This window comes from Cupriavidus sp. D384 (assembly GCF_001652915.1).
Taxonomy (GTDB): Bacteria; Pseudomonadota; Gammaproteobacteria; order Burkholderiales; family Burkholderiaceae; genus Cupriavidus.
Genome location: NZ_BBQI01000011.1, coordinates 1 through 56,328 on the forward strand (window position 1 = coordinate 1; position 56,328 = coordinate 56,328).

A 56,328-nucleotide genomic window follows, 5' to 3' on the forward strand; every position below is an offset into this window, starting at 1 on the left:
CCTGGAAGTCTGGGTGTTTGGCGACTTCCAGTTTTCCAGACTCAGATCGGATGAACCACGGATACAACGTATTGAAGCTTCACAACTAGCCGGTCTGGCTACGCTCAGAACGCGGCGCGGGCCTGGATGTAGACCATGCGCGGTGCGCCCACCAGGCGGCCGGCATTGCTGTCGGTGGTGCGCGTGTAGTAGCGCTTGTCGAACAGGTTGTTGATGCCCACGGTGATGTCGGTGTTCTTGCGCTGCGGCAGCTTGAACATCGCCTGGATGTTCCACGTACGGAAGCCCGGGATCAGGCCGTTGCTGCCGTCCGCGCTCTCGGCCACCGTGTTCGCCAGATCGGCGTACTGCTTGCTCTGGTGCGTGGTGGAAACGTTGAACGTCCAGCTGCGCCAGTCGTAGCGTGCGCCGATCGTGTCGGTGGTGCGCGAGTAGAACGGCACGTCCAGCCCGGCCGTGGTACCCGATTTCTGGATGGCGCGCGTGTATGTGTAGTTGGCGTACAGGTTCAGGCCGCCCAGCAGGCTGGCGCGATCGAACGTGTAGTCGATGGCCGCTTCCACGCCGTCGTGGTCGGTGGCGCCGATGTTCTGGAACGTGGCCGGGAACAAGCCCGGCACCTGCAGGATCTGGTTGTCGAACTTGATCTTGAACGCGGTCAGCTCACCCTTGATGTGGCTGTCGGTCCAGCGCGTGCCCACTTCGAACGTCTTCGCCACTTCCGGCTGCAGCGGATTGTTCGGCGTCTGCGAATTGAGCTGCGTGTTCTGCACCGGCCCGAACGACGTGCTGTAGTCGGCGAACACCGTCCACGCGCTGTTCACCAGGTACGACACGTTGATCGACGGCAGCGCCTTGTTGTTCATGCTGTCCCACTGCGTCGCGGTGTTGCGCTGCTGGCGCGTGGTGTCGATATGCTCGAAGCGCACGCCCGGCACGATGCGCCAGCTGCCGTAGGCGATGCGGTCGTCGATGTAGACGGCATGGGCATCGGTGGCGTTGTCGAACGTGGTGGTGGGGCCGTTCACGCCGGTCTGGCGGTTCGTGCTGAACTGGTTGTCGTCGCCACGCTCGCGGATATAGCGGTAGCCGACCGTCACGTCATGCGTGGTCGGGCCCACGCCAAAACGCTGCGTGTAGCGCGGCTCGATGCCGAACGTGGTGTAGTTGCGCGGCTGGTGCGCAATCACCGTGGCGCTCTGCTGCAGCGTGCTCTGGCGATAGCTCTCGTTGAAGAACGTGCGGATCTCGAATTCCTGGTTCGCGGAGATCGTGTTCACATAACCCAGGTCGAACCCGTAGCGGTTGCCGCTCCAGTAGTCGTCGGGGCGTGTGTTCTGGAACGGGTCGGCGTTGTACTGCGCCACGCTCAGGCCGCCCGGCGTCTTCGACTTGACGTCGTAGTACGACACCTTGCCGTACACCTGCGACGTCGGCGTAATGTCGTACGCGAACTTCACGGCCAGGTCGTTCACGTTGTCGTCGCTGCCCTGGCGCCATTCGCGGCCGGTCATTCCCGAGTACAGCAGCGCGATGCCCAGCCCGCTGTCCAGCGTGGTGCCCACGAACGCGTTGTACTGGGTGTTGCTGCCGCCGCCTTCGGTGTAGATGTTCTCGCGCACCGACGCTTCGCCGCTGAACACGCCCGGAATCGGCTTGGTGTTGAAGTTGATGATGCCGCCCACGTTCTGCGGGCCGTAGCGCACGGCGCCGCCGCTGCGCACCACGTCAATCGACTCGATGTTGCCCAGGCTGACCGGGGCAAACGACAGCTGCGGCTGGCCGTACGGCGCCACCGCCATGGGGATGCCGTCGAGCAGCACTGTGGAGCGCGGCGTGTAACGGCCGGTCAGGCCCCGTACGCCGATATTGAGCGACACCGCGCTGCCGGCCGTGCCGGAGTTGTCGGTGGCCTGCACGCCCGGGATGCGGCGCATGACGTCGCCAATGCTCTGCGCCCCGCTCTGCTCGATCTGCTGCTCGCTGACCACCGTGCGTGCGCCGGCGAACGTCTTCACGCTGTTCTGCAGCCCCGTGCCGAGCCAGTTTCCGGAAACCTGCACCGTTTCGAGCATCTTTTCCGTCTCGCCGCCCTGCACCGGTCCCGCGGCGTCCTGGGCTGCCGCCCATTGCGGCGTCAGGCACAGCATCGAGACGGCCAGCGCCGTGGCGCACGGGGCAAGGTGGGGCGCGGCAAATGGCAGTCCGCGACGGCTCGAAATCATGGTCTTTCCTTGTATCAAGAAACTGACAAAGGCCACGAATGTAAGTGATAACGGTTCTCGTTTGTAGCCCAACTCCCAAAAGAAACGCTTAATGTATGCCGATGGGGACAATGTGTTGCCCATACACGACATTTTGTCGCAGATCGACCGTCGTTGAGCGCTCAAGCGTTCAATTCGCACCATCAATTTTTCAGTGCCGCACCCCACATTTGGGTGACCCCTCCGCCCCACCGATAGAGGGTGTGCGCCTTACCGGCCCGCACCCATACTGACCAGCCACCGGCCAGAAGAGCCGGACCAACCTGGGTCAGAACATGATTGCAGTCTCTTTTGTCGGATACGCGCTGGCGTTTCTGGCGGTGATCATCATTGCCGCCCGCTGGATCTACCGAAATCACCCCGCCCTGCGGGACGCCGATCCGCTTCCTCCGGCGCACCGCGAAGACGGCGCCAATGCGCCGCGAGGCGGCCCGCCGCGCGACTGATTCGCACATCGGCCGGGAACTGCCGCGCCCCATCGTTGCCTGAACCTCTTGCGCCCGCGCCACGCGGCGTGCACGCTCGCGCCTGTGAGCCACAAGAACAAAGGGAAAAAGACATGGCAACTTCCAACAAATTGCCGGCCTGGACCATCTGGTCCCCGCTGGCCGCCTGGGCCGCCTTCGGCCTGGGCCTTGCAATGACGGGGCAGGCCTGGCTGATCGCACTGATGTCGGTCGCCCTGGCCGGCGCGGTGTTTTCCGCCGTCCACCATGCCGAGGTAGTGGCGCACAAGGTCGGAGAACCGTTCGGCACGCTGGTGCTGGCGATTGCGGTGACGGTGATCGAGGTGGCGCTGATCGTATCGGTCATGCTGTCGTCCGGGCCCGAGAAAGCCGGCCTGGCGCGCGACACGGTGTTCGCGGCGGTCATGATCATCTGCAACGGCATTGTCGGCATCTGCCTGTTCGTGGGTGCGCTGCACCACCGCGAGCAGGCGTTCCAGGCGCCCGGTGCCAATGCCGCCATGGCTATCCTGGTCACGCTACTGGGGCTGACGATGGTGCTGCCTAACTTCACCAGCACCACGCCGGGCCCGGTCCTGTCATCGTCCCAGCTGGCGTTTTCGGGCGTGATGTCGCTGCTGCTCTACGGCTGCTTCGTGTTCGTGCAGACCGTGCGGCATCGCGACTACTTCCTGGTGGATGGCAGCAACGACGAGAACGTGCATGCGCCGCCGCCGCCCACGCGCGTGGCCGTGATCAGCAGCGTGCTGCTGGTTGTCTGCCTGGTGGCGGTGGTGGCGCTGGCGAAGCTGCTCTCGCCGTCGGTGGAGAAGGCCGTTGCGGACGCCGGATTGCCGGCAGCGGTGGTCGGGGTGGTGATCGCGGCGCTGGTACTGCTGCCCGAAGGACTTGCCGCCCTGCGCGCCGCGCGCTCGGACCGCATCCAGACTAGCCTGAACCTGGCGCTGGGCTCGGCGCTGGCCAGTATCGGCCTGACCATTCCGACCGTCGCCATCGTCTTCATCACGATCGGGCAGCCGCTGGAACTGGGGCTCAGCGCCAAGGAAATGGTGCTGCTGTTCCTGACGATGATCGTGGCGTCGCTGACGCTCGGCATGGGCCGCACGACCATCCTCCAGGGCGTGGTCCATATGGTGATCTTCGCCGCGTACCTGTTCCTGACAATCGTGCCGTAGGCATCGGCCGGCATCGATCGCACCCGCTCCGGCATAGCGGAGCGGGTGCCAGCAGGTGCTTGTGAAAGTTGCGACGGTTGCTACGTTGCAGCGGTGCTGCAGCGGCTACGCGTGGCCGATAAAGCCGATCACCGCGTTGCCGAACGCCTCCGGCAGCTCCCAGTTGGACAGATGTGCGGCCGGCAGCGCGACGTACCGCGCGCCTGCAATGGCTTGCGCCACCTCGCGGCCCTGGGCCGCCGTCGTCGCCAGATCCTGCTCCCCGGCAATCACCAGCACGGGCGCGTCGATCGCGGCCAGCAGGCCCCGCAGATCGGCATCGCGCACCGCCGCGCAGTTGGCGGTGTAGCCGGCAGCGCTGGCGGTTTCCAGCATGCGCCGCACCGGCGCCATCTCGTCGCGGCGCGTCAGCAGGTAGTGGTCGGTGAACCAGCGCGCCAGCACGCCGTCGACGATGGCGGCCATGCCATCGCGGTGTACCGTGGCGATGCGCGTGTTCCAGACCGATTCCGGCCCGATCAGCGCCGCCGTGTTGGCCAGCACAAAGCGCCCGAAGCGGGCCGCATGGTGGCGCGCCAGATACATCCCGGTCATCCCGCCCATCGACAACCCGCAGAAGTGCGCGCGTTCGATGCCGGCATGATCCAGGATGGCGATCACGTCGCCGGCCAGGTCAGTCATACCGAACGGAGCAGACGGCAGCGCCGAACGGCCGTGGCCGCGCGTGTCATAACGCAGCACGCGATAGTGCTGCGTCAGCGCCGCCATCTGCGGGTCCCACATTTCCAACGTGGTACCGAGCGAATTCGACAGCACCAGCACGGGCTTGTCCGCACCGCCCTCGATGACGTAGTGCAACTGGCGGGTCGGCTCCGTCGCCGCCGTCCGCTCAGTCGGCATGGATGCCCCGCTCGCGGATCAGCGCGCCCCACTTGACCGTTTCCCTGGCAAGGTGGTCCTTCAGCTGCGCCGGAGTGCTGCCAATCGGCTCTGCGCCGATGCCGGCCAGGCGCTGCTGCACGGACGGCTTCTTCAGCGATTCGAGCATGGCCTTGTTCAGCGTATCGACGACGGCCTGCGGCGTCTTTGCCGGCACGAACGCGGCAAACCACGGCGAGAGCTCGTAGCCCGGCACGCCCGCTTCGGCCACGGTCGGCACATTGGGCAGCGCCGACGACCGCTTGCTGGTGGTCACCGCAATCGCGGTCAGCTTGCCGCTGTCGATGTGGGGCTTGGCCGACGTGATGCTGTCGAACATGTAGTCCACCTGCCCGCCCAGCAGGTCGGTCATGGCCGGGCCCGATCCCTTGTACGGGATATGCAGCAGGTCCACGTGCGCCATCGACGTGAACAGCTCGCCGGCCAGGTGGATCGACGTGCCATTGCCGGCCGATGCATAGGTGTACTTGCCGGGCTTGGCCTTGGCGCTGGCGATGACTTCGGCCACCGTCTTCTGCGGATTCTTCGCCTTGTTGGTGACCAGCACGTTGGGCACCACGGCCAGCAGCGACACCGGCGCGAAATCCTTGATCGGGTCGTAGCTGAGCTTGCCGTACAGGGCCGGGTTCACGGCCATGCCATTGGCGACGATGATGATCGTGTAGCCGTCGGCCGGCGAGCGCGCCACCATCTCGGCGCCGATATTGCCGCCCGCGCCGGGGCGGTTCTCGACCACGATGGCCTGGCCCAGCGACTTCGACATGTCTTCGCCCAGCGTGCGCGCGATATTGTCCATCGCACCGCCCGCGGGGAACGGCACCACCCAGCGGATCGGATGGTCGGGATAGGCGGCATGCGCCGGCGCGGCTGCGGCAAACAGCAGCGATGCGGAAATGGCGAGTGCGGCCGGCATGCGGGCCGACCCTTGCAGCAAGGACTTCATTTGTCTCCGTTCCTTCTTTTCTGGTTGCCGATCAGCGGATCGACGACGGGTGCTTTGCCAGCGGCGTGACGTGGATCTTCATGTACGGGAACAGCGGCAGGCCGGCCAGCAGCGTGTGCAGTTCGTCGTTCGATTCCACATCGAACACGCTGTAGTTGGCGTACTCGCCCACCACGCGGTACAGCGCCTGCCACTTGCCCTGGCGCTGCAGGTCCTGCGCATAGGCCTTTTCGCGGGCCTTGATCTCGTCGGCCGTAGCGGCCGGCAGGTCGTGCGGGATCTGCACGTCCATCCTGACGAGGAACAACATGGGTGTGTCTCCGGTGTGTATTGGATGCGATGTCGGGCGGCGATATCGGCTCAGACGGCCTTGCGGCGATAGTGGCGCAGCTTGTCTTCGTCAATCGCCAGGCCCAGCCCCGGACCCTGCGGCAGATGCAGCGCAAAGTCCTTGAACACCGGCCGGTCCACCACGATGTCGTCCTTCACCAGCAGCGGGCCGAACAGTTCGGTGCCCCACGCCAGCTGCGGCAGCGTGCAGAAGCCATGTGCGGCGGCGATGGTGCCCACGGCGCCTTCGAGCATGGTTCCGCCGTAGAGCGCGATGCCAGCCGCGTCGCCCACGGCTGCCGTGCGCAGCATGCCGAAGATGCCGCCCGACTTGGCGATCTTGAGTGCAAACACGTCGGCCGCGCCCAGACGGGCCAGTTCCATGGCGTCTTCGGGCCCGGTCACGGCCTCGTCGGCCATGATCGGCACCACAAAGCGCGCCGCCAGCCGCGCCAGCGCCGCGCGATGCTCTCGCGGGGTGGGCTGCTCGATCAGGTCGATGCCGGCCGCTTCGAGCATGGCGATGCCGGTGGCGGCTTCGGCTTCGTTCCAGGCCTGGTTGACGTCCACGGTCACGCGGGCACGATCGCCCAGCGCGCGCTTGATGGCCGATACGTGCGCCACGTCGTCGCGCACGCTGCGGCGGCCGATCTTGAGCTTGAACGTGTTATGGCGGCGCTCTTCCAGGAAACGCTCGGCTTCCTCGATATCGCGGCCCGTGTCGCCGCTGGCAAGCGTCCAGAGCACCGGCAGCGTGTCGCGCACGGCGCCGCCCAGCAGCGTGACCAGCGGCACGCCCAGGCGCTTGCCCTGCGCGTCGAGCAGTGCCGATTCCAGTGCCGACTTGGCAAACCGGTTGCCGCGCGCCACCTTGTTCAGGCGCGCCATGGCGCCATGCACGTTGGTGGCGTCCTGCCCGGCCAGCGCGGGTGCCAGATAGGTGTCGATGGTCAGCTTGATGCCCTCGGGGCTCTCGTCGCCATAAGACAGGCCGCCGATGGTGGTGGCCTCGCCGATGCCCTCCACGCCGTCGCTGCAGCGCAGGCGCACGATCACCAGCGTTTGCTGCTGCATCGTCGCCATCGCCAGCTGATGAGCCCGGATGGTCGGCAGGTCGACCAGGATGGCCTCGATCGAAGAAATTGTCGCAGTCATACCTTTTCCATACAAAAACACACGTTGAACCGAGTATGGACCTTGACTTGACTGACGTCCAAGACCGAAGATGTCTCGATTCATACCTGCTGGGTATGCATCGACATGCCATATTCCCTGCCATGGAACTCCGCCACCTCCGCTATTTCCAGACTGTTGCCCAGGAACTGAATGTGACGCGCGCGGCAGAAAAGCTGCATATGGCCCAGCCGCCGCTGTCGCGTCAGATCCGTCAGTTCGAGGAAGAAGTGGGTGTGGCGCTGTTCGACCGCGTCGGCCGGGGGCTGAAGCTGACCGAGGCCGGCCGCTTCCTGCTGGAGCAATCGCTGCAGCTTACGCAGCGGCTGGAAGAAACGCTGGAAGGCACGCGCCGCATTGGCCGCAACGAAAAACGCTGGTTCGGCATCGGCTTCGTGCCGTCGGTGCTTTATGGCGTGCTGCCGGATCTGATCCGCGAATTGCGCGGTGACGACAGCGGGGTGGAGGTCGGCCTGACGGAGATGATTACGGTCCAGCAGCTCGAAGCGCTCAAGTCAGGCCGCATCGACCTGGCGTTCGGCCGGCTCACGTTCAATGACGCGGCCATCGTCCAGCAGGTGGTGATGGCCGAGACACTGGTCGCTGCCATGCCTGTCACCGCGCCGCCTCCGGCCAGGGCGTTCGACGCAGGCGATCTGGCCCGCCAGCCGCTGATCCTCTACCCCGCCCGGCCGCGTCCGAGCTATGCCGACCACGTCCTGTCGCTGTTCCGCGCACAAGGCCTGCAGCCGCGCGTGGTGCAGGAAGCCAATGAACTGCAGACGGCGCTGGGCCTGGTGGCGGCGGGCCTGGGTATCACGCTGGTGCCAGCGTCGGTACAACGGCTGCATCGCGACGACGTACGCTACGTGCCCATCGATGCGCCAGGCTTCATGTCGCCCGTGATCATGAGCTACCGCGCCGGCGACACGTCACCGCACCTGGCGCGAGCCATCGCCTGGGTGAAGAGCCAGGCCCGGGCATAGCGAATCCGGGGCCTGCGGCAGAGGCCGGCAGAGGCGGTGACACCCCGGCCGAAGTCCCCGCCCACCCTAGGCAGACACCAATTTCGACCGGGCCGCCACCTTGCGGGCTTCCTTGCGGCGGCCATACCAGCCGCCCACCACCAGCAGCACGGCCACGGCGATGATGTCGCCCGTCAAGGCCACGGGCCGCGTCGGACGGCCGCCCGCAAAGCCATAGGTCAGGCCTTCGATGCCCACCGACACCACGGCGCCCAGCACGAAGCAGAACAGGCTGTGGCGGCCGATCTGCACCACCGGGCCCATGAAGCGGGCCAGCCGCTCGACCCATCCGGCGCGCACGGCCAGGTACACCAGCCATGCCAGCCCCAGGAAGCTGACCACGCGCAGCGCGGCCAGGCTTTGCTTGGGCAGCGGGAAGGCCATCGCCGGAATCCATGCCGGCAGCCAGGCTTCATACAGGTGCGGACGCATCCACAGGTAGGCGGCGGCCATGCACATCAGCGCCACCACCACGGCCCCGCCCGTAAAGGCGCGGCGCACGATGGTCTGCTGCGGCAGCACGAAATCGGGTCGCAGCCGTGCCAGCAGACCCATGGCGAACATCAGTTGCCAGGCGAACGGGTTGAAGCTCCAGCCACGCGGTTCGCTGCTGGGCAGCAGCGGCAGCAGCGCGGGCGACATGATCCAGAGCGCCACGCTGCCGCAGATAAAGGCCAGCGGCTGTGCGCGGGCCCAGCGGATTGCCAGCGGCGCCAGCCCGATGAATACGGCGTACATCGGCAGCACATCGGAAACGAATGGCTGGCGGGCCAGCGCGAACACCTGCAGCAGCGTTGCCACCGGCTGCGCCATGAAATCAAGGGCCTCGGTGGCGCGTACCGCCGGCGCGGGAATCTTGCACATCGCCAGCAGGAAGCCGAACAGCAGCATCAGCACGCCGGTCAGCACGAACGCCTTGTAGATCTCCCAGCTGCGCCGGCGCAGACGCTTGCGCGCCGCGCTGGCGCCATCGCGCGCTTCCATCGCCAGATAGGCCGCGCCGGCCGAGCAGCCGGCCAGGAAGACGAACACCTCGGCGGCGTCGAAAAGCTGGAAATTGCGGATCGTGTAGTCGGCCAGCACACTGCCGTTGACATGATCGACCACGATGAAGAGCAGCGCGATGCCGCGAATAAGGTCGATCTCGGTGCGCCGCTGATTGTTGTTCACTGCGTTCACAGGCGTACATCCCAAAGCTTGCCTGCGGCTCGGGGGCGCCACGCGGCAATCACGGGGCGCATCTTACCGTGATCTCAGGGTTTACTCTGTATGGCTGTGTTTCAGCAGGTTACGGATGTGAACCTGCGCGATTCAAGTGGCGTATGCGGCGTGCAGGCGCGCCAGCGTGCGGCGCCCGGCATCCACCACGGCCGCATCATGCGTGGTCTGCGCGCGTACGATCATGCCCTCGATGCACACGATCGCCTCTTGCGCCACCTCGTCCGGATGCGACAGGCCCAGTTCACGGGCCGTCGCCCCCAAAAAAGCCTCCAGCGACGCCTTGTGGGACACCGCCTGCTCCAGCAACCGGGGGTCGTCGCCAGCGCCGCCACCGGATTCGGCCACCATGTTGATGAACGAGCAGCCGCGGTAGTCATCGGTGCCAAACCACTCGCCCAGCGTATCGGCCACGACGTCCAGGTTCGGGCGCTCCGCCAGGCGGCGTCGCACACCCGTTTCAAACCAGCTCATCCAGAAATCGTGGCGCCGCTGCAAATATTCGAAGATCAGATCGTTCTTCGATGAAAAGTGCCGATACAGCGACATCTTCGCCACCCCCGACTCGGCGATGATCCTGTCGATGCCGGTGGCGCGATAACCGTCGCGGTAGAACAGGCGTGCGGCGGTGTCGAGAATGCGGTCGCGGGCGGAGGGGGTGGCCATGGCGGGGATGTGAGAACTTCGGCGAGAAACAGCCGCATTATAGTAGACAGATCTGTCTCCGGACCCATCAAGGCTCACGGGATTCAGCGTCCCCCATGCTGATCCGGCATCCGTGGCGTGAAGCAACGCTGCTGGATATCGCCCCGCCGCGCCACGAGCATGGTGGACTCGGGGATTTGCTCCCAGACGCCCTGCACGTCGATCAGCGGCTCGGACAACACCAGGAACGCATCGTCGCCCGCGGCAATGATGCGCGGGTCGTCCGGATAGAGTGCCCGCAACTGGCGAAACGACGTGCTGTGGAATAGCGAGCGCGAATCGCGCTCGCTCGAATAGCGCGCCGCCACGATCTGCTGCCCGTCGGTCACGCAGACGGTCATGTTGATCGGATGCTCGATATCGTGGCGATGCCCGACCGATTCGATCAGCCCGACCATCTGTTCCAGCGCCCCTTGCGGATCACGCTCCAGCCCGAACGTCAGCGCCAGGAAGAACATCACCTCGGAATCGGTCGAGCCTTCGATCCATCGGAACAGATGCGGCGCCACGGACATCATCAGGTCGCGCCGCACCAGCGGATAGTCGCGGATCAGCCCGTTATGGGCAAACAGCCAGCGACCGAACCGGAACGGATGGCAATTGGTTTCCTGGGTCGGCGTGCCCGTGGCGGCGCGGATATGTGCCACGAAGAGCGGCGCCCGCACTGCCCGCGCCGCCTCGCGCAGGTTGGTGTCGCTCCAGGCCGGATGCAGGCATCGATAGCGGAACGGCAGCTCGGAATGCCGCCCGTACCAGCCGACGCCAAAGCCGTCACCGTTGGTCGTGGTATGCCCCAGGCGCGCGTTCAGACTCTGGTCGATCAGCGAATGCTCGGGCTGAAACAGCACAGCCTCCATCGGAACGGAACGGCCCGAATAGGCCAGCCAGCGGCACATGATGCCTCCTCCAGTCTGTGGGTGCGGGATCTTCACTTCAGCATAGCAAGTGGCCCGGCAGGATGCTGCCGCAGCGCAATCCGGGCCGGAATCCTGTGGCAATTCCTACATCGACTGCCCAGGATCGTCTTTCGATTTCACCAGGGAATGCGCCCGATCGATCACCGGAAGGGCTGCTGGTGCGCCATCCCGGCCAGCGTTCCACCGGGCACCAATCGTGCTACATGCCGGAAATGGAGCACGCATGGACCACTGGAAACCGCCTACGGCTGCTGGAAAACGGCGACGAGTACTTTCCGCGCCTGATCGCGGCTATCGCGGCCGCGCGGCGCACCGTGCTGCTGGAAACGTTCATCCTGTTCGAGGATGACGTCGGCAGGCAGCTTGGCGATGCGCTGGTGGCGGCGGCACGGCGCGGCGTCGCGGTGGACATGACCGTGGATGGGTTCGGCACCGCCGACCTGTCGCCCGCCTACATTGCTAGGCTGGCGGAGGCCGGCGTCGTCGTACGGGTGTTCGCGCCCGGGCGCCGGCTGCTGGGCAAGCGAACCAATCTCTTTCGGCGGCTGCATCGGAAGCTGGTTGCCATCGACGGCGATCTGGCGTTCGTGGGCGGCATCAACCTGTCGGTCGAGCATCTTGTCGAGGCCAGCCCGTCTGCCAAGCAGGACTATGCCGTCGAAGTCCAGGGCCCTGCCGCCCGCATCATCCACGCGTTCATGCTCGAAGCCAGCGGCGCCGCGCCAGCCCGGCCGTCGCGGCCACAAACCCGACCCGCCCGCCCTCCTCACCCCACGGACATTGCCCAGCCTGGCACGGTGCTGTTTGTCACGCGCGACAACCAGGCGCACCGCAATGACATCGAACAGCAATACCTGGCGGCGATTCGCACTGCACGGCGCGAGATCATCATCGCAAACGCGTATTTCCTGCCGGGCTACCGGCTGCTACAGGCCATCTGCAATGCGGCGCAACGGGGCGTGGATGTGCGCCTGGTGCTGCAGGGCCGGCCCGACATGCTGTGGGTGAAGCGCACCGTCGACATGCTCTACACCCACCTGCGCGAATCCGGTGTCCGCATCTTCGAATATTGCGAGCGGCCCAACCACAGCAAGGTGGCCGTGGTGGACGGCGACTGGGCCACGGTGGGATCGAGCAACCTCGACCCCCTGAGCCTGTCGCTGAACCTGGAAGCCAATCTCGTGATCCGCGACACCGCGTTTGTGGCCGCGCTGAAGGACAACCTGCGCAACCTGATGTCCCAGCGCTGCACCGAGGTCTGCGCCGCATCGCCAGCACACGGGGCGTGGTGGCATGGCATCGCCACCCCGCTGATCTTCCACTTTCTGCGCAAGTTTCCGGCGTGGGCAGGATGGCTGCCGGCCCATACGCCAAAAATCGCGTCACCTGTGGCGGCCCCCGGCACTTCGCCAGACCTGATGGTGCGCAACGCGCAACGGGACGGCCCATGATGACTGCCGCCAATCTGCGTCGGAGCCTGCGGCGCAATGTCCGATGGTCCATCGTCAAGCGCGTGGCGGGGCTGGTGTTCGTGGCGCTGGTGATCTACCTGATCTACCGCAGCCTGAGCGGGGTGGACTGGGCGCAGGTGCTGCAGGCGCTGAAGCGGTACGACGCGGCGACACTGCTTCCGGTGCTGGCGCTGGCCTGCGCCAGTTTCTCGCTGCATGCCTCGTTCGACCTGCTGGGGCGCCGCTATACCGGGCACCACCTGTCAACGCCGCGCGTGATGCTGATCGCCTTTATCGCCTATGTCTTCAACCTCAATGTCGGGGCGATGGTGGGCGGGCTGGGCATGCGGCTGCGGCTTTATTCGCGCGCCAACGTCAGCGGTTCGCAGGTGGCGGGCATCTACACCATCGCCATCATCACCAACTGGACGGGCTACATGCTGCTGGCCGGTGGCGTGCTGACACTGATGCCGCCACCACTGCCCGCCGACTGGGGCATCGCGCCGTGGATGCTGCGCGCCCTGGGCGGGGCGATGCTGGCATGCGGCCTGTTGTACTGGCTGGCCTGCGCCCGGGCCAAAACGCGCAGCGTGCGGTTCGGCCGGCACGTATTCAGGCTGCCCGGCTTCCGCTTTGCGCTGCTGCAGAACGTGCTGTCGATCACCAACTGGATTGTGCTTGCCAGCATCATCGATCTGCTGCTGCCCCGGGAGGTGAGCCTGCCCCAGGCACTGGCCGCCCTGCTGGTGGGCGCCGTGGCGGGTGCGCTGGCACATATTCCGGCCGGCATCGGCGTACTGGAAAGCGTATTTGTGGTGCTGCTGCGCCCCGTTGCCCCGGAGCACATGGTGGTGGCCGCCCTGATCGCCTATCGGGCGTTGTACTACCTGCTGCCGATGGTGTTTGCCACCTCGGCCTATGCGTGGATGGAGCTGCGTGGCGCGCGGAGCCACCGCGTCCAGCAGCAATGACCAATGAAAAAAGGGCAGGCAGCGCGCCCGCGCCACCTGCCCTTTCATCGTCAATCGGCCAATTCTGATCGTCAGGCTGCCACCTTCAGCTGTGTCAGCTTGGCTTGCGCATCGCGCAGGGCCGTGCGCAAGCCCTCTTCCACCACCGGGTGGTAGAACGGCATCGCCAGCATCTGCGAGATCGTCAGGTTCTGCTGGTACGCCCAGGCCAGCAGGTGCGCGATGTTCTCGGCGCGCGGGCCGATCCATTCGGCACCCAGGAAGCGGCCCGTGGCCCGGTCGGCGTAGACGTGCATCAGCCCCCGGTTCTTCAGCATCACGCGGCTGCGGCCCTGGTCCTCGAAACTGACCTCGCCGGTCACAAAGCGGCCCTGGACCAGGTCGGCATGGCGCTTGCCCACCATGGCGATCTGCGGATCGGAGAACACGACGGCTATCGGCGCGCGGCGCGTCAGCGGACGCAGGTTGGGCCAGTGGGCGGCATTCTCGCCGGCAATCCGCCCCTCGTCGGCCGCCTCGTGCAGCAGCGGCAGCACGTTGTTCGCGTCACCGGCGATAAACACCGCCGCATCGCCGCACTGCAGCGTGACCGGATCGAATACCGGCACGCCGCGGGCATCGAGTTCCAGCGCAGTGTTGTCAAGCGCCAGGTTGTCGACATTCGGGCGGCGCCCCGTCGCGGCCAGCACATAGGCAAAGCGCTCGGTCACCAGCTTGCCGGCCTCGTCCTTGAACGTGATCACCGCTTCTTCGCCCTCGCGGCGCATATCGGTCACGCTGGCATCGGGCAGCAGCGAAAACTCGGCATTGAAGGTTTTGGCCGCGTAGGCCCGGATTTCCGGATCGGACAGCGGGCCTACGCCCCCCCCGACGCCAAACACGCGCACACGCACGCCCAGCCGGGACAGCGCCTGGCCCAGTTCCAGCCCGATCACGCCGGGGCCGAACACCGCCACACTGGCCGGCAGGTCCTGCCACGAGAACACGTCGTCGTTGACGATCAGGCGGTCGCCGAACACCGCGAACGATGGCGGCACCGCCGGACGCGAGCCGGTGGCAATCACCACGCGGCTGGCCCGCACCACGGTATTGGCGCCCACCTGCAGCACCGTGTTGTCGATGAACTGTGCATGGCCGCGCAAGCGGTCTTCCTCGGGAATGCTGTCGACGCCGCTCACCACAAAGCCCACGAAGCGGTCACGCTCGCTGCGCACGCGGTCCATGACCTGGCGGCCGTCGATGCGAACCGGCCCGTCCACATGTACGCCGAATGCGGCGGTGTGGCGCGCTTCGTGGGCGGCCTCGGCGGCCGCGATCAGCAGCTTCGACGGCATGCAGCCCACACGGGCGCAGGTGGTACCGTACGCGCCGCCCTCGATGACCACGGCGCGCTTGCCGGCGGCGATGGCCGCGCGATACGCTGCCAGTCCGGCGGTTCCTGCGCCAATCACTGCCACGTCGGTCTGAATCGTTTTCATCTGCGTTTCCTGTTCGTGAGTCTGCTTTGCCATCAATCGGCGGATGGGATGGCACCGTCCTGCCATGGCGCGGCCAGGCGATGCCATCGGGTCCGGCGACTGCCGGCCCGCGCCGCCGGTGACCGGCGGCGTGTTGCGGGGGAGTGCGGGGGAAGAAAAGGTGCCCAGGACACCGGCCGGGGGAGCCGGGCCCGGGCGGGAGGATCAGGCAGCAGCCAGGTACTGTTCCAGCGCGGCAGCACCGCCCACCAGCTTGCCGTTGATGAACACCTGCGGCGCGGTCATTTCACCGGACATGGCGCCCAGCACCTTGCCGCGGATCTTGTTGTCGAGCGGCACGTCGATGTACTCGTAGCCCTTGTCCTGCAGCAGTTGCTTGGCCTTCGCGCAGTGCGAACAGCCGACCTTCGAGAACACCACCACCTGGTCCGGACGCTTGGCGTTCGGCGAGATGTAGTTCAGCATGGTGTCGGCGTCGGACACCTTGAACGGGTCGCCCGGTTCTTCCGGCTCGATGAACATCTTGTCCACCACGCCGTTCTTCACGACCATCGAATAGCGCCAGCTGCGCTTGCCGAAGCCCAGGTCGGCCTTGTCCACCAGCATGCCCATGCCGTCGGTGAATTCGCCGTTGCCGTCCGGAATCATCACGATGTTCTCGGACTCCTGGTCCTTGGCCCACTCGTTCATCACGAAGGTGTCGTTGACCGACACGCACAGGATCGCGTCCACACCAGCCGCCCGGAATGCCGGTGCCAGTTCGTTGTAGCGCGGCAGGTGGGTCGACGAGCACGTCGGGGTGAAGGCGCCCGGCAGCGAGAACACGGCCACGGTCTTGCCGTTGAACAGTTCGGCCGTGGTGACGTCCTTCCATTCATTGTTTTCACGGACACGGAACGTCACATTCGGAACGCGTTGGCCTTCACGGGATTGCAGCATCGGAATCACTCCTAGGGTTGGTTTGGCGCCACGTGTTGTGGCGATGGAGTGGATTCTCCAGGACTGAATGTGATCCGTAAAATTCATTGTCTCAACCGAATCGATTGAAACTTTCTATGATCAATAGGAGAAATCCGATTGTTTTTGACTATCGGGCAGGGTTTCGAATGCTTCCGCTCGCACATCGGCATCGCTATGATGCGGGCACACAAAAAACACGAAGGGACTTTCCGCTCCATGACTCGCCTGCCCATCCGGCTACCCGCCGCGACCCTGCTGGCCGCCACCCTGTTCGCCCTTGGCGCCACCAGCGCCACGGCAACCCCGCTGGCAAAGCCCGGACTCGACCAACTGGTGGCCAGCGCAACGGCCACGCCGCCCGCCAGCTTCAGCGCGTTCCTGGACGCCGCCGTCAAGGTTGATCCGAAACTCGCCGGTTCGGTGCGCGCCTATCGCGCCAAGCGGCCGCTCAAGGGCGACGACCTGGTCAATATCGGGCGCCTGCTGGGCGTCTACAACCGCGTGCACAACCAGCAGGCGGTGCTGGACAGCATCACCGAAATGGTGGCGCTGCGCACCGTGCGCGACGACAAGGTGCCGCAGCACGAGAACCCGGCCATCGTGGAGTTCGGCAAGCTCGTGGAGCGCATGGCAAAGGACTTCGGGCTGCAGTTCCGCAACGTCGACAACCGCGTGTTCGAAGTGACACTGCCGGGCCAGGGCAAGGAGACGTTCGGCATCCTCACGCATGCCGACGTGGTGCCCGTGGTGGCCGACGAATGGGTGCTCGACGACGGCACGAAGCTCGACCCGTTCAAGGTCACGCGCGTGGGCGACTACCTCTACGGCCGGGGCACCATCGACGACAAGGGATCGATTGCGGCAGCGCTCTTCGCCATGAAGACCGTGCGCGAGAGCGGCGTGCCGCTGGCGCGCACGATTCGCCTGATGATCGAGACCACCGAGGAAACCGGCGGCGACGGCATGAAGTACTACCGCGACAAGACCGCCCTGCCCGAGTACAACATCGTGCTCGACAGCAAGTACCCGGCGGTGGTCGCGGAAAAGGGCTCGGGCGCGCTGACCGTGCGCTTTCCGGACCAGCCCGCCGATGGCAGGCAGGCCGCCATCGTGTCCATGGCAGGCGCTGCATCGGCGAACGCCATTCCGCAGACTGCCACCGCACGCATTGCCGGCGGCGACCTCGGCGCCGTGGCCGCGACGCTGGACCAGGCGCGGGCGGCCTTCATCGCCCAGCACGCCGCACAGGGCAGGTTCGCCATCGATATCGCGCGCAATGGCGACGCCATCGACGTAAAGGTCACCGGTTCGTCTGCCCATGGCTCGCGCCCCGAGGAAGGCGTGAACCCCGTGCCGCGCCTGGCGATGTTCCTGCAGGCAGCGGGCGTCCCGTTCGCCGACAACCAGTACGCGCGGGCCACGCGCTACCTGACCGATCTGTACGGCATGGGCTACCTGGGCGAGAAGATGGACGTGGGTTATCGCGACGACTTCATGGGCCCCCTGACGATCTCGCCGACGCTGATCCGCGAGCGCAACGGCAAGCTTGAAGTGACGGCCAACGTGCGCATGCCGCGCGGCTCAACGCCAGACGCCCTGCGCGCGAAGATTGCCGAGCGCATTCAGGGCTGGGCCGCGCAGACCCATACCACGCTGGAGATCCAGCACGATCAGGGCGACTGGATGGCCCGCGATCCCAAGGGCGCGTGGCTGTCCACGCTGCTGAACATCTACGGCGACACCACCGGGCTCGAAGCCAAGCCCGTGCCGACGGCCGGCAGCACCACGGCCAAGCTGATGCCGAATGCCATCAATTTCGGCCCGGCCATGCCCGGCAAGAAGTACACCGCGCACAACGCCAAGGAGTACAAGGAAGTCTCCGACCTGAACCTGGACATGCAGATGTTCACGGAGATGCTGGTGCGCGTGGGCAACCTGCAGAAGATGCAGTGATCGACCGGTGATGCAGCGCCCCGCTCCCGACGCGCGGGAGTGGGGAGATAGCCGGCAGCAATACGTCAGAACCCCAGATCGCTCAGGCCCGGATGGTCATCGGGCCGGCGACCCAGCGGCCAGTGGTACTTGCGATCCGCCTCGCGGATCGGCGCGTCGTTGATGCATGCGAAACGGCGTTGCATCAGGCCGTTCTCGTCAAATTCCCAGTTCTCGTTACCGTACGACCGGAACCAGTTGCCCGAGTCGTCGTGCCATTCGTACGCAAAGCGCACCGCGATGCGGTTGCCATCGTGCGCCCACAGTTCCTTGATCAGCCGATAGTCGAGTTCCTTCTGCCATTTGCGGCTCAGGAAGGCCACGATCTCGTCGCGTCCGTTCACAAATTCGGCGCGGTTGCGCCAGGCGCTGTCGACCGTATAGGCCAGCGCCACGCGGTGCGGATCGCGCGTGTTCCAGCCGTCCTCGGCCGCGCGCACCTTGGCGGCGGCGGTCTCGGCGGTGAATGGGGGCAGCGGCGGGCGAACTTCAGGTTGGCTCGACATGGGCAGGCTCCTTGGGAATCGGAAAAAACGGAAAATCGATTGGGAAATCGGTAGCGAAAACGCGCAGATCCATATGTAGACAGATCTGTCTCATAGTGTTGGGTAGACAGATCTGTATGTCAAGCAGAAATTCGCGGAAATCCGAGGATCGCCGCTCGCTCTCCAGCCACTAGACGCGCTGCCGGTCAAACCCCGATTCGCGCGCCAGCACGATAGCCTGCGAGCGATTCTCGACCTCGAGTTTCGAGAAAATGCTGGTGATGTGGTTTCGCACGGTCTTCTCGCACAGCCCCAGATGGGCGGCGATCTGCGCGTTGTCGCGCCCCTGCGCGATCAGCACCACGATGTCGCGTTCGCGCCGCGTCAGTGCGCCAAAGGCCGGGTCGGTGGAAGGCGCCGGGGCAGGCAGGAAGGCGCGCACTTCTTCGATCCAGCGTTCCCACGCCGGCTCGGTTTCCAGCAGCAGGTGGTTGCCGCTGTCCAGCGGCACGAAGCGGGCATTGGGAATCATGCTGGCAAGCAGCCGCCCTTCGTCGAATGGCACGCGCGCGTCGCGCACCGCATGCAGCACCAGGGTCGGGCAGGTAACGAGCGGCAGCAGGTCCACCACGTCGATCTCGTTGAAGATGCGCATGAAGCGCGCCGCATTGACTGGCGACGTGGACACCCGCTCGAGCTCGTTGAACCAGCGGTGCTGCTCGGCGGTGCCGCCCGGGATGAACTGCGTGGTGAAGAACTGGCGGAATGCCGGATTTTCCTGACCCCAGCCAATCTCGGCCAGCCGGATCATCAGTTCAGCCTCCTCGCGCATGGCGTCGCCCTGGTTGCGCTTGAGCCGCCCGCGGGCGTAGCCGCCGTGCAGCACCAGATGACTGACGCGCCCGGGATGCGCCACGGCATAGGCCACGGCAATCGATGCCCCCTGCGAGATGCCCAGCAGCGCGAAGGGCTCCACGGCCATCGCGTCGACGATGGTTTCCAGGTCGCGCAGCCACGCGTCGAACGACAGGTCTTCGACATGGCGGTCGGACAGGCCGCAACCGCGTTCGTCGTAGCGGATCAGCGTGTGCTGTTCGGACAGCGCGAACAGCATGTGGCTCCAGACCGGACTGCCGACATCGAACTCGAGGTGGCTCATCCAGTTGGCGGCCTTCACCAGCGGCGGGCCGCTGCCCGTGATTGCATACGCCAGGCGTACGCGGTCAGGGCTGGTGCATAGGCGAATCTGCTGCTTGAGCATCGGCATGGGTGGGTCGCGCACGGGGCAGGATATGGGCGACGCGGTGCGCCGGCGCGCAACGGCCGGCAATGGTTCACCGCGTCCGGTCGTGCCGGGCGACTCACCTATCTTAGACAACGATCCCCAGCGCGCCGACATCGATACCGACTGCCGGCCCCGCAAAGTGCGGAAGGCCAGACGCGGTGCGTAGGTAGTGCGCCGGATGATGTACACCAAGGGCGGTGTCCCGCGACGGAAGCTGGAAGGTCCGGCCCGGCGGCAGGTGGTCTGCCGCCAGGCCGGACCCGGTGCGCTACAACACGTCAGGCCGCGCGCATCGCGCAGTCCCCCTGGGCGCCGACGCTGCGCGCGCCGTCGGTGTAGGCGTCGCGCGGCCCGATGCGGTTGCCGCCATCGCTGAATGCATCGCGGGGGCCCATGCGGGCGCCGTCGGCAAAAGGATCGAAGGTGCCACGCAGGCACACTGACTTGCTTGCGTGCAGCGTCGATCCATTCGACGGAACGAATACTTCGCTCCACGCGGCGTGGGCGGTCCGGGCAATGCCGACGGTCAATGCAGAAGCGGCTGAAACGGCAAGCAAGGTCTTTGCAACGTTGGTATACATCTCGACGACTCCAACTCTTGAACTCCAATCAGAAGGCAAACACGGACGGCCATTCGCCAGGATGGCATCGGCCGACCCGTGGAGTCATTGTCGGAAATCGCTTGCGACCGCGTACGTGACAGGTGTCCCGGTTTTTGCCGGGATCGCGGGGAAACCCGGTGCCAATGCGTGGGACTTCGGTCCTGTGCAGGCGAAAGGACCTGGCCGGTGGCGCGAGGAGGATGCCCGCAAGCCACGCCCAGCATGGCATTGCAGGTAGTCCTATCGTAATTCCCCGAGTAAACCCGCGCCAAGGACGCATGTCCCGCTTTCCGGTGCCGAATCCGATGAAAACGATTGCAGCCGGGACACCGGCCTCACGCGCGACACCCCCGAAACGTCCGAGTATCCGCCCCACGTCCTCCATGGGACGGATTTCACGTATCAAGGAGTTTCGCAATGCACGCTGTATCCCTTTCCGCCGACACACAACGCTACGCCCGCTGCATCGCCGCCTCACGCCGCATCCGCTGGGACATCGACCAGGACGTGATTCGCGACCGCACGTTCGACCTTTCGCACAAGTTCATGCCCGACGGCCTGTCGCTCGTCGACGAACTGCCCTTCCTGAGCGCGTCGGAGCAGCGCTTCCTGAGCCAGGTGCAAGGCCGTACCTACGCCAACATGTTCGGGCTGGTGGAACGCTTTGTCAGCGCCAAGGTGCTGGAGTTGACCGGGCAACATGCGCTGGGCGACCAGGTCGCGCTGGAGGCCCTGATCCGCTTTTCCGACGAGGAACTGAAGCACCAGGAACTGTTTCGCCGCATCGAGCGGCTGGCCGCCCGCGACATGCCCGACGGCTACCGCTTCGAGGCCCAGCCCAACGACGTGGCCGCATTCGTGCTGGGCAAGCGCACGTGGGCCGTGCTGGCCGTGATCTGCCAGCTGGAATTGTTCTCGCAGGCGCACTATCGCGCCAGCATCGGCACGGCGCCGGACCTTTCCGAACTGTTCAAGGACGTGTTCCTGTACCACTGGCGCGAGGAGTCGCAGCACGCGATCCTGGACGAACTGGAGTGGATCCGCGAGAACGCCCGCGTGAGCGACGCCGAGCGCGATGCGGCCATCGACGACATGCTGGCGATCGTGGGCGGCTTCGACGCCATCGTCCAGGCCCAGGCCCACGCCGATGCGGCCTACTTCATGCGCGTGATCCGTGGCGCGCAGGATGCCCCGCATGCACCAGAGGTGGAGGCGGTGGTGCTCAAGGCGTACCGCTGGACGTACATCGTGACGGGCATGTTCGAACCGCGCTTCTGCAAGCTGCTGGAGGAAATGACCACCGAGGCGCAGCGGGCGCGCATCCAGGCCGGTGCGGCGCCGCTGATGTACGCGGTGCCCGCCAGCGGCGCGCCGCAGCCGGCGATGGCGGCCTGAGCCAGCCGACGGCCCGCCAGTCTGGAGCTTTGGCTATCTGGCGGATCGTCGACATACCCCGGGGTGTTATTCGGGCGTGATCCCGGCCTGCTTGATCTGTGCCGCCCAGCGGACCATTTCCTTGCGCAGCATGGCATCGGCCTGGGCCGGGCTCATCGTCAGCGGCTCGAAGCCTTCCTTGAGCAGCCGCGCCTTCAGTTCGGGCTGGGCCAGTGCCGTGTTGAGCGTCTGGTTCAGCTTTGCCAGCACGTCCCTGGGCGTACCGGCCGGCGCGCTGACGATAAACCACGTCTCGAACGCGTAGTTCGGCAGGCCCGCTTCGGCCATGGTGGGCACGTCAGGCATCAGCGGCGAACGCTTCGGCCCGGTCACGGCCAGCGCGCGCAGCTTGCCGGCCTGCACGTGCGGCAGCGCCGCCGACAGCACCGGAAAACTCATCTGCACCTGGCCGGCAATCGTATCGACCAGGGCGGGGCCGCCGCCCTTGTACGGCACATGCAGGATGTCGGCGCCGGATTCGGTCTTGAACAGTTCGGCCGCCATATGGAACGTGCTGCCCGCCCCCGCCGAGCCAAAGCTCAGCTTGCCCGGCTGCGCCTTGGCGAGGGCAATCAGTTCCTTGACGTTTTTCGCAGGCAGCGCGTTGTTGACCACCAGCACATGCTGCGATGTCCCCATGGTGCCGACCGACGCAAAGTCTTTGGCCGTATCGAATGGCAGTTTGGCGAATAGCGACGGATTGACCGCCAGCGCCACATTGTTGATCGCCAGCGTGTAGCCGTCAGGTTTTGCCTTGGCCAGCTGGTCCATGCCGATATTGCCCGATGCACCGGCGCGATTGTCCGCCACCATGGACTGGCCCAGTTGCTTGCCCCAGGCGTCGGTAATCAGCCGGCCGGCAATATCGACACTGCCACCGGGCGCGAACGGCACGATCAGGCGGATCGGACGATTGGGAAAGCTGTCTGCGGCAAGCGAAGGCACGGCGGCAAGCGTGGCGGCCATCGCCGCAACGGCAATGCCCGCACGCTTCGCCAGGCTGGCGAAGGGAATACCCATGTTTTGTCTCCTGGTTGGTGCGCCGGGCTTGGGCCCGGTCGAATACCTGAATCGCCCCGTCCAGTGCGTCCTAGCGTTTTTACGATTTCCGGACAGGGCGCAGGCAGTGTAACCATGAAACAAAGCGCAGGGATATCCTCTTCAGAACGACATTGATGCCCTCAACTCACGAATCAATCACCGTCGGCGCTCAGACGCGGGCGTGTTCGAGCGTGGCCAGATAGTGATGAATCTGCGCCACAACGGCCGCGCCCTCGCCCACCGCGGCCGCCACGCGCTTGGTGGAGCCCGACCGGACATCGCCAATCGCAAACACGCCGGGCACGCTGGTTTCGAGCGTGTAGTCGGCCCGCTCGGTGCAGGAGTGATGCGCGTCGTAGCCGGTCATGATGAAGCCCTTGTTGTCGGTTTCCACATGGCACGAGCGCAGCCATTCGGTGTTGGGCGCGGCCCCGATGAACAGGAACACATGGCGCATCGGCACGGCCACGCACTCCGGCCCCTGCGCGCGCTCCTTGTACCTGACGGTGGACAGCCAGCCGTCGCCCTCCATGGCCGTGATCTGCGCATGGGTGTGCAGGTGGACATTCGACAGGCCCCTTAACCGGTCGATCAGGTAGCGCGACATGGTGGCCTCGAGCCCTTCGCCGCGCACCAGCATATGCACCTCGGCCGCATGCGACGCCAGGTACACCGCCGCCTGGCCCGCCGAATTGCCGCCGCCCACCAGCATTGCGTGTTCGTCCTTGCACAGCTTGGCTTCCACGGGCGACGCCCAGTAGTAGACGCCGCGCCCTTCGTACCGGTCGAGCGATGCGATCTCGGCGCGCCGGTATTGCGCGCCACTGGCAATCACCACCGTCCGCGTGGGAATGCGGCGGCCGTCCTGCAATTCGAGTTCGATCGGATTCTCGCCACAATGCAGCGCCTTGGCTTCTAGCGGAATGGCTACGTGGGCACCAAACTTGAGCGCCTGCACGAACGCGCGACCGGCCAGCGCCTGGCCGGAAATGCCGGTCGGAAAGCCCAGGTAGTTCTCGATGCGCGCACTGGCGCCGGCCTGGCCGCCCGGCGACCGGCAGTCGAGCACGGCCACCGACAGCCCTTCGGACGCGGCATAGACGGCCGTTGCCAGCCCGGCCGGGCCGGCACCGACCACAATGACGTCATAGACATGGCCCGGGTCGAATTCGGGCACCAGCCCCAGGCAACTGGCAAGCTGGCCTTCGTCAGGCGCGCGCAGCACGCTGCCGTCGGGGCAGATCACCATCGGAAAATCGCTCTGCGGGGCCTTGCTGATATCGAGCAGGCACGTGGAATCGGTGTCGGTCTCGATATCGATCACCCGGTGCGGATGGCCGTTGCGGCGCAGGAATGCCTGCAAGGCCAGCAGCAAGGGCTCCGTGCCCCTGCCAACCAGCACCGGCCCGCCCCCCTGCTCGATCAGCCCGACCCGGCGCAGGATCAGCGCCCGCATGATGCGCTCGCCCAGGTCGGCCTCGGCCACCAGCAGCGCCCGCAGGGCAGGCGGCGGAATCACCAGGATCGTCACGTCTTCCAGCGCCACGGCATCCACCAGCGCGGGCTTGCCGGTCAACTGTCCGACCTCGGCCAGGAATTGCCCCGGCCCTTCCTCGGTGATCGGAGTACGGTGACCAAAGCCGTCGCGGCGGTCGATCCGGACGCGGCCTGCCAGCACCACGTGCATGCCGCGCCCCGCATCGCCCACCTGGAAAATCAGTTCGCCGGCCTGCCACGTGCGTACCTGCCCGAAGCGCCGGATGCGGTCGATCTCCGCATGCGTCAAGGTGGGGAACATCTGATGGCGGCGCGTTTCCAGGTTCGAGAACGGCGCCTCGAGTTCGGTCAGCGTCGGCTCCGTGGCCGGTGCGTCAGCGGTGTCAGGATGGGCGTCGAGTTCCGACGTCGCCTGGGTCATCTCCATGCTTTCCCCCGTTGCTGTGAAGCGGCCGGCCGTGCCGGCGCGTAATGCATCGATCGAAGACTGCGACGACTGCGAAGACTGCCTGGCCGGTATCGCCGGCCGCGCTGGAAAAGATAGTAGCCCCGCCAGCGCCGAAACACATCCGGAGTTTGCTGCCGGCCGCAGCGGCACGGGCCCGCACCACCCTTGCGCAGGATCATGAAGCGCGGGAGAGCCTGCATGTATGGTTCTCGCCGCAACCTGTCGACACACGCTACGGCAGGGGCGTGCCACCTTCATGGCTATGAAAAATCCGACTGATTTCCAGAGCTTTAAATCATGGTGAGAATATTAAGCGGTCGCTACACTGTGCTACGCGCCTCCAAGACGCACTGTCCGTCACGGACCCACGAGGCCCCTGGCGGAAGACCAGACAGCCCCCAGCAAGGAGACTAGATGTACCGCGATCGCATTCGCCTGGCCGCCCTCCAGGACCGGATCATGTCGGCCGATGAAGCCGCAAGCCTGATCCAGGACGGCATGACCGTCGGCATGAGCGGATTCACGCGTGCCGGCGACTGCAAGGCCGTTCCCGTCGCGCTGGCGCGCCGCGCCGCCACCGATCCGCTGCAGATCACGCTGATCACCGGCGCCTCGCTGGGGCACGACACCGACAAGATCCTGGCCGAAAGCAATGTGCTGGCGCGCCGGCTGCCGTTCCAGTCCGATGCCACGCTGCGCCGCAAGATCAACGGCGGCGAGGTCATGTTCATCGACCAGCATCTGGGCGAGACCGTCGAGATGCTGCGCAGCGGCCAGATCGGCCCGGTCGACGTTGCGGTCATCGAGGCCACTGCCATCACCGAGACGGGCGGCATCGTGCCCACCACCTCGGTCGGCAACTCGGCCAGCTTCGCCAGGATGGCGAAGCAGGTCATCATCGAGCTGAACCTGAACATGCCCAGCGGGCTGGAAGGCCTGCACGACATCGCCTTCCCGGTGCAGCGGCCATATCGCCAGCCGATTCCGCTGATAGCCGTGGAACAACGCATCGGCCTGCCCTACATCCCCGTGGACCCGTCGCGCATCGCGGCCATCGTCATCACGCAACGCGACGACAGCCCGTCGAACGCGCTGCCGCCCGATGCGGAGACAAACCAGATTGCCGGCCACCTGAACGCGCTGCTGGAACGCGAAGTGCGCGCCGGCCGCCTGTCGCCCACGCTGCAGCCGCTGCAGGCCGGCATCGGCACCATCGCCAACGCCGTATTGCACGGTCTGGCCGATTCGCCATTCCATGATCTGACGATGTACTCCGAGGTGCTGCAGGACAGCACCATCGCGCTGATCGATGCCGGCAAGATGCGCTTTGCGTCGGCGGCGTCGATGACGCTGTCCGCGCCGCTGTATCGCCGCGTGCTCGACAACATCGAGCACTACAAGAGCAAGCTCGTACTGCGTCCGCAGGAGATCAGCAACCACCCCGAGGTGCTGCGCCGCCTGGGCCTGATCACCATCAACACGGCGCTGGAATGCGACATCTACGGCAACGTCAACTCCACGCACGTGGGCGGCACGCACATGATGAACGGGATTGGCGGCTCCGGCGACTTCGCGCGCAATGCGTACCTGTCGGTCTTCGTCACGAAATCGGTGGCGAAGGACGGCAAGATCTCCAGCATCGTGCCGATGGTGACGCACGTGGACAACAGCGAGCATGACGTGGATATCCTCGTCACCGAGCATGGCCTGGCCGACCTGCGCGGCCTGGCACCACGCGAGCGGGCGCTGCAGGTCATCAACAACTGCACCGACCCGGCTTACCGCGACGGCCTGCTCGACTACTACCGCCGGGCCTGCCTGCGCGGCGGCCAGACGCCGCACGTGCTGGAAGAAGCGTTCGCCTGGCACACGCACTACCGCGACCACGGCACCATGCTGACGCAAGCCGGCAAGCCGGCGAACGAGCCACTGGCGGCCTGACCGGCATCCACCGCCGCGCGATTCCTCCATCAGGACCCGCACCATGCGTTGCGGGTCCGCCAGGAAGGCGCGTGATCCGGTGGTGCCCGGTTTCCTCATCGGCGATACGCTCCACGCCACTCGCCGAGCACCGATAGCTCCACGCCTGCGGATACGCCATCCGGATTGGCGAATGGGCAGCGATCAGGAACTGCGACCCATCGCGCACCAGGTCGTGCAACCGCGATATCACCGCGATATCACCGCGAGTTGCCGGGCCGGCGACAACGCCGCCGCCTCGGGTTCGTCGAGAATATCGAACCCCTGCCCCTGAAACCGCTCGGTTTGACTTCACTCCCGATGCACGGACGACTGCCGACACATGTTCGCGCGACTTTGTGTCTTTTGTGTCCAAATCGCCATTTTCCCGACGCTGAGTGTTAGCGTTTCTCCGTCGTGCTATTTATCAACCGTTTCGTGAATTGTCAGTTGACAACTCACGGACAGCCGCATAACGTGGGAGGCCTGATGGGTCGGGAAAGACATCCGAGAAAGGAAATCGAAGCCGCAGTCCAGTACGCGGAAGGCGAATTCTGGCGCTGCAAGCTGGGCGGGGCACATGCCTGGGGCAAGCTGTATTGCCCCTATCACTGCGCCACCTGCCGCTGCGGGGAATTCTGCATCGTGTCGATCTGGAGTACGCCGCGCAACCCGGAACTGCATGCCCGGTTCCTGCGGCGGGTGGTAGACCACTGTGCCATCCATCAGAGCCGCAAAGCGCCCCCTGGTGTCTCGCACTGACAGGACAAGATGGAATACAACTTCACCCTCAAATACCAGCTGTCCGATTCGGACAACGACCACGACGACGTGGTGGAGCGCCTTGGCGCCAGCGGCTGTGACGATGCGCTGGTCGGCATCGGCATTCCGGGGCGTATTGCACTAATGTTCGCGCGGGAGGCCGACACGGCCCATGGCGCCATCGTCAGCGCGCTGGCCGATGTCCGCCGCGCCGCTCCGGATGCGCGGCTGATCGAAGCTACGCCCGACTTCGTCGGCCTGACCGATGTGGCAGAGGCCATCGGGGTATCCCGGCAGAATATGCGCAAGCTGATGACCACCTACCCCGCGTCGTTTCCGCTGCCGGTACATGAAGGGTCCGCTTCGGTCTGGCACCTGGCGGACGTGCTGCGCTGGCTGGCCCAGCGTGGCAGCTATGACCTGGACCCCGCGCTGATCGACGTTGCCGAAGTCACGATGCAGGTGAACCTGGCGCGCAGCGCGACCCGCCTGGTACCGGAAATCCGGCAGCAACTCGAACCACTGGTCGCCTGACCGGTCATTTCTACCCTGCCGGCCCTTTTTGCCGGACGGGAAGTGGCCTATTCTCTCCACACGACAACCAGTTCAAGTCCCGACGGGCGATACCGCCCAGACCACAACGACCATGGAAAAGACTGCATTCGTGTTCGCCGGGGGCGGCAGTTTGGGCGCCATCGAAGTCGGCATGCTCCGCGAGCTGGTGAACTGGGGCCTCACACCAGACCTCGTGATCGGTGCATCCGCCGGCGCCATCAATAGTGCCTACTTCGCCAGCAATCCGCACCCGGAGGGCATTGCGAAGCTGGAAGGCCTGTGGCGCAGCATCACTCGGGCCGAGGTACTGCCGTGGTCATGGCGCAGCATGTTGGGCATGATCATGGGCAATCGGGGCCATCTGGTGGAGTCGATGGCGCTGAAACGGCTGCTCAAGCGCCATCTGGGCGACGCGCGCGTGGAGGCCGCGGCCCTGCCGCTGCACATCGTCGCCACCGACATGCATAGCGGCGCCGAGGTGGTGCTGTCGTCGGGCAGCATCGTCCAGGCCGTACTCGCCAGCGCGGCCATCCCGGGCGTGTTCCCACCCGTGGAGATCAACGGCCAGAAACTGATCGACGGCGGCGTTGCCAACAATACGCCCGTGTCGACGGCCATCCGGCTTGGCGCCACCCGCATCATCGTGTTGCCGGCAGGCTTTGCCTGCGCGGAACGGCGCCCGCCCAAGGGCGCGATCGAGCACGCGTTCAACGCGTTGTCACTACTGGTGGCGCGGCAACTGGTGCATGACCTGGAGCGTTGGGGCGCGCAAGCCCACATTGCCGTGGTGCCGCCGCTGTGCCCGCTCGATGTTTCGCCCTATGACTACAGCCGTTGCGGCGAGCTGATCGACCGCGCGGCAGCGGCCACGCTGGCCTGGCTGCGCGCCGACGGACTGTCGAGCCGCCGCGTGCCCGGTGCGCTGGAGCCGCATGAGCACAATGCCGAAAACCCGAGCTGCAGCGCCGACATCGGGCTGCCCGCGGCCGGCGCTCCGCATGCCCACCCCCATACACATGACCATTCGACCACGCATGGCGGCGCTCACTGACAAGCGCACCGCCCTGCCAGGGCCGCGCGACTGGGTGCAGCGCGACGCGTCGGCGCGCCAGATCGAGCGCATCGAGGCGTTCTTCGGCGGCCATGGCTATGACATGCACCGCCATGACACCTATGCCATCGGCTGCACGCTGTCGGGCGTCCAGAGCTTTTCCTATCGACGGCACATGGTCAATAGCCAGCCGGGCGGCACTATCGTGCTGCATCCGGACGAGCCGCACGACGGCCATGCCGGCACCGACGCCGGCTTCCGTTATCGGATGCTCTACATCGAGCCCGCGCTGATCCAGCACGTGCTGGGTGGCAGGCCGCTGCCGTTCGTGGCGGGCGGACGCTCCGATGATCCCAGGCTGTTCGCGGCGGCCGGCACGCTGCTGCGGGCCATGGACAGCGTCATGGAGCCCCTGGAAGAAGACGACGCGATCTTCGATCTGGCGCACGCGCTGGCTGCGGCTGCCGGTGCGCCGCGCGGACGCCACGCTGTGGACTACCACGGTGCCGAACTCGCCCGGGCCTGCCTGCTGGACAACCTGGAACGCGCTGTCACGCTCGACGAACTGGAACACGCCAGCGGCCGCGACCGCTGGAGCCTGTCGCGCGACTTCCGGGTGCTCTATGGCACCAGTCCGCATCGCTATCTGGTGATGCGCCGGCTGGACATGGTCAGGCGCCTCGCGGCAGCCGGGCAGTCGCTGGCCGATGCCGCCGCCTGCGCCGGGTTCACCGACCAGAGCCACATGACCCGACATTTCACGCGGGCGTTCGGGCATTCACCCGGCCGCTGGCTGCGCGCCTTGCGCGGCGGCGTGGCCTGAGCCTGCACGAACGTACAAGACCGTTCGTCGGCGCCGGCGCAGACTTGGCCGCCTGTCCATTGCGCCACAAGGAGCCCCGTCATGCAGTCAACGCCAGTCACCGCACCCACCTCTCGCGCCGCCAGCGCCATCAATTTCGCCCAGAAACTGGGCCTGTTCTCCGACCACTGGCAGCCGCGCGTCATTGCCGAATGAACGACTACCAGTTCAAGATCGTGAAGATCGAGGGCGAGTTCATCTGGCACCAGCATGCCGATACCGATGAGACGTTTATCGTGCTCGATGGCCGGTTGCGCATCGAGTTTCGCGACGGCCATGTGATCGTCAACGCTGGCGAAATGTATGTGGTGCCCAAGGGCGTCGAACACCGGCCGGTGGCGGAGGCGGAAGTCCGCATGCTGCTGATCGAGCCGCGCGGCGTGGTCAACACGGGAGACCAGGGCGGCGACCGCACCGCGCAGAACGATGTCTGGATCTGACCCGCGGTAGTTGGCATTTGCCCAACGATTCCCGACACAAGGTGTTGGGAAGACATAGCAGTTTCTCCGGTTTTTGCCGCCAGATGTGCCGCACGCCGTGCATCCTGCCCCCGTTTGCCGGTGGCATGTTCCCTGCAATCAGACGCATCGAGCGCGGCGCCGCGCCTCGACCCTGATCCGGAGCGTTTTGCTCCATCCCGGAGAACTGCCATGTTGATTCCGCCACAGTTGCGGCCGGGCGTCGTCGCGCCGCCTCGGCCAAGCCAAGCCCGCACCATCCGTTACCGGATTCGCGGCTTTGTCTTGCTGCTGCGCGTGATGCTGCTCTGCTTCCATACCGCCGCCCATGCCGACAAGGCGCTGCCCGCGCCAACGGCGCCTCACCCGGCGCCAGGTTTCCTGGAAGCCGTGGCCACGGACTATGCAAATAGCCATCCGTTCCATGCGGTAGAGGGCATCGCACCGGTTCGCGAGCCTCGCGCAGTGCCGGCCGAGCCGGCCCCGGTTCCGCAGACACCGGCCCCGGCCGCCCTCAATGTGTCGCCGCCCGCAGCCAGCAATATCCGCCGCGTGAACGCCCAGTGACCCGCCGCGCACCCGCTCCCGGCGTGCAGTCTTTACATGCAGCCTCGCAAGGCTTGCATGGGAACGGGACGGCTCACATGCCATGCCGGCGCCCGCTACGCCAGTCTGGGCAAGGCCGCCGCCCGACGGTACGAAACTTGCCAGTTTCCTGAAATATGGCCGGCGGTGCGACGCGGCATGCCGCATTGCACGCACGGCGATCCCGCAACCTTCAGGAGCGCAACATGGGCGACTACCACAGCGAGCGCAATCGCCGGAATACCCCCTGGCGAGCCGATGACCGACGCGACGATGATCTTGGCGACCCCTGGGACGATGAGCGCGGTTCACGCTGGCAGGATCAGGACTGGCAACCCGAATCGTCTGGCGACAACTGGGACGATGCAAGGCGGCGCCAGCGGCTGACTCCGGGTCAGCTAAGCGAGGGCGGGCCTGCGCCGTCAGGCTATCGCGGCAGGGACGACCAGGGCAGCGATCTGCGGTACGGGCTGAACGGTGGCTATGGCACATCCCCGGACGACGACCAGGACTGGCGCCAGCGAGAGCAATACAGCAGCCGCCAATACGCCAGCGAATATGGCGACTACGGCGATCTGGGCGACGAGCACCGCCGCACCGACTACGGCGTGCAACGCCGTCAGGGCGAGTTCGGCCAATACGGCTCCGGCGGCGACGATCGCCGATTCAGCGACCGGGGAGACCGTGACGACCGGGGCGGATCGGACGACTTCGGCCGCCGCGACGACTGGCGCCGCAGCCGGCAGGGCGGCGGCAACCGGGGCGCGGGCGAACGCCGGGACGAACACGGTTTCGGAAACGCCGACCAGGCCTGGCTGCGCGCTGCGGAACGGCGCGCCCCCGCGTATCGGGGCCAGGGCGGTGGGCAAGGCAGGGGTCGGGGCGGCGCCCACACGGCCTACTTCAACGATCTGCGCAGCGATACGCGTTACTGGACAGAGCCGCGCGACGAATGGGGCGAGAGCCGCCCGCCCTACCACGCGCAGCGCTACGGGCGCGACTACATGGGCTCCAGCGCTGGCTCCAGCGGTTATGACGAGGAATTGGGCTATTCGTCATCGCGGCGCGAATCGGGCGGACGCTGGCGCGACGAGTGGCACGAGCATGACGAGAACCGCGAAGAGGACCACGGCGCGCTCTATCACCTCGGCCACCGTATCGGCCAGGCGATGAGCGACTGGTTCGGCCCCGGCGCCGTGGAAAAACGCACGGGCCCGCGCGGCTACACGCGCACGGACGAACGCATCCGCGACGAGATCTGCGAACGGCTGACCTTTACCACCGGCATCGACGTGCGCGAGGTATCGGTCGAGGTCGACAAGGGCAAGGTCACGCTCGGCGGCACCGTGCACACACGCGGCCAGAAATACGATATCGAGGACCTGGCCGACAACACGTTCGGCGTGACCGAGGTGGAAAACAATATCCGCGTGCAACGGCAGGAAGTGGATTCCGCCGTCACCGGGGCCGGCGGCTTCAACGGCTGGTAACCCGCTGGCAGGGCCGGCATCCGGGCCTGCCCAGCCGTACAGGAACGCCCCCGCTGCGAAGCGGGGGCGTTCTTTTTGCAGCTTTTTTCAACCTACGCCGCCAGCCGGAACACGCTGACCGTCTGCTCCATGCGCTCGGCCTGTTCCTGCAGGGCCCGGGCCGCCGCCGCGGCTTCTTCCACCAGCGCGGCATTCTGCTGCGTGACCTGGTCCATCTGGGTCACGGCCTGATTCACCTGCGCAATGCCGCCGCTCTGTTCGTGCGACGCGCGGCTGATCTCGTCCATCATCGCCGTCACCCGCTGCACTGCCGTCACCACCTCGTTCATGGTGGTCGCGGTGTCCACAGCCAGCGCCGTGCCGTCGGCCACACGGCCGGCCGACTGTGAAATCAGCGTGCGGATCTCCTTGGCCGAATTGGCGGCGCGCTGGGCCAGCGTACGCACCTCGCCCGCCACCACGGCAAAGCCGCGCCCGGCCTCGCCGGCACGCGCCGCTTCCACGGCCGCGTTGAGCGCCAGGATATTGGTCTGGAACGCGATGCTGTCGATCACCGCAATGATGTCGACGATCCGGCGTGAGTCGGCCTCGATCTCGCTCATGGTCTGGCGCATGCGGCCCACCGACTCGCCGCCCGCCACGGCAATGCCGGCGGCTTCGGCTGCCAGCGTGCTGGCCTGGCTGGCGTTGCCGGCGTTCTGCTGCACGATCGACGTCAATTCCTCCATGCTGGCGGCGGTCTGTTCCAGCGACGACGCCTGCGCCTCGGTGCGCTGCGACAGGTCGGCATTGCCTTGCGCGATCTGTCCTGCCGCCACCAGCACGTTCTGCGCGCTGTCACGCGTATCGCCGATGATGCCGCGCCATGCCTCCACCAGCGTCATCAGGTGGCGCTTGACGTCGCTCAGTTCGTCGCGGCCCCGCGCTTCGATATGTACGCCCAGGTCGCCGTCGTTGATGCGTGTCACCAGTTCCGCCACATCGCGCACGTCATCGCGCATGCCACGGCTGAAGCCGGCAAACAGATAGAGCGCGCCGCCCACCGTCAGCAGCGCAATGGCCACCAGCACGGCAAGCTTGCGCTGCTCGGTGGCCACGCGCTGCGCGAGCATGGCACCCGACAGGGCCGTGAACTCGCGGCTGGCCGCCGACACGGCCTCGATCGCCGCCGTGCCCTCGGCAAAGTACGCCTTGGCATCGATCGTGATCCCAGCCGACCCCAGCATGCTGACCTTGAGCGTGCGATAGAAGTTGTCCACGGCCGCCAGTTGCTTCATCGCCGCGTCCACGCGGGCCTGATACTGCGGCGCGGCGCGCTCCACACGTGCCATGTCACGGCGCGCGGATTCCAGCCCGTCCAGGATCTGGTCGGCCAGCGCAGCCAGGTCGGCCTGCTGCGCGGCGTCGGAATAGCCGCCCTGGGCGATGATGCCGGCGCCCCGGCCACGCGCCAGCGCGCTGACTTCGGCCAGCTTGGGCATCGGGCCCACGGTCAGGTTGATCAGGTAGTAGGAGCCGGCCTCCGGATCGAGGGCCAGCGACGAATGGTCGGCCACGTCGCCAATAAACAGACGTGTCTGCCTGACCAGCGCCGTATGGCGCTCGAACAGCGGCGCGGCAGGCGTGTCCAGTCCGAGCTTGCGGATCTGCTGCCACGACTCGTCCAGCTTCCGCACGTCGGGCACGATGGCAAACGATTCGATCGCGCCGGATTCGCCCAGCAGGCTTGCCAGATGCTGCGCGGCCTTGCCATCGGCCGCCTCGAAGGTGGGCCGGAAGCCGGTATTGCCGAGCAGCACGCCATTGGCCGCGCCACGGCGTACCTGCGTTTCGCGCATGAAGTCCAGCGCAATGCCAACGAGCTTGAGGCCGCGCTGTTCATCCTGCGTGTCGCGGATCGACTGCACAGACTGGTGCAGCACCGCGAACAGCGCCCCACACAGCGGGATCAGGAACAGTACGGACAGCAGCACCAGCTTGCGCGTGATGGTCAGGCGGGACATCAACCGGGTGGCGGGGGTCAGGAATGCGGTCACGATCGTCCTAGTTTTGGAGGGTCTCATTGCCCGCTGTAACGGCTTCAATTCCTGGGAATAAAGCCATTTTTCCCGCTATTTCGCTGATTATTTGATATCGCACAAATGCAGTGCGATCGGCGCACAACGCCAGTGCCGCGCGCACAAAAAACGCACGGCCAAACTGCACATTTCATGCAGCCGGCCGCGCGCAGGTGCGCTGCTGAACGGACGCGATCTTCGCGGACTTACGCCGTGGCGCCGCCGTCCAGGCCAATGGTCTGACCCGAGATATAGCGGCCTGCCGGCGATGCCAGCAGCACCGCCAGACCGGCCACGTCGCTGGCCTCGGCGATACGGCGCATCGGGATATTGGCCGACAGCGCCTTTTCGCGTTCCGGGTCGCCCCACAGCGCGTCGCGCGAGAAATCGGTACGCACCGGGCCCGGATTGATGCTGTTGACGTTGATGTTGTACTGACCCAGCGTCTGCGCCAGGTTGCGCATCGCCAGGTCGGTGGCGCCCTTCGAGATGCTGTACAGCGCCAGCATGGCCGAGCCGCGCCGCGCGGCAATGCTCGACATGAAGATGATCGAACCGTCCTTGCGCTCGATCATCTGCGGCGCCAGCGCGTTCACCAGCACCAGGTTGCCACGCACGTTGCCGGCCATCACCTCGTCGAACATCTCCGGCCCCTGCCCCAGCATCGAGCCCACCGCCGTGCTGCCCGCGGCGTTCAGCACCAGTGCGTCCACGCGGCCGAATCTGGTCAGCACCTGATCGGCAAAGGCGCGCACGCTGTCGATGCTGACGATGTCGCAGGCAATACCGGTGGCGTCGATGCCCTGGTCGCGCAAGCCGGCTGCGACCTTTTCCGACACAGCCGCATCGCGGCCCGACACCACCACGCGGGCACCGGCCTGGCCCAGCGCGCGGGCCATTTCCAGGCCCATGCCCTTGGTGGAGCCGGTGACGACCGCAACGCGGCCAGACATATCGAACAGTTTGAACATGACAGGTTCTCCTATGGGATGAGGAACGGGGTGCAACACTTCGATCACAGGCCGCCCGCTACCTTTTTGCATGACGACCAACATTTATTGAATAAAGTATGGACATCATCTAAACTCGGGTCAAGCAGCTTTTCCGGAAATTCGACAGAGGGGATATCGACATGGCACGCGCATCACGGGCAGTCGCCGATCAGCATAGGGCAGCCATCGAGGAAGCGTCGGCACGCCTGTTTCGCGTGCACGGCCTGCATGGCGTGTCCGTTGCGCAGGTCATGGCCGACGCCGGGCTCACGCACGGCGGCTTCTATGGCCATTTTTCGTCCAAGGACGAACTGGCCGCCGTGGGTTGCGCGCGGGCATTCAACGATTCGGCGGTGCGCTGGGAACAACGCATCGCCCAGGCAGGCGGCGATCGCCAGGCCGCCCGTCGCAACCTGGTGGAGCAGTATCTGAGCGAAGTGCATCGCGATACACCCGAACACGGTTGCCCGGCATCGGCGCTGGTTGGCGACGTGGCGCGCGAACCGGCCGGCAAGCCCGTGCGAGGCGCGTATCTGGACGGCATCAAGCAGTTGCTGTGCGCCTGGCAGCAAATCGCCCCGGACGAACGCGACGGAGACCGCACCGCCCTGCTCGAAATGGCGACGCTGGTCGGCGCCATCACGCTCGCACGCGCCACGGCCGGCGATGCCATTTCCGACGACATCCTTGCCGCGGCCCGCACGTGGCTGCTGACCACCGAAGACGTCGTGCCGGCCTGAGAGGGCCCCGGCATCACCCCTTTTCCTACCTCATCGCCCCCAACGGAGCCCCATGTTTGCGCAAGCCCTATCGAGCCGGCTGGACCGGCGCGGCATTCACTACGCGTGGATCGTCGCCGCCATCACGTTCTGCGTGATGCTGACCACTTCCGCCGCGCTCGGCCTGCCCGGCGCCTTCCTGAAGCCGCTGACCACCGAGATGGGCTGGAGCACCGACCAGGTGTCGTCGATCCTGGCCTTCCGCTTTGCATTGTTCGGACTGATGGCGCCGTTCTCGGCCATCCTGATGGAGCGTTTCGGCGTGCGTAACGTGGTCTGCGCGGCGCTGGCGCTGATTGCGGGCGGCATGGCGCTTGCCACGGTATCCACGCAGATCTGGCAACTGTTCCTGGCCTGGGGCCTGATGCTGGGCGTCGGCTCGGGGCTGACCGCCATGGTGCTGGCCGCGCTGGTCGCCAACCGCTGGTTCACGGCGCGGCGCGGACTGGTGATTGGCGTGCTGACTGCCAGTTCGGCCACCGGGCAACTGGCCTTCCTGCCCGTTGCAGCCTGGCTGATCGAGCATATGGGCTGGCGCGTGGCGGTGCTGCCTGTGCTGGCCGCCTGTGGCGCGCTGGCGGTGGTGGTGCTGGGCTTCATGCGCGGCCGCCCGTCCGACGTGGGCCTGGCACCTTATGGCGAAGTGCCGGGGGCGGTTGCCGTGGCAGCGGCACCTGCCGCGCCGTTGTCGTGGGCCGGGCCATTCGTGGTGCTGCGCGACGCCGCGCGTACGCAGACGTTCTGGATCCTGGCCGGCACGTTCTTTATCTGCGGCCTGTCGACCAACGGACTGATCCAGACCCACTTTATCTCGCTATGCGCGGACTTCGGCATGTCCGCCGTACCAGCCGCCTCGGCGCTGGCAATGATGGGCGCATTCGACTTCGTCGGCACCATCATGTCCGGCTGGCTCTCGGATCGGTATGACAGCCGCAAGCTGCTGTTCTGGTACTACGCGCTGCGCGGGCTGTCGCTGTTCTGGCTGCCGCACTCGGAATTCACGCTCTATGGCCTGTCCGTGTTTGCGATGTTCTACGGCCTGGACTGGATCGCCACGGTGCCACCCACCATCAAGCTGGCCGGCAGCACGTTCGGCCGCGAGCGCGCGCCGATGGTGTTTGGCTGGATCTTCGCGGCGCACCAGATCGGCGCGGCTACGGCGGCCTTTGGCGCCGGGCTGTCGCGCACGCTGTGGCTGACGTATTCCCCGGCGCTCTACGTTGCCGGCAGCGCCTGCCTGGTGGCTGCCCTGCTGGCGCTGATGGTGCGCCGCAAGGCCCCCGAAGCCACGCCCCAGCCTGCGCGGGCCTGAGGCATCCCCCTCTGCCCCTTGTCCCTCAGCGTTCGCGGCTGGCCGCCACGAACGCATCGATCAAGGCGGCGGCCGACGCCCGTTTGAGCGCCGACTGCCGCACCAGCACACCGATCTCGCGATACAGCGGCTGGCCCGGCATCGGCACCTCCTTGATGTGCGGGGTCTGCCGCAACGGCACCAGCGCCGACGGAATGATCGCGCAGCCCAGCCCCTCGCTCACCATCTGCAGGATCACGGCGGGCTCGTCCAGCTCCATGCCCTCGCGCACCCATAGCCGGTGCCGCCGCAGGTAGCGATCCACCAGCTGCCCACCCGTGGAATGGCGGTTGTAGCGGATGAATGGCACGTTTTCCAGCAATGCCTTCAGGTTGTCTGGGGCGTCGGGCGGCGCCACGGCAACAAAGCGTTCGTGGATCAGCGGCACCCATTTCAGTTCTGGTGGAATGCCCAGACGCGGCTTCACCAGCACGGCGATATCAAGTTCCCGGGCATCCACCTGGGTCAGCAGCTGGGTCGACATGCCCGGCACGATGTTCACATGGGTGTCCGGATGCGCCACGCGGAAGCGCTGCATCGCCTGCGGCAGCAGGCTCGATTGCACGGTGGACACGGCGCCCAGGTCCAGCGGCGCCATGTCGCGCTGCGCCCGCGCACCTTTCATCGATTCGTAAATGCCGACGATACGCGCGGCATCGTCCAGCATCTGCCGGCCTTCGTCACTCAACGCCACCGATTTGCCCGAGCGGTCGAACAACGTGCAACCCAGATCCTCCTCCAGGCGGCGGATCTGGGTGCTGACGGCGGATTGCGTCAGGCCGAGCCGCGTGCCGGCGGCGGAAAACGAGCCGGTTTCGGCGGCCACGAGGAAGGTCTTGAAATAGCGCAGCAAGGGTCGATTCAAGCATCGAAATTTTCGATACTTAGTCAAAAAATGATTCGTTTCATATTACGAGTTCTGCTGATTACAATCAACGGCACACCCCACAACCGCCCTGCAAAAGAGTCACAGCGATGAGCGCCACGCCCCTGTTCCACCTTGCCTTTCCGGTTCACGATCTTGCCGCCGCACGTCAGTTCTACGGCGATCTGCTGGGTTGCCCCGAAGGCCGCAGTTCCGACGCCTGGATCGATTTCAACTTCTACGGCCACCAGGTAGTGGCGCATCTGTCGCCGGATGAATGCGGCCACCGCGCCACCAGCGCCGTGGACGGCGACGACGTGCCGGTGCGCCATTTCGGCGCGATCCTGCCCATGGCCGAATGGGAGCGCCTGGCCGACAAGCTGCGCGGCGCCGGCACGAAGTTCGTGATCGAGCCGCATGTGCGCTTCAAGGGCCAGGTGGGCGAGCAGGCCACGATGTTCTTCCTGGACCCATCGGGCAACGCGCTCGAATTCAAGGCGTTCGGCGACCTGAGCCAGGTGTTTGCGAAGTAATCCCGCGTAGCAATCCACCCTACCTATATAGAGACAGAGCGAGACATGACCGATTTCGTGATCCAACCTGCGCCGCAGGCCAGCGTAGCCGTCGCCGGCAGCCAGGCCCGTTTTCCGATCCGCCGCGTGTTCTGCGTGGGCCGCAATTACGCGGCGCATGCGCGAGAGATGGGCAAGGACCCCGACCGCGAGCCGCCGTTCTTCTTCACGAAGCCGGCTGACGCCGTGGTGGCCGCCGAGGGCACCGTGCCCTATCCGCCGCTGACCGAAAACCTGCATCACGAGATCGAGCTTGTCGTGGCAATCGGCAAGGCTGGCGCCAACGTCAAGCCCGAACAGGCGCTGGACCTGGTGTGGGGCTATGGCGTGGGCGTCGACATGACGCGCCGCGACCTGCAGGACGTTGCCAAGAAGATGAGCCGTCCGTGGGACTGGTCGAAGTCGTTCGACGCGTCGGGCCCGTGCGGCCCGCTGCAGCCGGCGTCGGCAATCGGCCATCCGGCCAAGGGCGCCATCTGGCTCAAGGTCAATGGCGAAACGCGCCAGCAAGGCGATCTGACCGAGCTGATCTGGCCCGTGGCCGATGTCATCGCCTATATCTCCGAGGCCATGACGCTGCAGCCCGGCGACCTGATCTTCACCGGCACCCCGGCGGGCGTGGGCGCACTGAACCCGGGTGACGCCGTAACGGCGGGCGTGGAAGGTGTCGGCGAGATCGCTTTCACAATCGGCAAGCGCTAAGCCTGCCCTTGCGGTTGCACAAGGCGGTGATGCCCCGGCGAGGGGCGTCACCGCTTTTTTTCGTTTAAATTCAGTGAATTAGGGCCTCAACGGGCCTTGCCTAGAGCAAACCCTCCACCTGACACATCGGAATTTCTTCAAATTCTCCTTGCCTATCTATCTAGTAGTAGATACTATTCGAGCCATGGACGACGCAACGCAGCAAACACGCAAAGCAGCGAAGCCGAATCCAAGCATCACAAGTTTGTTTGTCAGTACCGGAAGCGGTCTTTTTTTTAGCGCAGCGTATCTATCTAGCAGTAGATAGCAGTAGCAAAAGAAGACGCTGATTCGCAGCACAGACATCGGCCAGCGATCCACACACAAACCGAGATCGCCTGCCTTGCAAAGGAGAGCATCATGAACGCCAAGACCATCGTTACCGCCGCCGCCCTCGCCGCCGCTTTTGTCACCGGCGCTGTCCAGGCCGCCCCCGCCGCCCAGAAGGCTGGCGAAGTCTACGGTTACAGCTACCGCGTGCAGGACCAGCGCAACGCCTTCACGGACGGTGCGCGCCAGGGCAAGTTCGATTCGTTCAGCGAAGGTGCCCGCATCGGTAACCGCGACGCCTTCACGGACGGTGCCCGCGTGACCAACCGTGACGGCCTGGTTGCCAGCATCAACGGCCGCCGTGACGTCTACACCGACGGTGCCCGCGTGACGAACCGCGACGGCCTGGTTGCCAGCATCGGCAGCCGCGACGTCTACACCGATGGTGCCCGCGTCGGCAAGGCCGACCCGTTCACCGACGGCGCCAAGATCGGCAAGTTCGACCCGTACACCGACGGTGCCCGCACGGTCGCCGGCCTGGATCGCACGGGTGTCTCGGCTGAACCGTCGCGCAGCTTCGACGTGTACACCGACGGCGCACTCGCCTGATTCCCGCAACGGCCGTGACCCGGTAGCCAAGCCGGGCCGCGGCCGGAAACAGATACCTGGAGTTTCATCATGACCTTGCGTGACACAGCCCTGATCCTGGGCGGCTGGGTGGTGCTCTGCCTCACCAGCGGCGCAGTCCTCTCGCTGGTTGCGCAGTCGCTGTCCGTCTGACCCAGGACATCCTGGCGAAGACAGAAGGGCGAACAACCGGAGGGTCCACCGCCACAAAGGCGCGGACAGCAGACATGAAAACGCATACCGTACGCGATCAATTGCTCGAGCACGCCTCCGTGCTGATCCGGCAACGGGGCTACAACGGTTTCAGCTACCGCGACCTCGCGGAGCTGGTGGGCGTGAAGACATCGAGCATCCACTACTACTTCCCGGCCAAGGACGACCTGGTGCTGGAAGTGGTGCGCCTGTACCGTGAGCGCTCGAAGGCACGGCTGGCGGCCATCGACACCTCGCTGCCGCTGATCGAGCAGGCCGAGCGATATGTTGGGCCGCTGCGCAACGACATCGAGCTGAACCAGATCTGCCTGGCCGGCATGTTGTCCGCCGAGGTGCTGGCACTGCCCGATGCGATCCGCAGCTACCTGCAGGCGCATTTCCAGGCCAACGAAACCTGGATTACCAACCTGCTGCACCGCGCCGAAGCCGAACGGGGCCAGCCGTATCCGGTGCCGCCGCAGTTGCTGGCGAAGGTGCTGTATGGCGCGATCCAGAACGGCATCATCACCGCGCGGATGTCGGGTTCGAGCGACCGGCTGGACGCCGCTGCCGACATGCTGCTGGGTGCCGTGCGCGGTTCGATGTGCGCGGTGACCGAGCACGAACCGGCCATGGCCTGAATGGCCTGAATGGCCTGAATGGCCTGAACAATTTCTGGGCGCCCCGGTTCAGGCGCCCGACGCCCGCCGTCCGCTCTCACGACGGGCGTCATCCGTTTCTCCGACGCCGGGGTCGTCCCCCGGCGATTTTTTTTGTTTACGCGGCGGTCTTCCTTGCCGCCACCCTGGTTGCCGGCTTCTTGCCCGCAGCCACCTTCTTTGCGGCCACCTTCTTTCCGGCCACCTTCTTTGCTGCCACTTTCTTCGTAGCGGCTTTCCTCGTCGCCACCTTCTTCGCCGCCACCTTCTTCCCTGCCGGCGCCTCCCCGGCGGCTTCGATCACCACCCACGCTGGCGCATGATCGCTGGCCTTCTCCTCGCCCCGCACCCATTTGTCGACGCCCGCATCGCGCATGCGCAGCCCGGGGCTCAGCAGCAGGTGGTCGATCCGCAGTCCGGAGTTGGTTTGCCAGTGCTGCCGGAAGTAATCCCAGAACGTGTAGATCTTCTCGTCGGGAAAGCGTGCGCGCAGCGCATCGGTCCAGCCCTGCGCCAGCAGGCGCCGGTAGCATTCGCGGCTTTCGGGCTGCAGCAGCGCATCCTTGAGCCAAGAGCGCGTGTTGTAGATGTCGTCGTCGGTCGGCACCACGTTGTAGTCGCCCGCAATCACCACCGGATGGCCGCTCTGCAGCAACGTCTGCGCATGGCCGATCAGCCGCTCGAACCACGCCAGCTTGTAATCGAATTTCGGGCCCGGCTGCGGATTGCCGTTGGGCAGGTACAGGCAGGCAATCAGCACGCCCCCGACAGCGGCCTCCAGGTAGCGGCTCTGCGTGTCGTCGTCGCCGCCCGGCAGGCCACGCCGCACCTCTACGGGATCTGCGCCCCGGGCCAGTATTGCCACGCCGTTCCACGATTTCTGGCCGTGCCAGATCGCCCCATATCCGGCGGCATGAATCTCGTCGATTGGAAACCCCTCGTCCACCGCCTTCAGTTCCTGCAGGCAGGCCACATCGGGCGCCTCGCGTTCGAGCCAGGCCAGCAACGCCTGCAGGCGGGTGCGCACGCCATTGATATTGAAGGTGGCGATCTTGAGCGGATGCATCGGAACGTTCTCCTTTCGGGCCGTTTTCCATCTTAGATTCCCGCGCCGGGATTTCCTGTCGGTGTCCGATCACTGTATATTCATACAGTCCCGCAATTTCCACCTCATTTGCGTCTTGTCCGCCACACCCGACCAACCGCCCCGCTATACCGTCGCCGTGCGCACCCTGTGCGAGTTCACGGCCAAGGCGGGCGACCTCGACCTGCGCTTCACGCCGTCGCCCACCGGGCAGGAGGGCGTGGCCGGGCATGGCGTGGTGACCAGCCGGCGCGGGCCCGGCTATGAGGCCGAGGTGGCGCTGTCGGGGGATTTCGAAGGCCTGCGCGTGCGCGGGCGGGCCGATGGCTACAACCCCGTGACCAACCGGGTCGAGGAAATCAAGACGGTGCGCGGCCAGAAGGTGGAGATTCCGCAGAACCACCAGGCATTGCACTGGGCCCAGGCCAAGATCTATGGCTGGCTGCTGTGCCAGTCGCGCGAGCTGAAGCAGATCGATGTGGCACTGGTCTACTTCGATATCGTCAGCCAGCAGGAACGCGTGCTCAGGGAGCGCTTCGACGCGCAGGCGCTGCGCGAGTTCTTCGAGGATAGCTGCCGCCGCTTCATGCACTGGGCCGAACGCGAGGCCGCCCATCGCAGCGGCCGCGACGCAGGGCTGGCGGCGCTGGCCTTTCCGCACGGCACATTCCGCGAAGGCCAGCGCCTGCTGGCGGAATCGGTCTACAAGGCCAACGCGTTGGCGCGCACGCTGCTGGCGCAGGCGCCAACCGGCATCGGCAAGTCGATCGGCACGGTGTTTCCGGCGCTCAAGGCCATGCCGACCCAGCGCATCGACAAGGTGTTCTTCCTGTCGGCGCGATCCACGGGCCGTGCCGTGGCACTGCACGCCACGCGGCAGCTCAGGCAGAACGCCGCCGAGACACCGCTGCGCGTGCTGGAGCTGACCGCACGTGACAAGGCCTGCGAACATCCCGAGCTGGCCTGCCACGGCGAATCTTGCCCGCTGGCGCAAGGCTTCTACGACCGCCTGCCCGCTGCCCGCGATGCCGCCAGCCGCGCACCGCTGCTGGACCGCGCCACCACGCGCGAGATTGCCCGCGCGCACCAGGTCTGCCCCTACTACCTGGCCCAGGAAATGATCCGCTGGAGCGATCTGGTGGTGGGCGACTACAACTATTACTTCGATCGCAGCGCGCTGCTGTACATGCTGACCGCGATGAACGAGTGGCGTGTCAGCGTGCTGGTGGACGAGGCGCACAACCTGGTGGACCGGGGCCGCGCGATGTACACGTCCACGCTTGACCACGCGGCGTTCCGTGGCGTGCGGCTGGCCGCGCCCGGCGCGCTGAAGCGGCCGATGGACCGCGTCTACCGCCAGTGGAATGCGCTGGCAAAGTCCGGCGATGCCGCGTACGAAACGCGCGGCGAGGAGCCCGCTGCCTTCGTCGAGGCGCTGGTCCAGCTTTGCACGGCCATCATCGACGACATGAGCGAGCATCCGCAGCGGCACGACGCCGCGCTGGAGCGCTTCTACTTCGATGCCATGCACTTCCTGCGGCTGGCCGAGCAGATGACCGAGTACGGCGGCAAGCATTCGCTGTTCGACATCACGCGCACGCCGCGCAAGCGGGGCAGCTTCGACGCCGACCTGTGCGTGCGCAACCTGCTGCCGGCCCCGTACCTGGCGCCGCGCTTTGCCGGCACGCATTCGACCACGCTGTTTTCGGCCACGCTGCAGCCGGCCGACTACTACCACAACCTGCTGGGGCTGCCCGCCAGCACGGTGTCGGTGGAAGTGCCATCGCCATTCCACGCCGCGCAGCTCGACGTTCACGTGGCACGTCATATCTCCACGCGCTACGCCCAGCGCCAGCGCTCGCTGCCCGCCATCGTGCAGCTGATGGCCGACCAGTTTGCACGCCGTCCCGGCAACTACCTGGCGTTCTTCAGCAGCCACGACTACCTGCAGCAGGCCGCCGCGCTACTGGCCGAACACCATCCCGACATTCCGATCTGGTCACAGGCGCGCGGCATGACCGAGGCGGGCCAGGCGGCATTCCTGGACGCCTTCGCGCCCGGCGGCCAGGGCATCGGCTTCGCGGTGCTCGGCGGGGTGTTTTCCGAGGGTGTGGATTTGCCCGGCGACCGCCTGATCGGTGCCTTCGTGGCGACGCTGGGCCTGCCGCAGATCAATCCGGTGAACGAACAGCTGCGCGACCGCATGGAGACCGTCTTCGGGCAGGGCTACGACTACGCCTACCTGTATCCCGGCCTGCGCAAGGTGGTGCAGGCCGCGGGCCGCGTGATCCGCACCCAGCAGGACCGCGGCGTGGTCTGGCTGATCGACGACCGCTATGCGCGCGCCGAAGTGCAGGCGCTATTGCCGGCATGGTGGGAAATTCTTACCGGCCCGCCGGCGCACGTGCGTGCGCTGTCGCTGGCAGAATGACGGTTACGCCGCTGGCGCGGAAATCGCGTGGCAGGGCATCAGACCATCACCAGACCACCATGTATCGACGGAGCCCCGACCGATGAGCATGACCCACACCTTTGCCACGACAGAACCGTCGCGCGACGAGATCGACGCACTGCGCGGCGCCACCATCCTGGAGTTCGGCACGCCCTGGTGCGGCTTCTGCCAGCGCGCCCAGCCGTTGATTGAATCGGCGTTCGGCCAGCACCCCGGCATCGACCATATCAAGGTGGAAGATGGCAGCGGCCGCCCGCTGGGCCGATCGTTCCGCGTGAAGCTCTGGCCCACGCTGGTGTTCCTGCGCGACGGCCAGGAAGTGGCGCGCCTGGTGCGTCCGAACGACACCCGGGACATTACCGAGGCCATGCGGAAGATCGACCAGTGATTTCCCGCCGCGCGCGCCTGGCGTTCGCTTTGTCCCACTGAACGTTCCATTCGTGCCTTGATGATGTGCAAAGGGCGGCGCTAAGGTTGTGCCTGCCCTGCTGGCTGTTTGCCGAGTGCAATACCTCGGCGTGACGGCCCATCAAAACATCAAGGAGACAACGCGTGTTCCAGCCCCAACGCCGCAAGGTGCTTGGCCTGGGCGTGGCCGCCGTCGGCGCCGCCCTGCTGCCCCAGATTCCGTTTGCACAACCGGCCGCCAAGTCTGGCGGCACCCGCCTGATCCTCCTCGGCACCAAAGGCGGCCCGCGCGTGGGCGGGTCGCGTTCCAACCCGGCCAACCTGCTGCTGATCAACGGCGTGCCCTACGTGATCGACTGCGGCACCGGCGTGTCGCGTCAGATGGTCAATGCCGGCGTGCCGCTGTCGGCGCTGCGCTACGTGTTTATCAGCCACCATCATTCGGACCACGACCTCGAATACGGCAACCTGATCTACAACGCCTGGGCCACGGGCCTGAACCAGACCGTGCATGCCTACGGGCCCAGCGGCACGGCCGAGATGACGCGCACCTACTGGGCGCTGAACCGCTTCGACATCGACACGCGCATCGCCGACGAAGGCCGCCCCGATATCCGCAAGCTGGTAGAGGCCACCGATATCACCGGCAACGGCGTGGTGCTGCAGAACGCCGACGTCAAGGTCACGGCATTCCGCACACCGCACCCGCCCATCGTGGACAACTTCGCCTACAGGTTCGAAACCGCCGACCGCACCATCGTGTTTTCCAGCGACACCGCCTACAACCCGAAACTGGCCGAATTCGCCAAGGGCGCTGACGTGCTGGTGCACGAGGCCATGTACGGCCCCGGCATCGACGCCCTGGTCTCACGCGTTGCCAACGGTGCCACCATCAAGAAACACTTCCTGGAAAGCCACACGCTGACCGAGGACGTCGGCCGCATCGCCGCGGCGGCAGGCGTAAAGACGCTGGTACTCAGCCATTTCGTACCGGGCGACGACGACCGCATCACCGACGAGATGTGGGCCGCCGACGTCCGCAAGCACTTCAACGGGCGGATCGTGGTGGGGAAGGATTTGATGGAGGTGCGGTAGGCTTTGACAGCCAACCCAATGGATCGACAACAATCAGCCCGCACTATGGCGGGCTGCTTTTACTCGCCAACCGCAAAATCAATCTGGCTTGAATCCCTTGAACGTCTTGGTGTCCGCTACGGCATAGTAAAGCTGTATGCCCTTTCCCTTGGCAGGCGCAAATCGACCGATATACCCGGCCATCACGAACGCCGCAGAGCCCTGCCCGGTCGATTCCACTACACATACGTACCGGCTTGTTCCCTGTGTCACGACGCCATAACCAGCGCGCAAGGGGACTTCCAAAGGTGCCGGCTTCCATCGCGTAAGTGGAATGGCCGTCCGGATATACCCGCGACGTCTGTCTACAAATACATAGTCGTTATCCCCGCCCTTGCTGACGGCGTATCCGACGCGGACACCGGGCAACCGCTCCGGCCAGGTCAAGCGGTAGCCGGGAACGTCCTCAACCACCTGATGGCCGCTCGCCCCCATCACGACAGAAATGCCGGCAGCCGTTGAATACCCGAGCAGGCAACTTTCGATGACAGCTTGCGGCGGCTGCGCGTGGGCAACGGAATAGCAACCGACAAGTAAAAATACAGATGGCGCGAATCGCATTACCTGTGCGCCTTTCCTCTGGAAATCTTCAGCCATTCGCTCCCAAATTTCCAAAATATCGTTCCTCCATGGGCCGCGGTGGATTCGTAAGTGTACGGATACGTTCCTATAACCTTTCGTTCCTGAACGATCTTTCCGCGTCGTCTTTTCTTGACAACGATCCAACAAAACAAAAAGCCCGCACATGGCGGGCTTTTCACTCGTTCATCCGCAACCCTGCTCACAAATCCAGCGGCATCGCGCTCGTACACTTGATCTCGTCCAGGCACACGCTTGACTTCACGCCGCTCACGCCGGGGATGCGCATCAGGGTGTCGAGCAGGAAGTCCGACAGCGACTTCAGGTCCTTTGCCACCACCTTCAGCACGTAGTCGATGTCGCCGGTGACCGAAAAGCACTCCTGGATCTGCGCCAGTTCGGCCACCAGTCCCTTGAATTTGGACAAATCGCGAATGTGGCCGCGTTCCATCGTCACGTGGATGAAGGCCGTTACGCCAAACCCCAGCGCGGTACTGTCCAGCCGCGCCTCGTAGCGCTTGATGATGCCGCCTTCCTCCAGGCGGCGATGGCGCCGCAATGTCTGGGCGGGCGACAGGTTGATCGCCTCGGACAGTTCCAGGTTCGATGCACGCCCGTGTTCCTGCAGTTCTGCCAGCAAGCGGCGATCGATGCGGTCAAGGTCGGTTTGTTGCATTATCGTTTCCTGAAATGGCGGTTTCACGAAATCTTATCTCATCTTTCAGGGTTTCCCTGCGTGCCTTACGAAATCCTATTTAGCGAGGCGGGTTCTACAATTTCCTCACGTTGTGCAGCGCGCCAGGCGTCTCCCACGCCACTCGCCCTGCTGCCTCACCGAAATAATATTTCCATTCCCCCTCTCGCCCCCGAGCGCTCCGATCATGGCCGACCTGTTTGAAAACCCGATGCAACTGATGGGCTTCGAGTTCGTTGAATTCGCCTCGCCCACGCCCAACGTGCTGGAACCGCTGTTCGAGAAGATGGGCTTCACGCTGGTGGCCCGTCACCGTTCGAAGGATGTGGTGCTGTATCGCCAGGGCGACATCAACTTCATCGTCAACAACGAGCCGCACAGCGAAGCCGCCTATTTCGCCGCCGAGCACGGCCCCAGCGCCTGCGGCATGGCCTTCCGCGTCAAGGATTCGCACAAGGCGTACAACCGCGCGCTGATGCTGGGCGCCCAGCCGATCGAGATCGCCACGGGCCCGATGGAACTGCGCCTGCCGGCCATCAAGGGCATCGGCGGCGCGCCGCTGTACCTGATCGACCGCTTCGAGGACGGCAAGTCGATCTATGACATCGATTTCGAATATATCGAGGGCGTGGACCGCCACCCGAAGGGCCACGGCCTCAAGCTGATCGACCACCTGACGCACAACGTCTACCGTGGCCGCATGGCTTACTGGGCTAACTTCTACGAACGCCTGTTCAATTTCCGCGAAATCCGCTATTTCGATATCCAGGGCGAGTACACGGGCCTGACCTCGAAGGCGATGACCGCGCCGGACGGCAAGATCCGCATTCCGCTGAACGAGGAATCGTCGAAGGGCGCCGGCCAGATCGAGGAGTTCCTGATGGCGTTCAACGGCGAAGGCATCCAGCACATCGCCTTCTCGGTGGACAACCTGCTCGAAGTCATCGACAGCCTGCAACTGGCTGGCGTCGAGCTGATGACCGCACCGAACGACTATTACTACCAGGCCCTGGACACGCGCCTGCCCGGCCACGGCCAGCCGGTGGACCAGCTCAAGGCCCGCGGCATCCTGCTCGACGGCACCACCGAAGGCGGCCGTCCGCGCCTGCTGCTGCAGATCTTCTCCAAGACGGTGCTCGGCCCGGTGTTCTTCGAATACATCCAGCGCTCCGGCGACGACGGCTTCGGCGAAGGCAACTTCAAGGCGCTGTTCGAGTCACTCGAACGCGACCAGATCGAACGCGGCACGCTGAAGGTGTGACGCATCCGGCCCGGCACTGATCCGGGCTGGCCCATTTCCCCTGCTTTTCCAAGCGTGTGCCGGTAAACTCTCGGGTTTTCGCCGGCGCGCACCCCTGCGTCCGGCGTTACCCGCGCCGGCGCTTTTTTCAAAGCGCCCAACCCCAAAGAGGCGCGCCGCCATTCCACAAGAATGGGTAGAGGATAGACAACTCCATGCATGCTCCTGACAGCCAAGGCACGCTCAAGCGTGGCCTGAAGAATCGCCATATCCAGCTGATTGCGCTGGGCGGCGCCATCGGCACCGGCCTGTTCCTGGGCATTGCCCAGACCATCAAGCTGGCTGGGCCCTCCGTGCTGCTGGGCTACGCGCTGGCCGGCATCGTCGCTTTCTTCATCATGCGCCAGCTGGGCGAGATGGTCGTCGACGAACCGGTGGCGGGCTCGTTCAGCTACTTTGCCAACAAGTATTGCGGCCACTTTGCCGGCTTCATGTCCGGCTGGAACTACTGGGTGCTGTACATCCTGGTCAGCATGGCCGAACTGTCGGCCGTGGGCATCTACGTCCAGTACTGGTGGCCCGGCATCCCCACGTGGGTCTCCGCCCTGGGCTTCTTCGTCGTCATCAACGCCATCAACCTGGCCAGCGTGAAGTCGTTCGGCGAGATGGAGTTCTGGTTCTCGATCATCAAGGTCGCGGCCATCGTCGGCATGATCGGCTTTGGCGGCTACATGCTGGGCACCGGCACTGCAGGCCCCGAGGCCAGCGTCGCCAACCTGTGGCAGCACGGCGGCTTCTTCCCGAACGGGCTGGGCGGACTGGTGATGGCGATGGCCGTGATCATGTTCTCGTTCGGCGGCCTCGAACTGGTGGGCATTACCGCCGCCGAAGCCGACAACCCGGGCAAGAGCATCCCCAAGGCCACCAACCAGGTGATCTACCGCATCCTGATCTTCTACGTTGGCGCGCTGGCCGTGCTGCTGTCGCTGTACCCGTGGCAGAAGGTGGTCACCGGCGGCAGCCCGTTCGTGCTGATCTTCCATGCGATGAACAGCGATATCGTGGCAACCGTGCTGAACGTGGTGGTGCTGACCGCGGCGCTGTCGGTCTACAACAGCGGCGTCTACTGCAACAGCCGCATGCTGCTGGGCCTGGCGCAACAGGGCAATGCCCCGCGCGCACTGATGAAGGTGAACCGCCGCGGCATTCCGCTGGCCGCGCTGGGCGTATCGGCCCTGGCTACCGGCCTCTGCGTGCTGGTCAACTACTTCATGCCCGGTGAAGCGTTCGAACTGCTGATGGGCCTGGTGGTGTCGGCGCTGATCATCAACTGGGCCATGATCAGCATCATTCACCTGATGTTCCGCCGCGCCAAGCGTGCCGAAGGCAAGACCACGGTGTTCCAGAGCCTGGGCTATCCGCTGACCAACTACGTGACGCTGATCTTCCTGGCCGGCATCCTGGTGGTCATGTTCCTGACGCCCGGCCTGCGCATCTCGGTCTACCTGATTCCGGTCTGGCTGGTCATTCTTGGCGTAAGCTATCGCCTCCGGCAGAAGAACGCCGGTTCGGCCATGCCCGCCGCGAGCGCCCAGATCCAGTAACCTGCCTGTGCGGCCCGTGTGCACCCCGGGCCGCCACCCCCTGAACCCGCAAGCCAGACGCATCCCATGTTCGAACACATCGAAGCCTTTCCCGGTGACCCGATCCTCTCGCTCAACGAGGATTTCCAGCAGGACCCGCGTACCAACAAGGTGAACCTGAGCATCGGCATCTACTTTGACGACGAAGGCCGCCTGCCGGTCATGCAGGCCGTGGCCGAAGCCGAAGCCGCGCTGCTGTCGGACATGGGCCCGCGCCCCTACCTGCCGATGGCCGGCATTGCCGCCTACCGCCAGGCCGTGCAGGCGCTGGTATTCGGCGAAGACTGCGCCGCCCGCGCCGAAGGCCGCATCGCCACGCTGCAGACGCTGGGCGGCTCGGGCGCGCTGCGCGTGGGCGCCGACTTCCTGAAGCGCTACTTCCCGACCGCGGAAATGTGGATCAGCGATCCCAGCTGGGAAAACCACCGCGTGGTGTTCGAGCGCGCCGGTTTCAAGGTCAACACCTATCCGTACTACGACGCCGAGACCGGTGGCCTGAAGTTCGACGCGATGCTGGCGGCCATCGAAGCCATTCCGCAGGGCGGTATCGTGCTGCTGCACGCCTGCTGCCACAACCCGACCGGCGTGGACCTGAACGATGACCAGTGGCGCCAGGTGATCGGCGTGCTGAAGGCCCGCAAGCTGCTGCCGTTCGTCGACATGGCCTACCAGGGCTTTGGCTCGGGCCTGGACGACGACGCCTTTGCCGTGCGCGAACTGGCCCGCCAGAACGTGCCCGCACTGGTGGCCAACTCGTTCTCGAAGAATTTCTCGCTGTATGGCGAGCGTTGCGGTGGCCTGAGCGTGATCTGCCAGAGCGCCGACGAAGCCGGCCGCGTGCTGGGCCAGCTGACCGGCGCCGTGCGCGCCAACTACAGCAACCCGCCCACCCACGGCGCCCGCGTGGTGGCACGCGTGCTGACCACCCCTGCGCTGCGCCAGAGCTGGGAAACGGAGCTGGCGGCCATGTGCCAGCGCATCACGCGCATGCGCCAGGCCATCCACGACCAGCTGCGCGAGCATGTCAGCGGCGAGAAGCTGTCGCGTTACGTCAAGCAGCGCGGCATGTTCACGTACACCGGCCTGTCGGCCGACCAGGTGGACCGCCTGAAAAACGAACACGGTGTCTATGTGCTGCGCTCGGGCCGCATGTGCGTGGCCGGCCTGAACGAACGCAATGTCGGCGTGGTGGCGAATGCCATCGGCCAGGTGCTGAAGGGCTGAGGGCCGCCCCACCTCGACGCACCCTGGCGTTCCAGGCAAACAGCCACCCTCGTGGTGGCTGTTTTTTTTGCCCGGACAACACCGTCCGAACATTGCCGTCCGAACGATGCCGGCCGTTCAGACCTGCGCCTGCCCGCCGTCGGCGGCAATCTCGGCGCCATTGATAAAGCTCGAATCGTCGGAAGCCAGGAACGTCACCACGCGGGCGATTTCCTCCGGTGCGCCCAGCCGGCCCATCGGCACCAGCGAAGCCAGGTAGCCCAGCAAGCCGTCCTGCGCCGCCTTGGTCTCGCCGCCCAGTTCGGCCAGGCCCACCGTATGCGTGGAACCCGGGCTCACCACGTTCACGCGGATACCGCGATCCTTCAGGTCCAGCACCCAGCTACGTGCCAGGCCGCGCACCGCCGCCTTCGAGGCGCTGTAGATGCTGAATGCCTGCGTGCCCGTCGATCCGGCAATCGAGCCGGTCAGGATGATCGAACCGCCCGCGCCCATCAGCGGCAGCGCCTTCTGCACCGTGAACACCACGGCGCGGACATTGCGATTGAACGTATCGTCGAAATGCTGCGCGGTGATCTCGCCCAGCGGAGCCATGGTGCCGCCGCCCGCGTTGGCGAACAGCACGTCCAGGCGCCCGTCGGCCTCGCGGATCGTCTTGACCAGCGCATCAAGGTCTGCCTCGCGGGTGACATCGCCCTGCACGCCCACCGCGCCGTGGCCGATGGCTTCCACGGCCTTGTCGAGTTCCGCCGTGCGGCGCCCCGTCACGTATACCTTCGCGCCTTCGCGGGCCAGGTCTTTTGCGGCGGCCAGTCCGATGCCGCTCGTGCCGCCGGTTACCAGGGCGATCTTGCCTTCCAGTCGCTTGCTCATGATGTTTTCCTTTCGTGTTGATCAGTGGATGGCGCAACTTTAGGCGTTAGCGTTTTTCGAATAAACAGCGCTGAAGTTAAATCATTATTCATATAGATGAATAATCAGGCATACTGCCTGCGGCGCCGTCGCCCTGCCCGCTTTCGTCCCGCTTTCCCATGGATCAACTGCAAGCCCTGCGCGTATTTGTCCGCATCGCCGAATCCGGCGGCTTCAGCAAGGCCGCCGACACGCTCAACATTCCGCGCCCCACCGTCACCAAGCTGATCCAGGACCTGGAATCGCACCTGCGCATCAAGCTGTTCCAGCGGTCCACCCGCAAGGTGGTGGTCACCGACGAGGGCCAGGCGTACTACCACCGGGCGGTCAAGGTGCTGGCCGATGTGGACGAAATGGATACGCTGTTTGCCGATGCGCGTGGTGCGCCGCGCGGGCGCCTGCGGGTGGATATCGGATCGTCGCTGGCCAACCTGATCCTGCTGCCGGGCCTGCCGTCCTTCCGCGCCAGATATCCCGAGATCCAGCTCGAAGTGGGCGTCGGCGACCGCCATGTCGACCTGATCGGCGACGCCGTCGATTGCGTGATCCGGGGCGGCGACCTGACCGATACGTCGCTGATTGCCCGGCACATCGCCAGCCTGGACTGGGGCACCTACGCGGCGGCACAGTACGTGGCCGCGCGAGGCACGCCAGCGCACCCGACCGCGCTGCAGACCGATCACGACGTGGCGGGCTATTTCTCGTCGCTCACGGGCCGCGTGATGCCGCTGCTGTTCGAGCGCGAAGGCGAGCGCATCGACGTGGACGTGCGCAGCCGGCATGGCGTGTTCGTCAACGAGAGCACGGCCCATCTGACGGCCCTGGTCAGCGGCCTGGGCGTGGGCCAGACCTTCGGCTTCATGGCCCGGCCACACCTCGATGCCGGCACGCTGGTCCGCGTGCTGCCCGAATGGAGCCGGCCGCTGCATCCGCTGCACATCGTGTTCCACCCGTCCAGGAACCAGAGCGCAAGGCTGCGCGCGTTCGTGGACTGGGTGATTGAACTGTTCGCGCCGTACGACTGCTCGCCCAGGCGCTAGGCTTCTGCGTCGGGGCGCCCCGCCAGACGCCACAGCAGCATCAGGACCGCCAGTACCAGCGCAGGACTGCAGCAACAAGCGCCCTGACCTGCCCGAACGGCTGCCGCTGAACCCGTACGACCGCGACACGTTCTTCGGCGGTACCGGGTGGGCCGGCGTTACACTGCCGGCCATGCCAGACGACCGCCATCAATCTCCCTCGCCCAGCCTGACCTCCTGTTTCTGGAGCGGCGATGCCATGCGCAGCCGGCGCGTGAGCGAGGTGGTCCTGTCGGATGTGGTGGACATCCCCGCCCCGCCGGGCCGGCTTTTGGCGGACTGGGCACGAGAAATTGCGTTGCAGATGACGCTGGAGCCAGGCGACGTCGAGGTCATGCCGCTGGCGCGTGCGCGGATGCGCTGGCCCGACTACGCGCGCTGCGTGCGGGCCATGGCCGACTGGACGGCAGCACTGGGGCTGCCCGGCCTGCTGGCCGAAAGCGATGTCGCGCTGATGGTGTGCCGTGGCGCCCGGTATCACCATGACGGCGACCAGTATGGCGGTGCGGCCTTCTGCAACCTGTTCCTGAGCGAAGACAAGGGGCAGGACGTGTATTTTCCGTCGCTGGACCGGCGCATTCCGCTGCGTCGCGGCACGGTGCTGCTGTTCGATACCTGCCAGCCGCACGGCGTGGTGCCGCGCGGCGCGCATCGTTTCGATCCGGCTGACTTCCCGGCAGGGCGGGACGACACGCAGTTGTTCCTGACCTGGGAACTGCCCGTGGAGGATGCCCGGGTCGCCAGCGCGCTACGCGTGGCGTTCGACCATGACCGGGCAGCCGCCGCACAGGTCCAGGAAGAACAGGTGCGGCGCGACGGGCAGAGAGTCTGGGTCTGCCCGTCCACCGGCAAATGGCAGGCCGCCGATCCGCAGGCCTGACTTTTACCCGGGCGGCCTCGCCGGCTTCGACTCAGATGTGCGTGAACACTGCCTCCTTCGGCAGGCGCGACTTCGGCAGACCGGCATTGAAGTCCTTTTCGCTGCGGCGGCCCAGCGACACCAGCACCACGCCGGTCAGGCCGCGTTCACGCAGGTTCAGCGCGGTGTCCAGCGCGCCGGCGTCGAAGCCTTCCATCGGCGTGGCGTCGATGCCAAGCATGGCCGCGCCCAGCAGCAGGCCGCCCAGCGCCAGGTAGACCTGCTTTTCCATCCATTGCGGCACATCGCGCAGCGTATAGCGGTGCAGGTCCACGTACGAGCGGCGGCTCTTGTCCTGGCCCTCGCGGGCGCCCTCCACCTTGAAGCGGCCGTCGCTTTCCTCCTGGGCCAGCACGGCGCGCAGGTGGGCTTCGTCCAGGTCGGCGCGCATGCACAGCGCGATCACGTGCGACGCATCGACGATCTTCGGGTGGTTATACGAAAACGTGCCGGTCGCCGCCCTGGCGATGGTCTCGCGGCCCTCGGGCGTCGACGCCACCACGAAGTGCCACGGCTGCGAGTTGACCGACGACGGGCTGTTGTGCAGCCACGCCAGCAGCATGTCGATCTGTTCCTGCGGCAGGGTCTGCCCGCCTTCGTAGGCCTTGACGGTATGGCGGGACAGGACGGCGTCGGTGAGATTCATGGTGGGCTCCGGGTTCATGGATTGGAAAAGGGGCTATGCGTCGCATTATCGTCGCTGCGTTATCCCCGAAAAACTGGGAAAATCCGGCAGGACTTTCACTACCAGAGTGAAAATGATCAGACTCGACGACCTGCAACTCTTCGTACGTACCGCCGCCCTGGGCAGTTTCTCGAACGCGGCCCGCGAGGCCGACCTGCTGCCCGGCCAGGTCAGCGCGGCCATCCAGAGACTGGAAAAGGAACTCGATATCCGCCTGTTTGCGCGGTCCACCCGCAGCCTGCGGCTCACCGCCGAGGGCGAGCAGTACCTGCCCTGCGCCAACGAGGTGCTGGCCATGCTGGCCGAAGGCCGGGAGCGCCTGCACGGCGAGCAGCGCGCGCTGCAAGGCACGCTGAAGATCGCCGCGCCGTCGGACCTGGGCCGCAATGTGCTGCTGCCGCTGCTGACCGCGTTCCGGGAATCCCATCCGAAGCTGGTGCTGAAGCTGTCGCTATCCGACCAGATCACCGACGTGTTCCGCGATCCGGTGGATATCGCCATCCGCTATGGCCTGAACGAAGGCGCCACCTACGTGGCCCTGCCGCTGGCACCGGACAATCGGCGCGTGCTGGTGGCATCGCCGGACTACCTCGAACGTCACGGACGGCCCGCCACGCTCGACGATCTGCCTGCGCATCAATGCCTGCC

52 protein-coding genes and 1 pseudogene (1 of these 53 only partly in view) are annotated in these 56,328 nt (G+C 65.6%); 30 read left to right on the top strand and 23 right to left on the bottom strand.

Going from position 1 to position 56,328, the window contains the following annotated elements; all coding sequences use genetic code 11:
- Positions 1-104: 104 nt before the first annotated feature.
- The gene (locus A9J21_RS05325) at positions 105-2,225 is read right to left on the bottom strand and encodes a TonB-dependent siderophore receptor (protein WP_066732665.1); all 2,121 of its coding nucleotides are present in this window, start codon (positions 2,223-2,225) and stop codon (positions 105-107) included.
- Between the two features lie 314 nt (positions 2,226-2,539).
- Between A9J21_RS05325 and A9J21_RS31375 the strand changes: the two genes are divergently transcribed.
- Positions 2,540-2,710 (top strand): hypothetical protein, encoded by a 171-nt coding sequence (locus tag A9J21_RS31375; protein ID WP_156545675.1) that lies wholly within the window; start codon positions 2,540-2,542, stop codon positions 2,708-2,710.
- A 113-nt stretch (positions 2,711-2,823) separates the two neighbouring features.
- Complete coding sequence (locus tag A9J21_RS05330; protein WP_066732667.1) at positions 2,824-3,906, top strand: calcium:proton antiporter; 1,083 nt, start codon at positions 2,824-2,826, stop codon at positions 3,904-3,906.
- Between the two features lie 105 nt (positions 3,907-4,011).
- Here A9J21_RS05330 and pcaD read toward each other — a convergent pair whose 3' ends face one another.
- The 4 genes from pcaD to A9J21_RS05350 are packed head-to-tail and all read right to left on the bottom strand — an operon-like array spanning position 4,012 to position 7,273.
- A complete protein-coding gene (pcaD, locus tag A9J21_RS05335) occupies positions 4,012-4,806 on the bottom strand; it encodes a 3-oxoadipate enol-lactonase (protein WP_066732670.1) in 795 nt (264 codons plus the stop codon).
- Positions 4,796-5,788, bottom strand: a complete 993-nt coding sequence (locus A9J21_RS05340) for a tripartite tricarboxylate transporter substrate binding protein (protein WP_066732672.1) — start codon at positions 5,786-5,788, stop codon at positions 4,796-4,798. Before A9J21_RS05340 ends, pcaD begins: the two co-directional genes overlap by 11 nt.
- Positions 5,789-5,819: 31 nt before the next feature.
- Positions 5,820-6,098 (bottom strand): muconolactone Delta-isomerase, encoded by a 279-nt coding sequence (gene catC / locus A9J21_RS05345; protein ID WP_066732674.1) that lies wholly within the window; start codon positions 6,096-6,098, stop codon positions 5,820-5,822.
- Positions 6,099-6,148: 50 nt separating this feature from the next.
- A complete protein-coding gene (locus tag A9J21_RS05350) occupies positions 6,149-7,273 on the bottom strand; it encodes a muconate/chloromuconate family cycloisomerase (protein ID WP_066732675.1) in 1,125 nt (374 codons plus the stop codon).
- Between the two features lie 122 nt (positions 7,274-7,395).
- Here A9J21_RS05350 and A9J21_RS05355 point away from each other — a divergent pair, with 122 nt between their 5' ends.
- Positions 7,396-8,277 carry a LysR family transcriptional regulator gene (locus A9J21_RS05355; RefSeq protein WP_066732676.1) on the top strand — a complete coding sequence of 294 codons (882 nt, stop codon included), beginning with the start codon at positions 7,396-7,398 and terminating at the stop codon, positions 8,275-8,277.
- 66 nt (positions 8,278-8,343) lie between these two features.
- Here the strand turns inward: A9J21_RS05355 and A9J21_RS05360 are convergent, their stop codons facing one another.
- From A9J21_RS05360 to A9J21_RS05370, 3 genes are all read right to left on the bottom strand, one after another.
- A complete protein-coding gene (locus tag A9J21_RS05360; protein ID WP_231906811.1) occupies positions 8,344-9,486 on the bottom strand; it encodes an OpgC domain-containing protein in 1,143 nt (380 codons plus the stop codon).
- 141 nt (positions 9,487-9,627) lie between these two features.
- The gene (locus tag A9J21_RS05365) at positions 9,628-10,200 is read right to left on the bottom strand and encodes a TetR/AcrR family transcriptional regulator (protein WP_066732680.1); all 573 of its coding nucleotides are present in this window, start codon (positions 10,198-10,200) and stop codon (positions 9,628-9,630) included.
- Positions 10,201-10,283: 83 nt separating this feature from the next.
- Entirely contained in the window at positions 10,284-11,135 is an 852-nt protein-coding gene (locus A9J21_RS05370) for a class II glutamine amidotransferase (RefSeq protein ID WP_066732682.1), read from the bottom strand.
- 233 nt (positions 11,136-11,368) lie between these two features.
- Between A9J21_RS05370 and clsB the strand changes: the two genes are divergently transcribed.
- On the top strand, positions 11,369-12,607 hold the full coding sequence (gene clsB / locus A9J21_RS05375; RefSeq protein ID WP_066732775.1) for a cardiolipin synthase ClsB: 1,239 nt from the start codon (positions 11,369-11,371) through the stop codon (positions 12,605-12,607).
- Positions 12,604-13,578, top strand: coding sequence for a lysylphosphatidylglycerol synthase domain-containing protein (locus tag A9J21_RS05380; RefSeq protein WP_066732684.1), 975 nt, complete (start codon positions 12,604-12,606; stop codon positions 13,576-13,578). Before clsB ends, A9J21_RS05380 begins: the two co-directional genes overlap by 4 nt.
- A 71-nt stretch (positions 13,579-13,649) precedes the next feature.
- On the opposite strand, the gene A9J21_RS05385 is transcribed toward A9J21_RS05380, so the two are convergent.
- Both A9J21_RS05385 and A9J21_RS05390 read right to left on the bottom strand, forming a co-directional pair.
- Complete coding sequence (locus tag A9J21_RS05385; protein WP_066732777.1) at positions 13,650-15,056, bottom strand: dihydrolipoyl dehydrogenase; 1,407 nt, start codon at positions 15,054-15,056, stop codon at positions 13,650-13,652.
- 204 nt (positions 15,057-15,260) lie between these two features.
- The gene (locus A9J21_RS05390) at positions 15,261-15,995 is read right to left on the bottom strand and encodes a glutathione peroxidase (RefSeq protein ID WP_066732686.1); all 735 of its coding nucleotides are present in this window, start codon (positions 15,993-15,995) and stop codon (positions 15,261-15,263) included.
- Between the two features lie 237 nt (positions 15,996-16,232).
- Here A9J21_RS05390 and A9J21_RS05395 point away from each other — a divergent pair, with 237 nt between their 5' ends.
- Positions 16,233-17,969 carry a dipeptidase gene (locus tag A9J21_RS05395; protein ID WP_066732688.1) on the top strand — a complete coding sequence of 579 codons (1,737 nt, stop codon included), beginning with the start codon at positions 16,233-16,235 and terminating at the stop codon, positions 17,967-17,969.
- Positions 17,970-18,034: 65 nt separating this feature from the next.
- Here A9J21_RS05395 and A9J21_RS05400 read toward each other — a convergent pair whose 3' ends face one another.
- From A9J21_RS05400 to A9J21_RS05410, 3 genes are all read right to left on the bottom strand, one after another.
- Positions 18,035-18,514 carry a nuclear transport factor 2 family protein gene (locus A9J21_RS05400; RefSeq protein ID WP_066732690.1) on the bottom strand — a complete coding sequence of 160 codons (480 nt, stop codon included), beginning with the start codon at positions 18,512-18,514 and terminating at the stop codon, positions 18,035-18,037.
- Positions 18,515-18,683: 169 nt separating this feature from the next.
- A complete protein-coding gene (locus tag A9J21_RS05405) occupies positions 18,684-19,760 on the bottom strand; it encodes an alpha/beta fold hydrolase (protein WP_066732692.1) in 1,077 nt (358 codons plus the stop codon).
- A gap of 296 nt (positions 19,761-20,056) precedes the next feature.
- Positions 20,057-20,359, bottom strand: a complete 303-nt coding sequence (locus A9J21_RS05410) for a hypothetical protein (protein ID WP_066732693.1) — start codon at positions 20,357-20,359, stop codon at positions 20,057-20,059.
- A 438-nt stretch (positions 20,360-20,797) separates the two neighbouring features.
- Here A9J21_RS05410 and A9J21_RS05415 point away from each other — a divergent pair, with 438 nt between their 5' ends.
- Complete coding sequence (locus tag A9J21_RS05415) at positions 20,798-21,775, top strand: hypothetical protein (RefSeq protein WP_066732695.1); 978 nt, start codon at positions 20,798-20,800, stop codon at positions 21,773-21,775.
- Positions 21,776-21,841: 66 nt separating this feature from the next.
- Here A9J21_RS05415 and A9J21_RS05420 read toward each other — a convergent pair whose 3' ends face one another.
- Together A9J21_RS05420 and A9J21_RS05425 are read right to left on the bottom strand one after the other, a co-directional pair.
- Complete coding sequence (locus tag A9J21_RS05420; RefSeq protein ID WP_066732696.1) at positions 21,842-22,834, bottom strand: tripartite tricarboxylate transporter substrate binding protein; 993 nt, start codon at positions 22,832-22,834, stop codon at positions 21,842-21,844.
- A 190-nt stretch (positions 22,835-23,024) separates the two neighbouring features.
- Positions 23,025-24,779: an FAD-dependent oxidoreductase gene (locus A9J21_RS05425; RefSeq protein ID WP_082926238.1), complete on the bottom strand. Its 1,755-nt coding sequence runs from the start codon at positions 24,777-24,779 to the stop codon at positions 23,025-23,027.
- A gap of 435 nt (positions 24,780-25,214) precedes the next feature.
- On the opposite strand from A9J21_RS05425, the gene A9J21_RS05430 reads away from it, so the two are divergent.
- From A9J21_RS05430 to A9J21_RS32215, 8 genes and pseudogenes are all read left to right on the top strand, one after another.
- Positions 25,215-26,741 carry an acetyl-CoA hydrolase/transferase family protein gene (locus A9J21_RS05430; RefSeq protein ID WP_066732697.1) on the top strand — a complete coding sequence of 509 codons (1,527 nt, stop codon included), beginning with the start codon at positions 25,215-25,217 and terminating at the stop codon, positions 26,739-26,741.
- Positions 26,742-27,248: 507 nt separating this feature from the next.
- The gene (locus A9J21_RS32210; protein ID WP_082926239.1) at positions 27,249-27,521 is read left to right on the top strand and encodes a hypothetical protein; all 273 of its coding nucleotides are present in this window, start codon (positions 27,249-27,251) and stop codon (positions 27,519-27,521) included.
- A 9-nt stretch (positions 27,522-27,530) separates the two neighbouring features.
- On the top strand, positions 27,531-28,055 hold the full coding sequence (locus A9J21_RS05435) for an AlpA family transcriptional regulator (protein WP_066732698.1): 525 nt from the start codon (positions 27,531-27,533) through the stop codon (positions 28,053-28,055).
- A gap of 112 nt (positions 28,056-28,167) precedes the next feature.
- The gene (locus tag A9J21_RS05440) at positions 28,168-29,127 is read left to right on the top strand and encodes a patatin-like phospholipase family protein (protein ID WP_066732700.1); all 960 of its coding nucleotides are present in this window, start codon (positions 28,168-28,170) and stop codon (positions 29,125-29,127) included.
- Positions 29,111-29,950 (top strand): AraC family transcriptional regulator, encoded by an 840-nt coding sequence (locus tag A9J21_RS05445; protein WP_066732702.1) that lies wholly within the window; start codon positions 29,111-29,113, stop codon positions 29,948-29,950. Before A9J21_RS05440 ends, A9J21_RS05445 begins: the two co-directional genes overlap by 17 nt.
- Before the next feature lie 81 nt (positions 29,951-30,031).
- Positions 30,032-30,429: pseudogene (locus A9J21_RS05450) on the top strand (cupin domain-containing protein).
- Positions 30,430-30,639: 210 nt separating this feature from the next.
- Positions 30,640-31,014 (top strand): hypothetical protein, encoded by a 375-nt coding sequence (locus A9J21_RS05455; RefSeq protein ID WP_066732704.1) that lies wholly within the window; start codon positions 30,640-30,642, stop codon positions 31,012-31,014.
- Between the two features lie 224 nt (positions 31,015-31,238).
- A complete protein-coding gene (locus A9J21_RS32215; protein WP_231906812.1) occupies positions 31,239-32,522 on the top strand; it encodes a BON domain-containing protein in 1,284 nt (427 codons plus the stop codon).
- Positions 32,523-32,614: 92 nt separating this feature from the next.
- Here the strand turns inward: A9J21_RS32215 and A9J21_RS05465 are convergent, their stop codons facing one another.
- Entirely contained in the window at positions 32,615-34,558 is a 1,944-nt protein-coding gene (locus tag A9J21_RS05465) for a methyl-accepting chemotaxis protein (RefSeq protein WP_304440965.1), read from the bottom strand.
- A gap of 227 nt (positions 34,559-34,785) precedes the next feature.
- Positions 34,786-35,550 (bottom strand): SDR family NAD(P)-dependent oxidoreductase, encoded by a 765-nt coding sequence (locus A9J21_RS05470; protein ID WP_066732712.1) that lies wholly within the window; start codon positions 35,548-35,550, stop codon positions 34,786-34,788.
- A gap of 161 nt (positions 35,551-35,711) precedes the next feature.
- On the opposite strand from A9J21_RS05470, the gene A9J21_RS05475 reads away from it, so the two are divergent.
- Together A9J21_RS05475 and A9J21_RS05480 are read left to right on the top strand one after the other, a co-directional pair.
- Complete coding sequence (locus A9J21_RS05475; protein ID WP_066732714.1) at positions 35,712-36,311, top strand: TetR/AcrR family transcriptional regulator; 600 nt, start codon at positions 35,712-35,714, stop codon at positions 36,309-36,311.
- A gap of 52 nt (positions 36,312-36,363) precedes the next feature.
- Positions 36,364-37,662, top strand: coding sequence for an MFS transporter (locus A9J21_RS05480; RefSeq protein WP_066732716.1), 1,299 nt, complete (start codon positions 36,364-36,366; stop codon positions 37,660-37,662).
- Between the two features lie 25 nt (positions 37,663-37,687).
- On the opposite strand, the gene A9J21_RS05485 is transcribed toward A9J21_RS05480, so the two are convergent.
- On the bottom strand, positions 37,688-38,554 hold the full coding sequence (locus A9J21_RS05485) for a LysR family transcriptional regulator (protein WP_066732719.1): 867 nt from the start codon (positions 38,552-38,554) through the stop codon (positions 37,688-37,690).
- Positions 38,555-38,676: 122 nt separating this feature from the next.
- Here A9J21_RS05485 and A9J21_RS05490 point away from each other — a divergent pair, with 122 nt between their 5' ends.
- The 4 genes from A9J21_RS05490 (at position 38,677) to A9J21_RS05505 (ending at position 41,609) form a co-directional block, all read left to right on the top strand.
- Positions 38,677-39,099 carry a VOC family protein gene (locus A9J21_RS05490; protein ID WP_066732721.1) on the top strand — a complete coding sequence of 141 codons (423 nt, stop codon included), beginning with the start codon at positions 38,677-38,679 and terminating at the stop codon, positions 39,097-39,099.
- 45 nt (positions 39,100-39,144) lie between these two features.
- Positions 39,145-39,840: a fumarylacetoacetate hydrolase family protein gene (locus A9J21_RS05495; protein WP_066732723.1), complete on the top strand. Its 696-nt coding sequence runs from the start codon at positions 39,145-39,147 to the stop codon at positions 39,838-39,840.
- Between the two features lie 399 nt (positions 39,841-40,239).
- On the top strand, positions 40,240-40,758 hold the full coding sequence (locus A9J21_RS05500; RefSeq protein WP_066732725.1) for a copper resistance protein CopQ: 519 nt from the start codon (positions 40,240-40,242) through the stop codon (positions 40,756-40,758).
- Between the two features lie 245 nt (positions 40,759-41,003).
- Positions 41,004-41,609, top strand: a complete 606-nt coding sequence (locus A9J21_RS05505) for a TetR/AcrR family transcriptional regulator (protein WP_066732727.1) — start codon at positions 41,004-41,006, stop codon at positions 41,607-41,609.
- Positions 41,610-41,745: 136 nt separating this feature from the next.
- Here the strand turns inward: A9J21_RS05505 and xth are convergent, their stop codons facing one another.
- Positions 41,746-42,693 (bottom strand): exodeoxyribonuclease III, encoded by a 948-nt coding sequence (xth, locus tag A9J21_RS05510; RefSeq protein ID WP_066732729.1) that lies wholly within the window; start codon positions 42,691-42,693, stop codon positions 41,746-41,748.
- 115 nt (positions 42,694-42,808) lie between these two features.
- On the opposite strand from xth, the gene A9J21_RS05515 reads away from it, so the two are divergent.
- The 3 genes from A9J21_RS05515 (at position 42,809) to A9J21_RS05525 (ending at position 46,666) form a co-directional block, all read left to right on the top strand.
- Positions 42,809-45,142, top strand: coding sequence for an ATP-dependent DNA helicase (locus A9J21_RS05515; RefSeq protein ID WP_066732731.1), 2,334 nt, complete (start codon positions 42,809-42,811; stop codon positions 45,140-45,142).
- Positions 45,143-45,224: 82 nt separating this feature from the next.
- The gene (locus A9J21_RS05520; protein WP_066732733.1) at positions 45,225-45,551 is read left to right on the top strand and encodes a thioredoxin family protein; all 327 of its coding nucleotides are present in this window, start codon (positions 45,225-45,227) and stop codon (positions 45,549-45,551) included.
- 164 nt (positions 45,552-45,715) lie between these two features.
- Positions 45,716-46,666 carry an MBL fold metallo-hydrolase gene (locus tag A9J21_RS05525; RefSeq protein ID WP_066732735.1) on the top strand — a complete coding sequence of 317 codons (951 nt, stop codon included), beginning with the start codon at positions 45,716-45,718 and terminating at the stop codon, positions 46,664-46,666.
- 78 nt (positions 46,667-46,744) lie between these two features.
- On the opposite strand, the gene A9J21_RS05530 is transcribed toward A9J21_RS05525, so the two are convergent.
- On the bottom strand, positions 46,745-47,302 hold the full coding sequence (locus tag A9J21_RS05530) for a hypothetical protein (protein ID WP_156545677.1): 558 nt from the start codon (positions 47,300-47,302) through the stop codon (positions 46,745-46,747).
- Positions 47,303-47,486: 184 nt separating this feature from the next.
- The gene (locus A9J21_RS05535) at positions 47,487-47,960 is read right to left on the bottom strand and encodes an Lrp/AsnC family transcriptional regulator (protein WP_066732737.1); all 474 of its coding nucleotides are present in this window, start codon (positions 47,958-47,960) and stop codon (positions 47,487-47,489) included.
- 205 nt (positions 47,961-48,165) lie between these two features.
- Here A9J21_RS05535 and hppD point away from each other — a divergent pair, with 205 nt between their 5' ends.
- The 3 genes from hppD to A9J21_RS05550 all read left to right on the top strand — a co-directional run bounded on the left by hppD (position 48,166) and on the right by A9J21_RS05550 (position 52,085).
- Complete coding sequence (gene hppD / locus A9J21_RS05540) at positions 48,166-49,239, top strand: 4-hydroxyphenylpyruvate dioxygenase (RefSeq protein WP_066732739.1); 1,074 nt, start codon at positions 48,166-48,168, stop codon at positions 49,237-49,239.
- 194 nt (positions 49,240-49,433) lie between these two features.
- Positions 49,434-50,822, top strand: coding sequence for an amino acid permease (locus A9J21_RS05545; protein ID WP_066732741.1), 1,389 nt, complete (start codon positions 49,434-49,436; stop codon positions 50,820-50,822).
- Positions 50,823-50,888: 66 nt separating this feature from the next.
- Positions 50,889-52,085, top strand: coding sequence for an amino acid aminotransferase (locus tag A9J21_RS05550; RefSeq protein WP_066732743.1), 1,197 nt, complete (start codon positions 50,889-50,891; stop codon positions 52,083-52,085).
- A gap of 117 nt (positions 52,086-52,202) precedes the next feature.
- Here the strand turns inward: A9J21_RS05550 and A9J21_RS05555 are convergent, their stop codons facing one another.
- Positions 52,203-52,958, bottom strand: a complete 756-nt coding sequence (locus A9J21_RS05555) for an SDR family NAD(P)-dependent oxidoreductase (protein ID WP_066732745.1) — start codon at positions 52,956-52,958, stop codon at positions 52,203-52,205.
- A gap of 158 nt (positions 52,959-53,116) precedes the next feature.
- Here A9J21_RS05555 and A9J21_RS05560 point away from each other — a divergent pair, with 158 nt between their 5' ends.
- Positions 53,117-54,037: a LysR family transcriptional regulator gene (locus A9J21_RS05560; protein WP_066732747.1), complete on the top strand. Its 921-nt coding sequence runs from the start codon at positions 53,117-53,119 to the stop codon at positions 54,035-54,037.
- A gap of 238 nt (positions 54,038-54,275) precedes the next feature.
- A complete protein-coding gene (locus A9J21_RS05565) occupies positions 54,276-54,956 on the top strand; it encodes a hypothetical protein (protein ID WP_231906813.1) in 681 nt (226 codons plus the stop codon).
- A gap of 31 nt (positions 54,957-54,987) precedes the next feature.
- Here A9J21_RS05565 and nfsB read toward each other — a convergent pair whose 3' ends face one another.
- Entirely contained in the window at positions 54,988-55,641 is a 654-nt protein-coding gene (gene nfsB, locus A9J21_RS05570; RefSeq protein WP_066732783.1) for an oxygen-insensitive NAD(P)H nitroreductase, read from the bottom strand.
- Positions 55,642-55,753: 112 nt separating this feature from the next.
- Here nfsB and A9J21_RS05575 point away from each other — a divergent pair, with 112 nt between their 5' ends.
- Positions 55,754-56,328, top strand: the 5' portion of a protein-coding gene (locus A9J21_RS05575; RefSeq protein WP_066732751.1) for a LysR family transcriptional regulator. It continues 358 nt past the right edge of the window; the window shows 575 of its 933 coding nt (coding positions 1-575); the start codon lies at positions 55,754-55,756; its stop codon lies beyond the right edge, outside the window.

Excerpts from the sequence above, each read along its gene's own strand:
- A9J21_RS05420 (WP_066732696.1), bottom strand. The coding sequence starts at position 22,834 with ATGGGTATTCCCTTCGCCAGCCTGGCGAAGCGTGCGGGCATTGCCGTT.
- A9J21_RS05390 (WP_066732686.1), bottom strand. The coding sequence starts at position 15,995 with ATGCTGCAATCCCGTGAAGGCCAACGCGTTCCGAATGTGACGTTCCGT.
- A9J21_RS05480 (WP_066732716.1), top strand. The coding sequence starts at position 36,364 with ATGTTTGCGCAAGCCCTATCGAGCCGGCTGGACCGGCGCGGCATTCAC.
- A9J21_RS05325 (WP_066732665.1), bottom strand. The coding sequence starts at position 2,225 with ATGATTTCGAGCCGTCGCGGACTGCCATTTGCCGCGCCCCACCTTGCC.
- A9J21_RS31375 (WP_156545675.1), top strand. The coding sequence starts at position 2,540 with ATGATTGCAGTCTCTTTTGTCGGATACGCGCTGGCGTTTCTGGCGGTG.
- A9J21_RS05500 (WP_066732725.1), top strand. The coding sequence starts at position 40,240 with ATGAACGCCAAGACCATCGTTACCGCCGCCGCCCTCGCCGCCGCTTTT.
- A9J21_RS05365 (WP_066732680.1), bottom strand. The coding sequence starts at position 10,200 with ATGGCCACCCCCTCCGCCCGCGACCGCATTCTCGACACCGCCGCACGC.
- A9J21_RS05545 (WP_066732741.1), top strand. The coding sequence starts at position 49,434 with ATGCATGCTCCTGACAGCCAAGGCACGCTCAAGCGTGGCCTGAAGAAT.
- A9J21_RS05385 (WP_066732777.1), bottom strand. The coding sequence starts at position 15,056 with ATGAAAACGATTCAGACCGACGTGGCAGTGATTGGCGCAGGAACCGCC.
- A9J21_RS05350 (WP_066732675.1), bottom strand. The coding sequence starts at position 7,273 with ATGACTGCGACAATTTCTTCGATCGAGGCCATCCTGGTCGACCTGCCG.
- A9J21_RS05550 (WP_066732743.1), top strand. The coding sequence starts at position 50,889 with ATGTTCGAACACATCGAAGCCTTTCCCGGTGACCCGATCCTCTCGCTC.
- A9J21_RS05435 (WP_066732698.1), top strand. The coding sequence starts at position 27,531 with ATGGAATACAACTTCACCCTCAAATACCAGCTGTCCGATTCGGACAAC.
- xth (WP_066732729.1), bottom strand. The coding sequence starts at position 42,693 with ATGCATCCGCTCAAGATCGCCACCTTCAATATCAATGGCGTGCGCACC.
- A9J21_RS05440 (WP_066732700.1), top strand. The coding sequence starts at position 28,168 with ATGGAAAAGACTGCATTCGTGTTCGCCGGGGGCGGCAGTTTGGGCGCC.
- A9J21_RS05475 (WP_066732714.1), top strand. The coding sequence starts at position 35,712 with ATGGCACGCGCATCACGGGCAGTCGCCGATCAGCATAGGGCAGCCATC.
- A9J21_RS05410 (WP_066732693.1), bottom strand. The coding sequence starts at position 20,359 with ATGTATACCAACGTTGCAAAGACCTTGCTTGCCGTTTCAGCCGCTTCT.
- A9J21_RS05505 (WP_066732727.1), top strand. The coding sequence starts at position 41,004 with ATGAAAACGCATACCGTACGCGATCAATTGCTCGAGCACGCCTCCGTG.
- A9J21_RS05455 (WP_066732704.1), top strand. The coding sequence starts at position 30,640 with ATGTTGATTCCGCCACAGTTGCGGCCGGGCGTCGTCGCGCCGCCTCGG.
- catC (WP_066732674.1), bottom strand. The coding sequence starts at position 6,098 with ATGTTGTTCCTCGTCAGGATGGACGTGCAGATCCCGCACGACCTGCCG.
- A9J21_RS05445 (WP_066732702.1), top strand. The coding sequence starts at position 29,111 with ATGGCGGCGCTCACTGACAAGCGCACCGCCCTGCCAGGGCCGCGCGAC.
- A9J21_RS05555 (WP_066732745.1), bottom strand. The coding sequence starts at position 52,958 with ATGAGCAAGCGACTGGAAGGCAAGATCGCCCTGGTAACCGGCGGCACG.
- A9J21_RS05535 (WP_066732737.1), bottom strand. The coding sequence starts at position 47,960 with ATGCAACAAACCGACCTTGACCGCATCGATCGCCGCTTGCTGGCAGAA.
- A9J21_RS05415 (WP_066732695.1), top strand. The coding sequence starts at position 20,798 with ATGCACGCTGTATCCCTTTCCGCCGACACACAACGCTACGCCCGCTGC.
- nfsB (WP_066732783.1), bottom strand. The coding sequence starts at position 55,641 with ATGAATCTCACCGACGCCGTCCTGTCCCGCCATACCGTCAAGGCCTAC.
- A9J21_RS05340 (WP_066732672.1), bottom strand. The coding sequence starts at position 5,788 with ATGAAGTCCTTGCTGCAAGGGTCGGCCCGCATGCCGGCCGCACTCGCC.
- A9J21_RS05520 (WP_066732733.1), top strand. The coding sequence starts at position 45,225 with ATGAGCATGACCCACACCTTTGCCACGACAGAACCGTCGCGCGACGAG.
- A9J21_RS05370 (WP_066732682.1), bottom strand. The coding sequence starts at position 11,135 with ATGTGCCGCTGGCTGGCCTATTCGGGCCGTTCCGTTCCGATGGAGGCT.
- A9J21_RS05565 (WP_231906813.1), top strand. The coding sequence starts at position 54,276 with ATGCGCAGCCGGCGCGTGAGCGAGGTGGTCCTGTCGGATGTGGTGGAC.
- A9J21_RS05495 (WP_066732723.1), top strand. The coding sequence starts at position 39,145 with ATGACCGATTTCGTGATCCAACCTGCGCCGCAGGCCAGCGTAGCCGTC.
- A9J21_RS32210 (WP_082926239.1), top strand. The coding sequence starts at position 27,249 with ATGGGTCGGGAAAGACATCCGAGAAAGGAAATCGAAGCCGCAGTCCAG.
- A9J21_RS05490 (WP_066732721.1), top strand. The coding sequence starts at position 38,677 with ATGAGCGCCACGCCCCTGTTCCACCTTGCCTTTCCGGTTCACGATCTT.
- A9J21_RS05330 (WP_066732667.1), top strand. The coding sequence starts at position 2,824 with ATGGCAACTTCCAACAAATTGCCGGCCTGGACCATCTGGTCCCCGCTG.
- A9J21_RS05530 (WP_156545677.1), bottom strand. The coding sequence starts at position 47,302 with ATGGCTGAAGATTTCCAGAGGAAAGGCGCACAGGTAATGCGATTCGCG.
- A9J21_RS05405 (WP_066732692.1), bottom strand. The coding sequence starts at position 19,760 with ATGCCGATGCTCAAGCAGCAGATTCGCCTATGCACCAGCCCTGACCGC.
- A9J21_RS05395 (WP_066732688.1), top strand. The coding sequence starts at position 16,233 with ATGACTCGCCTGCCCATCCGGCTACCCGCCGCGACCCTGCTGGCCGCC.
- A9J21_RS05560 (WP_066732747.1), top strand. The coding sequence starts at position 53,117 with ATGGATCAACTGCAAGCCCTGCGCGTATTTGTCCGCATCGCCGAATCC.
- pcaD (WP_066732670.1), bottom strand. The coding sequence starts at position 4,806 with ATGCCGACTGAGCGGACGGCGGCGACGGAGCCGACCCGCCAGTTGCAC.
- A9J21_RS32215 (WP_231906812.1), top strand. The coding sequence starts at position 31,239 with ATGGGCGACTACCACAGCGAGCGCAATCGCCGGAATACCCCCTGGCGA.
- A9J21_RS05425 (WP_082926238.1), bottom strand. The coding sequence starts at position 24,779 with ATGGAGATGACCCAGGCGACGTCGGAACTCGACGCCCATCCTGACACC.
- A9J21_RS05355 (WP_066732676.1), top strand. The coding sequence starts at position 7,396 with ATGGAACTCCGCCACCTCCGCTATTTCCAGACTGTTGCCCAGGAACTG.
- clsB (WP_066732775.1), top strand. The coding sequence starts at position 11,369 with ATGGAGCACGCATGGACCACTGGAAACCGCCTACGGCTGCTGGAAAAC.
- hppD (WP_066732739.1), top strand. The coding sequence starts at position 48,166 with ATGGCCGACCTGTTTGAAAACCCGATGCAACTGATGGGCTTCGAGTTC.
- A9J21_RS05380 (WP_066732684.1), top strand. The coding sequence starts at position 12,604 with ATGATGACTGCCGCCAATCTGCGTCGGAGCCTGCGGCGCAATGTCCGA.
- A9J21_RS05400 (WP_066732690.1), bottom strand. The coding sequence starts at position 18,514 with ATGTCGAGCCAACCTGAAGTTCGCCCGCCGCTGCCCCCATTCACCGCC.
- A9J21_RS05470 (WP_066732712.1), bottom strand. The coding sequence starts at position 35,550 with ATGTTCAAACTGTTCGATATGTCTGGCCGCGTTGCGGTCGTCACCGGC.
- A9J21_RS05430 (WP_066732697.1), top strand. The coding sequence starts at position 25,215 with ATGTACCGCGATCGCATTCGCCTGGCCGCCCTCCAGGACCGGATCATG.